56 protein-coding genes and 1 pseudogene (1 of these 57 only partly in view) are annotated in these 57,671 nt (G+C 40.3%); 35 read left to right on the top strand and 22 right to left on the bottom strand.

Features of this window, described 5'->3' with window-relative positions; translation table 11 throughout:
- The 3 genes from OTG27_RS06340 to OTG27_RS06350 all read right to left on the bottom strand — a co-directional run.
- Positions 1–243: the beginning of a permease gene (locus OTG27_RS06340; protein WP_222620109.1), read on the bottom strand. The gene continues 639 nt to the left of window position 1, outside the view; only the first 243 of its 882 coding nucleotides appear in the window; its start codon is at positions 241–243; the stop codon falls past the left edge of the window.
- A gap of 356 nt (positions 244–599) precedes the next feature.
- Positions 600–1,223: a DNA-3-methyladenine glycosylase gene (locus OTG27_RS06345; RefSeq protein WP_063577235.1), complete on the bottom strand. Its 624-nt coding sequence runs from the start codon at positions 1,221–1,223 to the stop codon at positions 600–602.
- A 116-nt stretch (positions 1,224–1,339) separates the two neighbouring features.
- The gene (locus OTG27_RS06350) at positions 1,340–2,905 is read right to left on the bottom strand and encodes an MDR family MFS transporter (RefSeq protein WP_268936530.1); all 1,566 of its coding nucleotides are present in this window, start codon (positions 2,903–2,905) and stop codon (positions 1,340–1,342) included.
- A 285-nt stretch (positions 2,906–3,190) separates the two neighbouring features.
- Here OTG27_RS06350 and proC point away from each other — a divergent pair, with 285 nt between their 5' ends.
- Together proC and OTG27_RS06360 are read left to right on the top strand one after the other, a co-directional pair.
- On the top strand, positions 3,191–3,997 hold the full coding sequence (proC, locus tag OTG27_RS06355) for a pyrroline-5-carboxylate reductase (protein WP_063577233.1): 807 nt from the start codon (positions 3,191–3,193) through the stop codon (positions 3,995–3,997).
- Positions 3,998–4,078: 81 nt separating this feature from the next.
- Positions 4,079–5,446, top strand: a complete 1,368-nt coding sequence (locus OTG27_RS06360) for an FAD-binding oxidoreductase (RefSeq protein WP_268936531.1) — start codon at positions 4,079–4,081, stop codon at positions 5,444–5,446.
- 255 nt (positions 5,447–5,701) lie between these two features.
- Here OTG27_RS06360 and ald read toward each other — a convergent pair whose 3' ends face one another.
- The 6 genes from ald to OTG27_RS06390 form a co-directional block, all read right to left on the bottom strand.
- Positions 5,702–6,835 carry an alanine dehydrogenase gene (ald, locus tag OTG27_RS06365; RefSeq protein WP_034315093.1) on the bottom strand — a complete coding sequence of 378 codons (1,134 nt, stop codon included), beginning with the start codon at positions 6,833–6,835 and terminating at the stop codon, positions 5,702–5,704.
- A 171-nt stretch (positions 6,836–7,006) separates the two neighbouring features.
- Positions 7,007–7,828 carry an EcsC family protein gene (locus OTG27_RS06370; RefSeq protein WP_268936532.1) on the bottom strand — a complete coding sequence of 274 codons (822 nt, stop codon included), beginning with the start codon at positions 7,826–7,828 and terminating at the stop codon, positions 7,007–7,009.
- Between the two features lie 52 nt (positions 7,829–7,880).
- On the bottom strand, positions 7,881–9,137 hold the full coding sequence (locus OTG27_RS06375; RefSeq protein WP_268936533.1) for a PucR family transcriptional regulator: 1,257 nt from the start codon (positions 9,135–9,137) through the stop codon (positions 7,881–7,883).
- A 127-nt stretch (positions 9,138–9,264) separates the two neighbouring features.
- On the bottom strand, positions 9,265–10,263 hold the full coding sequence (locus OTG27_RS06380) for an inorganic phosphate transporter (protein WP_063577229.1): 999 nt from the start codon (positions 10,261–10,263) through the stop codon (positions 9,265–9,267).
- Between the two features lie 15 nt (positions 10,264–10,278).
- Positions 10,279–10,899, bottom strand: coding sequence for a DUF47 domain-containing protein (locus OTG27_RS06385; protein ID WP_034315087.1), 621 nt, complete (start codon positions 10,897–10,899; stop codon positions 10,279–10,281).
- A 238-nt stretch (positions 10,900–11,137) separates the two neighbouring features.
- Complete coding sequence (locus tag OTG27_RS06390; RefSeq protein ID WP_096340227.1) at positions 11,138–12,136, bottom strand: inorganic phosphate transporter; 999 nt, start codon at positions 12,134–12,136, stop codon at positions 11,138–11,140.
- 378 nt (positions 12,137–12,514) lie between these two features.
- Here OTG27_RS06390 and OTG27_RS06395 point away from each other — a divergent pair, with 378 nt between their 5' ends.
- Entirely contained in the window at positions 12,515–13,345 is an 831-nt protein-coding gene (locus tag OTG27_RS06395) for an aldo/keto reductase (RefSeq protein WP_230135298.1), read from the top strand.
- A gap of 474 nt (positions 13,346–13,819) precedes the next feature.
- A complete protein-coding gene (locus OTG27_RS06400; RefSeq protein ID WP_170946860.1) occupies positions 13,820–14,074 on the top strand; it encodes a GlsB/YeaQ/YmgE family stress response membrane protein in 255 nt (84 codons plus the stop codon).
- A 1,556-nt stretch (positions 14,075–15,630) separates the two neighbouring features.
- Here OTG27_RS06400 and OTG27_RS06405 read toward each other — a convergent pair.
- Positions 15,631–16,542, bottom strand: a complete 912-nt coding sequence (locus OTG27_RS06405; protein ID WP_307730025.1) for an RluA family pseudouridine synthase — start codon at positions 16,540–16,542, stop codon at positions 15,631–15,633.
- A 232-nt stretch (positions 16,543–16,774) separates the two neighbouring features.
- Between OTG27_RS06405 and OTG27_RS06410 the strand changes: the two genes are divergently transcribed.
- The gene (locus OTG27_RS06410; protein ID WP_057275650.1) at positions 16,775–17,182 is read left to right on the top strand and encodes a DUF5365 family protein; all 408 of its coding nucleotides are present in this window, start codon (positions 16,775–16,777) and stop codon (positions 17,180–17,182) included.
- Between the two features lie 67 nt (positions 17,183–17,249).
- On the opposite strand, the gene OTG27_RS06415 is transcribed toward OTG27_RS06410, so the two are convergent.
- Positions 17,250–17,720 carry a thioredoxin family protein gene (locus OTG27_RS06415; RefSeq protein ID WP_057275651.1) on the bottom strand — a complete coding sequence of 157 codons (471 nt, stop codon included), beginning with the start codon at positions 17,718–17,720 and terminating at the stop codon, positions 17,250–17,252.
- A 124-nt stretch (positions 17,721–17,844) separates the two neighbouring features.
- The gene (locus tag OTG27_RS06420) at positions 17,845–18,144 is read right to left on the bottom strand and encodes a disulfide oxidoreductase (RefSeq protein WP_268936534.1); all 300 of its coding nucleotides are present in this window, start codon (positions 18,142–18,144) and stop codon (positions 17,845–17,847) included.
- Between the two features lie 190 nt (positions 18,145–18,334).
- Here OTG27_RS06420 and OTG27_RS06425 point away from each other — a divergent pair, with 190 nt between their 5' ends.
- The 3 genes from OTG27_RS06425 to OTG27_RS06435 all read left to right on the top strand — a co-directional run bounded on the left by OTG27_RS06425 (position 18,335) and on the right by OTG27_RS06435 (position 22,453).
- Complete coding sequence (locus OTG27_RS06425; RefSeq protein ID WP_063577224.1) at positions 18,335–19,882, top strand: carbon-nitrogen hydrolase family protein; 1,548 nt, start codon at positions 18,335–18,337, stop codon at positions 19,880–19,882.
- A 156-nt stretch (positions 19,883–20,038) separates the two neighbouring features.
- On the top strand, positions 20,039–21,769 hold the full coding sequence (locus OTG27_RS06430; protein ID WP_268936535.1) for a phospho-sugar mutase: 1,731 nt from the start codon (positions 20,039–20,041) through the stop codon (positions 21,767–21,769).
- Positions 21,770–21,925: 156 nt separating this feature from the next.
- Positions 21,926–22,453 carry an NADPH-dependent FMN reductase gene (locus OTG27_RS06435; RefSeq protein ID WP_057275653.1) on the top strand — a complete coding sequence of 176 codons (528 nt, stop codon included), beginning with the start codon at positions 21,926–21,928 and terminating at the stop codon, positions 22,451–22,453.
- Positions 22,454–22,583: 130 nt separating this feature from the next.
- On the opposite strand, the gene OTG27_RS06440 is transcribed toward OTG27_RS06435, so the two are convergent.
- Positions 22,584–22,826, bottom strand: coding sequence for a YhdB family protein (locus tag OTG27_RS06440; protein ID WP_048689737.1), 243 nt, complete (start codon positions 22,824–22,826; stop codon positions 22,584–22,586).
- A 132-nt stretch (positions 22,827–22,958) separates the two neighbouring features.
- On the opposite strand from OTG27_RS06440, the gene OTG27_RS06445 reads away from it, so the two are divergent.
- From OTG27_RS06445 to OTG27_RS06485, 9 genes are all read left to right on the top strand, one after another.
- On the top strand, positions 22,959–23,927 hold the full coding sequence (locus OTG27_RS06445; protein WP_268936536.1) for a M14 family zinc carboxypeptidase: 969 nt from the start codon (positions 22,959–22,961) through the stop codon (positions 23,925–23,927).
- Positions 23,928–23,976: 49 nt separating this feature from the next.
- Positions 23,977–24,297 carry a DUF3889 domain-containing protein gene (locus OTG27_RS06450; RefSeq protein ID WP_268936537.1) on the top strand — a complete coding sequence of 107 codons (321 nt, stop codon included), beginning with the start codon at positions 23,977–23,979 and terminating at the stop codon, positions 24,295–24,297.
- 230 nt (positions 24,298–24,527) lie between these two features.
- Complete coding sequence (locus OTG27_RS06455) at positions 24,528–25,409, top strand: radical SAM/SPASM domain-containing protein (RefSeq protein WP_268936538.1); 882 nt, start codon at positions 24,528–24,530, stop codon at positions 25,407–25,409.
- Between the two features lie 585 nt (positions 25,410–25,994).
- A complete protein-coding gene (locus tag OTG27_RS06460) occupies positions 25,995–26,837 on the top strand; it encodes a MurR/RpiR family transcriptional regulator (protein WP_268936539.1) in 843 nt (280 codons plus the stop codon).
- A 64-nt stretch (positions 26,838–26,901) separates the two neighbouring features.
- Complete coding sequence (locus tag OTG27_RS06465) at positions 26,902–28,050, top strand: M20 peptidase aminoacylase family protein (RefSeq protein ID WP_057275880.1); 1,149 nt, start codon at positions 26,902–26,904, stop codon at positions 28,048–28,050.
- Positions 28,043–28,837 carry a GNAT family N-acetyltransferase gene (locus OTG27_RS06470; RefSeq protein ID WP_268936540.1) on the top strand — a complete coding sequence of 265 codons (795 nt, stop codon included), beginning with the start codon at positions 28,043–28,045 and terminating at the stop codon, positions 28,835–28,837. The genes OTG27_RS06465 and OTG27_RS06470 overlap by 8 nt, the downstream gene beginning before the upstream one ends.
- Before the next feature lie 13 nt (positions 28,838–28,850).
- Complete coding sequence (gene menC / locus OTG27_RS06475; protein WP_268936541.1) at positions 28,851–29,963, top strand: o-succinylbenzoate synthase; 1,113 nt, start codon at positions 28,851–28,853, stop codon at positions 29,961–29,963.
- Positions 29,964–30,093: 130 nt separating this feature from the next.
- Positions 30,094–31,173 (top strand): YkvI family membrane protein, encoded by a 1,080-nt coding sequence (locus OTG27_RS06480; RefSeq protein ID WP_268936542.1) that lies wholly within the window; start codon positions 30,094–30,096, stop codon positions 31,171–31,173.
- A 163-nt stretch (positions 31,174–31,336) separates the two neighbouring features.
- Positions 31,337–32,752 carry a SpoVR family protein gene (locus OTG27_RS06485; protein ID WP_057275661.1) on the top strand — a complete coding sequence of 472 codons (1,416 nt, stop codon included), beginning with the start codon at positions 31,337–31,339 and terminating at the stop codon, positions 32,750–32,752.
- A gap of 499 nt (positions 32,753–33,251) precedes the next feature.
- On the opposite strand, the pseudogene OTG27_RS06490 reads toward OTG27_RS06485, so the two are convergent.
- Positions 33,252–34,098 (bottom strand): annotated as a pseudogene (locus tag OTG27_RS06490) (heavy metal translocating P-type ATPase); the annotation flags it as partial.
- 118 nt (positions 34,099–34,216) lie between these two features.
- Between OTG27_RS06490 and OTG27_RS06495 the strand changes: the two are divergent.
- The 10 genes from OTG27_RS06495 (at position 34,217) to arsC (ending at position 42,337) form a co-directional block, all read left to right on the top strand.
- Positions 34,217–35,758 (top strand): CehA/McbA family metallohydrolase domain-containing protein, encoded by a 1,542-nt coding sequence (locus OTG27_RS06495; RefSeq protein WP_268564676.1) that lies wholly within the window; start codon positions 34,217–34,219, stop codon positions 35,756–35,758.
- Positions 35,759–35,857: 99 nt separating this feature from the next.
- Positions 35,858–36,913 (top strand): HupE/UreJ family protein, encoded by a 1,056-nt coding sequence (locus OTG27_RS06500; protein WP_268936543.1) that lies wholly within the window; start codon positions 35,858–35,860, stop codon positions 36,911–36,913.
- Positions 36,914–37,433: 520 nt separating this feature from the next.
- Positions 37,434–37,919 carry an arsinothricin resistance N-acetyltransferase ArsN1 family A gene (locus OTG27_RS06505; protein WP_268564672.1) on the top strand — a complete coding sequence of 162 codons (486 nt, stop codon included), beginning with the start codon at positions 37,434–37,436 and terminating at the stop codon, positions 37,917–37,919.
- A gap of 22 nt (positions 37,920–37,941) precedes the next feature.
- Positions 37,942–38,139, top strand: coding sequence for a hypothetical protein (locus OTG27_RS06510; protein ID WP_268564671.1), 198 nt, complete (start codon positions 37,942–37,944; stop codon positions 38,137–38,139).
- A 71-nt stretch (positions 38,140–38,210) separates the two neighbouring features.
- Entirely contained in the window at positions 38,211–38,666 is a 456-nt protein-coding gene (locus tag OTG27_RS06515) for a MarR family winged helix-turn-helix transcriptional regulator (RefSeq protein ID WP_057275664.1), read from the top strand.
- A gap of 67 nt (positions 38,667–38,733) precedes the next feature.
- Positions 38,734–39,780: an NAD(P)-binding domain-containing protein gene (locus tag OTG27_RS06520; protein WP_268936544.1), complete on the top strand. Its 1,047-nt coding sequence runs from the start codon at positions 38,734–38,736 to the stop codon at positions 39,778–39,780.
- On the top strand, positions 39,777–40,040 hold the full coding sequence (locus OTG27_RS06525) for a hypothetical protein (protein WP_268936545.1): 264 nt from the start codon (positions 39,777–39,779) through the stop codon (positions 40,038–40,040). The genes OTG27_RS06520 and OTG27_RS06525 overlap by 4 nt, the downstream gene beginning before the upstream one ends.
- A 187-nt stretch (positions 40,041–40,227) precedes the next feature.
- On the top strand, positions 40,228–40,569 hold the full coding sequence (locus OTG27_RS06530; RefSeq protein ID WP_268936546.1) for an ArsR/SmtB family transcription factor: 342 nt from the start codon (positions 40,228–40,230) through the stop codon (positions 40,567–40,569).
- 17 nt (positions 40,570–40,586) lie between these two features.
- Positions 40,587–41,885 carry an arsenic transporter gene (locus OTG27_RS06535; RefSeq protein ID WP_268936547.1) on the top strand — a complete coding sequence of 433 codons (1,299 nt, stop codon included), beginning with the start codon at positions 40,587–40,589 and terminating at the stop codon, positions 41,883–41,885.
- Positions 41,886–41,917: 32 nt separating this feature from the next.
- The gene (arsC, locus tag OTG27_RS06540) at positions 41,918–42,337 is read left to right on the top strand and encodes an arsenate reductase (thioredoxin) (protein WP_268936548.1); all 420 of its coding nucleotides are present in this window, start codon (positions 41,918–41,920) and stop codon (positions 42,335–42,337) included.
- Between the two features lie 85 nt (positions 42,338–42,422).
- On the opposite strand, the gene OTG27_RS06545 is transcribed toward arsC, so the two are convergent.
- Entirely contained in the window at positions 42,423–43,199 is a 777-nt protein-coding gene (locus OTG27_RS06545; RefSeq protein WP_095678231.1) for a SurA N-terminal domain-containing protein, read from the bottom strand.
- A 706-nt stretch (positions 43,200–43,905) separates the two neighbouring features.
- Between OTG27_RS06545 and OTG27_RS26825 the strand changes: the two genes are divergently transcribed.
- The gene (locus OTG27_RS26825) at positions 43,906–44,067 is read left to right on the top strand and encodes an HD domain-containing phosphohydrolase (protein WP_231892223.1); all 162 of its coding nucleotides are present in this window, start codon (positions 43,906–43,908) and stop codon (positions 44,065–44,067) included.
- A gap of 329 nt (positions 44,068–44,396) precedes the next feature.
- On the opposite strand, the gene OTG27_RS06555 is transcribed toward OTG27_RS26825, so the two are convergent.
- From OTG27_RS06555 to OTG27_RS06565, 3 genes are read right to left on the bottom strand one after another with little or no spacing between them, the layout of a single operon-like run.
- Positions 44,397–44,951: a TVP38/TMEM64 family protein gene (locus OTG27_RS06555; RefSeq protein ID WP_268936550.1), complete on the bottom strand. Its 555-nt coding sequence runs from the start codon at positions 44,949–44,951 to the stop codon at positions 44,397–44,399.
- A gap of 1 nt (position 44,952) precedes the next feature.
- A complete protein-coding gene (locus OTG27_RS06560; protein WP_098864997.1) occupies positions 44,953–45,630 on the bottom strand; it encodes a response regulator transcription factor in 678 nt (225 codons plus the stop codon).
- Positions 45,608–46,933, bottom strand: coding sequence for a HAMP domain-containing sensor histidine kinase (locus OTG27_RS06565; RefSeq protein ID WP_268936551.1), 1,326 nt, complete (start codon positions 46,931–46,933; stop codon positions 45,608–45,610). Before OTG27_RS06565 ends, OTG27_RS06560 begins: the two co-directional genes overlap by 23 nt.
- Before the next feature lie 1,004 nt (positions 46,934–47,937).
- Between OTG27_RS06565 and chrS the strand changes: the two genes are divergently transcribed.
- Positions 47,938–48,414 (top strand): chromate efflux transcriptional regulator ChrS, encoded by a 477-nt coding sequence (gene chrS / locus OTG27_RS06570; RefSeq protein ID WP_063577209.1) that lies wholly within the window; start codon positions 47,938–47,940, stop codon positions 48,412–48,414.
- Positions 48,415–48,447: 33 nt separating this feature from the next.
- Here the strand turns inward: chrS and chrA are convergent, their stop codons facing one another.
- The 4 genes from chrA to OTG27_RS06590 all read right to left on the bottom strand — a co-directional run bounded on the left by chrA (position 48,448) and on the right by OTG27_RS06590 (position 51,679).
- The gene (gene chrA, locus OTG27_RS06575; RefSeq protein WP_057275678.1) at positions 48,448–48,999 is read right to left on the bottom strand and encodes a chromate efflux transporter ChrA; all 552 of its coding nucleotides are present in this window, start codon (positions 48,997–48,999) and stop codon (positions 48,448–48,450) included.
- Entirely contained in the window at positions 48,999–49,586 is a 588-nt protein-coding gene (chrB, locus tag OTG27_RS06580; protein ID WP_034315014.1) for a chromate efflux transporter ChrB, read from the bottom strand. The genes chrA and chrB overlap by 1 nt, the downstream gene beginning before the upstream one ends.
- A gap of 424 nt (positions 49,587–50,010) precedes the next feature.
- Entirely contained in the window at positions 50,011–50,883 is an 873-nt protein-coding gene (locus OTG27_RS06585) for a DMT family transporter (protein ID WP_268936552.1), read from the bottom strand.
- Positions 50,884–51,469: 586 nt separating this feature from the next.
- Complete coding sequence (locus tag OTG27_RS06590) at positions 51,470–51,679, bottom strand: hypothetical protein (protein WP_057275681.1); 210 nt, start codon at positions 51,677–51,679, stop codon at positions 51,470–51,472.
- 460 nt (positions 51,680–52,139) lie between these two features.
- Between OTG27_RS06590 and OTG27_RS06595 the strand changes: the two genes are divergently transcribed.
- The 6 genes from OTG27_RS06595 (at position 52,140) to OTG27_RS06620 (ending at position 57,596) form a co-directional block, all read left to right on the top strand.
- Positions 52,140–52,502, top strand: coding sequence for a group I truncated hemoglobin (locus OTG27_RS06595; RefSeq protein WP_268936554.1), 363 nt, complete (start codon positions 52,140–52,142; stop codon positions 52,500–52,502).
- Between the two features lie 283 nt (positions 52,503–52,785).
- Positions 52,786–53,457 carry a GntR family transcriptional regulator gene (locus tag OTG27_RS06600; RefSeq protein ID WP_057275683.1) on the top strand — a complete coding sequence of 224 codons (672 nt, stop codon included), beginning with the start codon at positions 52,786–52,788 and terminating at the stop codon, positions 53,455–53,457.
- A gap of 460 nt (positions 53,458–53,917) precedes the next feature.
- The gene (locus OTG27_RS06605) at positions 53,918–55,384 is read left to right on the top strand and encodes a 4-hydroxyphenylacetate 3-hydroxylase family protein (protein WP_268936556.1); all 1,467 of its coding nucleotides are present in this window, start codon (positions 53,918–53,920) and stop codon (positions 55,382–55,384) included.
- 28 nt (positions 55,385–55,412) lie between these two features.
- Complete coding sequence (locus OTG27_RS06610; RefSeq protein ID WP_053533966.1) at positions 55,413–56,204, top strand: carbon-nitrogen family hydrolase; 792 nt, start codon at positions 55,413–55,415, stop codon at positions 56,202–56,204.
- The gene (locus tag OTG27_RS06615) at positions 56,201–56,878 is read left to right on the top strand and encodes a DUF2848 family protein (RefSeq protein WP_194719360.1); all 678 of its coding nucleotides are present in this window, start codon (positions 56,201–56,203) and stop codon (positions 56,876–56,878) included. Before OTG27_RS06610 ends, OTG27_RS06615 begins: the two co-directional genes overlap by 4 nt.
- A 1-nt stretch (position 56,879) precedes the next feature.
- The gene (locus tag OTG27_RS06620) at positions 56,880–57,596 is read left to right on the top strand and encodes a cupin domain-containing protein (RefSeq protein WP_191929009.1); all 717 of its coding nucleotides are present in this window, start codon (positions 56,880–56,882) and stop codon (positions 57,594–57,596) included.
- Positions 57,597–57,671 lie beyond the last annotated feature (75 nt).

Consider the following 57,671-nt stretch of genomic DNA (forward strand, 5'->3'; position numbering starts at 1 on the left):
GATCAAACGGCGGGTGATCGGGACGATCCCGCACTCGCAGGCAAGAAAAAAGACTCCTGCACCTATTGCGGATAGAACAGATAAGATCGGATTTTTCGGAATGATTTTTGCAATCATCTCTTCCGACACAAAAATTTGGATGATTCCAGATATAAGGACTCCCAGTAAAATGAAGGGAAGGGATTCAATTAGGATACTAATAAAAATTGTATTCATTTGCAAAAGGGCCTGAACGTTCATCATAAACCACCTTCCATATTGCTGACTTAACTATATTAGGTTCGTAATAGAAGGAAGTCAATTTATTATTACTGGGGAAATAGGCTGGAAGATGAATGTGTAAGGAAATTATGGAAATTGATTTATGGGATATTGAGGGGACTTGAATAATCTAATGTATAAGTTTGGCAGAAATTAAACTTCAATTAAAGTCTTGTTCCTTTTGAGGCTAGGGCTGTCATTAGCTATATTCATAATACTTTCATATGCGATACTTGATATGGATTTCGTGATGCTTACCGACAAAGCAAAATCCCCTCTAAGTTGTGTAACATACACAGAATTACAATGTTAGCTTAGAGGGAATAACATCATGGAGACTATTTTGGTCCCCTTTTATTAATTAAGTTCTTACGGGATATAAATGGATTGTCGGTAACCCAGAAACGCCAAGGGTAATCCTTTGCTTCCCCGGAGTTGTCGATTCCGACGCGGGGACCGCTGGATATGTGGCCAGGCTTTTTTCCGGCAGCCAGATATAGCGGGGGATCGGTAAAAGATCGGCCATAATCATCCATGGTGATGCCTAGTGCCTTTGTTAGCTTCCCTGGTCCATCGGTCCATTTACGAATATCGGCAATTCCGCGTCTTTCATGCATTAACTCGAGCCCTGAATACGGTTCAATCGCGCGAATTAATATGGCTTCCGGATTTTCTGGTCCGCCGCTTACGACATTGACCAGTGTATGTGTGTGCATGACGTATGTATAGATCAAACCGGAATTTCCGAACATCACTTCCGTCCGTTTTGTCCGTCTATTTCCAAAACTATGTGCGGCCCTGTCCCCAGGTCCCATGTAGGCCTCTGTTTCAACAATGAATCCAGAAGCGGTTCCTTCCGCTGTTTCTTTTACGATCAGGCAGCCAAGAAGGGATTTCGCCAGTTCAAGTGTGGGCTGCTGATAAAAATCAGCAGGCAAAATTGAATCGTTTATCTTGTCCATAGTATCACCCCATTTAGTCTCATACAGGTAAAATGCCCTTATCAAATGAAAAAGAAACATAGGGTTGAAGGGATGAAAAAGGCCGGCTGATTATATCAGCCGGTCCCGAGCCTGTTTTAGCTTAATTCTTCTTCCGTTTCTTGATCTCTTTTGATTCGGCCCGAACCCACGGAAAGTGCCACTAATATCCCTGCGGAAACGAAAAAGATACCGGTGATGAAAACACTGGAGAATGCATCGATCCAAGCATTTTCTATCGTTTTAACAAGGACATTGCTGACTTCTGCGGGCATTTTTAGGTTTTCGGGATAAAGCATGATGTTGAATAACGTATCCGTTTTATCGGCTAATGCTTTCAGTGCCTCATGCAATATAGGGTCTTTTTGACTTACGACCGCATCATCCATATTTTGCTGGAGATTGTGATTCATGACAGCATTCAAAATCGTGATGCCCATCGTTCCACCTATTGAGCGGAAGAAGGTTGAAGCCGCTGTAACCGACCCTAGCTGCGATTTTGGAAATTCGTTTTGAACGGCAATCATCAATGTCGGCATGACAAGCCCCATACCTATCCCAAGGATGGCCATGAATGAGTACGCAGTGAATATAGTCGTACTGCCGTCCATCATACTCATTAGGAAAAAGCCAAGCGTCGCAAAGGCCATTCCAAAGGTAAGCACGGTACGAAAACGGAATTTCAAAAGTAACCGCCCGCCAATGATGCTGGAAAGAATCATACCAATCATCATCGGAGTCATGGTCGATCCCGCTTTTGTTGGTGAAACTCCCAAAACGCCTTGCATGAACAGCGGGACGAACATGATTGCCCCAAACATGCCAAGGCCAAGCAGGAATCCTAAAATATTCGTGGTGGAAAAAACTCTATTTTTAAAAAGGGTTAAATCAAGGATCGGTTCGACCGCTCTTCTTTCAAAAATGATGAATAGGACAATGAAGACAATGGTGCTGCCGAAAATCAAGATAGATTCCAGTGATAACCATTCGAATTTATCACCACCGAAGGTCAAGCCAAGCAATAATAGGACAATACCAGGAATCAAAGTGAAGATTCCTAGATAATCGATATTCACTTTCTCAGTTTTCCTTATCGCTTCATGTTTCAATCCTACATAAATCAAAATGGCCGATAGTAAGCCTGTCGGTACATTGATCAAAAAAATCCAATGCCAGCTGATATGGTCAACGATCAGGCCGCCCAGAAAAGGTCCGATGACAGAACTTAATCCAAAAAGGGCTCCGAATACACCCTGCCATTTGGCTCTTTGTTCCGCAGAGAATATATCGCCGATGATTGTTTGGGATAAAGGCATGATCATTCCGCCGCCGATTCCCTGCAGACCTCTGTAGATGATCAATTGCTCCATCGAAGTGGCTGTGGCACATAAAAACGAACCGATCGTAAATATGATTGTGCCAAGCAGATAAAGGGAACGCCTGCCATATAAATCAGATAGCTTTCCAACAATGGGTACAACAGTCGTTGAGGCTATTAAATAGGCAGTCGTTACCCATGCAAAGATGGTGAAACCATTCAATTCCCCGATAATTGTCGGCATGGCCGTACCGACGATCGTCTGTTCCAATGAACTGAAAAACATTCCTATGATCAATCCTGTTAAGACAAGCTTGGTATTGACCGCTTTTTTTTCCATTTGCATAGCATTTCTCCATTTCTATAACTGTATTTCTTATTCGTTTGTGACTAATAGGTCAAAATTATAAATCTCTAATGACCAATTAGTCAACATTTTTTTTGCAAAAGAATTCAATTACTTGACTATAGTGGGTAAAGGTGAATATACAAATTCATCCATATCACTTTAAGTAATTCGACCAGAAACCACCAAATCCTTCCTGTTTAATATCTCCAACGTGTTTCCATTTATCATATCCGATATAATAAAGTGGGAACATAGATGAACTTATGATTGGAAGTGTAAGATATGAATAAAAAAATCGGGTTTATTGGATGCGGCAAAATGGGTGAGGCAATGCTTGAGGGCATGCTGCATGCAGAGGTCATTTCACCTGAAGGAATCATGGTCAGTACTTCGAGTGCGGAGACCAAAACTAAAATCACCACGAAATATAACGTTAGGGGTACTTTGGATAATAAAGAGGTTGCCGGTTTTGCCGATTTTCTCTTTCTGGGGATCCAACCTGCCATGCATAAGCAAGTGCTTGAAGAAGTGAAGAATCATGTTAAAGAAGACGCCGTTATCATTACTATGGCAGCAGGGATCACTGTATCTCTAGTTGAGAACAGCTTCGAAAAAAGAGTGAAGGTTGTCCGGACGATGCCAAACACTCCTTCGCTTGTCGGTGAAGGCATGACTGCCATGTGCATCAATGATGAAATTACCGATGCTGATATAGAGGATGTGACTGCACTGCTGAATAGTTTCGGTAAAACGGAAATCCTGCATGAAGATTTGATGGACGCAGTTCCGGCCATCAGCGGTTCGTCGCCTGCTTATGTTTATATGTTCATCGAGGCGCTGGCTGATGGAGGTGTCCGTGATGGCATTCCACGAAAACAAGCATACCGAATGGCAGCACAAGCTGTAATGGGAGCTGCTAAAATGGTACTGGAAACGGAAAGACATCCTGCTGCTTTAAAGGATGATGTCTGCACGCCGGGCGGATCAACGATTTCTGCGGTAGCGGCTTTAGAAGAGAATCAGCTAAGATCCAGCATTCTGCAAGCAATGAAGGCCTGCACGGATAAAACGAAAGGTTTCAGTAAATGAAGAAAGATGGATTGCTATTAGCGGGCAATCTCATTCGTGAACCATTTTCAGAATGTTCGGGGAAAAGAGGAGGCTGTAATAATGAAAGGTTATATAGAAGAATTAAGGAAGATACTTTCGGAAGAACAAGTAACGGTGAATGAAACTTTATTGGAACAGCACAGCCATGATGAATCATATCACAGCCCGCATTTACCGGATATGGTCATATATCCAAGGGATACTGCAGAAGTAAGCGCAGTCATGTGTTATGCGAATGAGCATGAAATACCAGTCATTCCTTTTGGGTTAGGATCCAGTTTGGAGGGGCATGTCGTTCCAGTCAAAGGGGGTATTTCCCTGGATTTGTCCTTGATGAATCAAATATTGGAAATCAGGGAAAATGATTTCCTTGTTAAGGTCCAACCGGGTGTGACAAGGACGCAACTTAATAAAGAATTAAAAAAATACGGTTTGTTCTTTTCCGTCGATCCTGGCGCCGATGCTACATTGGGTGGAATGGCAGCTACGAATGCAAGTGGGACGACCTCAGTCAAATATGGGATAATGCGCGATCAAGTCAGGGATTTGGAAGTGGTTTTAGCAAACGGTGAAGTGATTCATTCCGGAAGCTTAGCGACAAAATCATCTTCAGGCATTCATTTGAATGGCTTGTTTGTCGGCTCTGAAGGTACGCTGGGTGTATTTACTGAACTGACATTGAAGGTATATGGCATCCCTGAAGTCACAATGGCCGGAAGAGCCTCATTTCCAACCGTCGAACAGGCTGTATCTGCGGTTAATGGGATCATGCTTGCTGGAATCCCGATTGCACGAATTGAATTGGTGGATGCCGAGTCCATAAAAAAAGTTAATCAATTCATGGACAAATCCTATGATGTCCGACCAACTCTATTCCTCGAGTTTCATGGGAATTTTGCCGGACTGGAACAGGACGTCAAATTTGCCAAGGAAATCGTAAGTGATTTTGGCTGTGGAGATATCCAGTTTGAAACCGATTCAAAAGCACGGAACGCCTTATGGGAAGCTCGCCATAATCTCGCGTACGCTTTCATTCATAGTGCACCCGGAAAAAAGCTGATGGTGACCGACGTAAGTGTGCCACTACATGCATTATCGAATGCCATACTGGATACAAGGAAGAAAGTCGGACAATCCAAAGTGGAAGGGGCGATTGTAGGACATGTAGGTGACGGGAATTATCACGTATTGTTCATGATTGATTTGAAAAATCTTGAAGAAGTTAAAGAAGCGAAGAGGTTAAATGAAGAAATCGTCGAATATGCATTAACAAAAGGCGGTACATGTACGGGTGAACATGGGGTAGGACTTGGAAAATCGAAGTATCAGCGAAGGGAGCATGGAGCTGCTTATGAAGTGATGAAAACGATCAAACAGGCTTTGGATCCGAAAGGAATAATGAATCCTGGAAAGATTTTCATAGATTAAGAGGAATATTCTATTTTGTATGATTAGTAGGGACATCAACCGGGAAAAGGGCAGACTTGATCAAGAAGTGGCATATCTTATATCTCCGGAAAAATCGCCCGTCCGAGCAGATAATCCAACCCATATGAGGATAATTCGACTCTTGTGCGGAATATCCTGGCCTGATCCAGATATCATACGAAGAAGCTCAGCTTCATCGAGGCCCTCGTCCAAAAAAAATAAGACTCCAGACAAGATTCTGGAGTCTTATTTATATTAAGCGTTAATGTTATTCGGGTTTAAGGCGTTTTCAACACTTACGTAATTGTAGCCAAGGTCTGTGGCAACTGCTTCGAACGTGATTTCACCGTTGGCCACATTGACGCCTTTTGCAAGAGCATCATTTTCAAGGATCGCTTTGATGGCACCTTTATTTGCAATTTGAAGTGCAAATGGTACTGTTACGTTAGTTAAAGCTACTGTAGAAGTTTGAGGCACTGCCCCTGGCATATTCGCCACTGCATAATGAACTACTCCATGCTTAACATAAGTAGGGTTATCATGTGTTGTTATGTGGTCGACCGTTTCAAAGATACCGCCTTGGTCGATTGCAACATCGACAATGACTGAACCTGGAGACATCGTTTTAACCATTTCTTCAGTAACGAGCTTAGGAGCTTTAGCACCTGGAATCAATACGGCACCGATTACTAAATCGGCATCTTTGACTGCTTCTGCAATATTATAAGGGTTGGAGATGAGTGTAGTCAGTTCATTTCCGAAAATATCATCAAGCTGACGAAGGCGGTCAGGGCTTAAGTCAAGAATGGTAACATCTGCGCCTAAACCAATAGCGATTTTAGCAGCATTCGTTCCAACCATTCCTCCGCCGATTACAGCGACTTTACCGCGTTTAACTCCAGGAACTCCGCTTAAGAGTATTCCTTTACCGCCGTTATTTTTTTCAAGGAACTGAGCACCGATTTGTGCAGCCATGCGGCCTGCAACTTCACTCATTGGTGTCAATAATGGAAGTGTGCGGTTTACTGCAACCGTTTCATAAGCAATGGCCAAGACACCGCTTTCTTTTAGTGCCTGAGCTAGTGCCGGTTCTGCCGCAAGATGTAAATATGTGAAAAGGATTAAATCTTTTCTGAAATATTTATATTCAGATGAGATAGGTTCTTTTACTTTCATGATCATTTCTGTACTTGCCCAAACGCTAGCAGCGTCCTCGACTATAACAGCACCAGCTTCTTGATATGCTTCATTTGTGAAACTGCTTCCTAGACCTGCGTTCATTTCGATTAATACTTCATGTCCTGCATTGACTAATGCCACGACCCCAGCTGGAGTGATAGCTACACGATTTTCATTGTTTTTAATCTCTTTTGGAATTCCTATTCTCATCTTAATCCCTCCAATAATATGTTTTACTATTTGTATCACAAGTATAGTTGGAAAAAGAAACAGTTAGTATGTGGAAATCAGAAAAATGAAAAAGGTGTATTTGTGGAATTCCACAAACGCAGTTTCAAAAACCATGGACTTGCGAGGATCAAGACCTTTGTAAAGCTGAAATCAATTCTTTGCAATAGGTTCTTGAATGCGCTCTAAAATCCTTCTTTTCTTGTAAAGCATGATTCCCGTATCGGCGATATCGGCAATCATCGAACGATTTGTAATGGCGCCAAATATTATTCCGGCAACAGGAACCATTTGCAAAAGCTTTTTCCAGCCAAACTGATCGCGGTATGTATAAACGACTTCTCGCCATCCCTGGAGTTCGGATGCTATTTCCCTTTTTGATTGGGAATCAGTCTGGGTCATTTTCGACAATTCATTTAATAGAGCCTTTTTGCCGACAACATCCGATGTTGTAAATTGCAGACATTTGACGATGAAAATACGTTCTTGGCGGTCTCTAGGATTGAAGCCATATGTGATGGCGATATCCTGAAGGGTTTTGATGGACATCCCGAGAAGAAGTGGGATGTCGATGGCCAAGGTGAAGATTCCGCCAATCCCGGTAGTGGCACCTTGAACCGTTGCCAATTTGCTGCCTGAAGTTTTAATATCCTGACCTACGCTATCCATGATATGGAGGGGGATGCTTGAAACCTCTTCCAGGTCATTAATATTCAACTCGGGAACCTTGGCTTGCAGCTGACTAAGAATATGGGCTTCTTTCGTTAAATATTTTCCGCCATTCTGAATGTAGCTGCCGATTTCATCAAGCATGACACCCAATTTTTTTTGAATGAAATCTGGTGTCAACTTATCCAATAGCTTGAAGGGGATGCGCCCAATCCGTTCCCAAAACCATAGTCCTTTCTGATCTTTCTCCCATTTTTCAATGATTGTCAATTCATTTTCAAGTTCTTCTTTTGTTTCTAATTTCATATGATCAACCTTTCCACACTTCTTTTAGTATTCCATATCTGGGAATATATCATTAATTTTTTTTGGAAAATTCATCATATTGATTAAGTTTAATGTTAAGAAAGAGGGACATTTTTTGAATTGGATCTTTTAATCGAATATTTCCCACTTCAGAGATTCTTTTTAATCGGTAATTCAATGTATTTACATGAATATGAAGATTTTTTGAAGCTTCATTTGGGTTGCAGTCTTTCTCTAGATAGACGGTGAGTGTTTGCAGCAATTCCGTCTGGTTCTTCATATCGTATGCTTTAAGTTTAAGGATGGAAGGATGAACACGACGCTGTTTGTTGCTTGCGAGTGATTCAATCATTTGAAACATGCCAAGTTCTTCATAATGTAAAATGAGTTCCATGTCATCAGGGAATATATTCTTCATTTTTAGGGTGTATAGAGCTTCTTCGTAGCTTGATTTAACATCCATTAAGTTTTTATACATATTTCCAGCCGTTCCAAGGATATGCTCAACACCGAAACGCCGTTTCATCTCCAGAATGAAAAAAGGGATGAACTCATAAATCGATGAAGTGAAAGAAGGGCTGTTTTCCTGGTTGGCTCCCGCGAAAAGAATGAGCTTGTTATGGTCAATGGCAAATAAGGAACTGTTTATCTTTTGAGTGGTCGTTAACATGTATGAAATGTAGCGCTCCACTTCGCGATTGATCTCTTTAGGAAATTCGAATACCAATATGGAAAAAACCACTGGAACATGTATTGAGAATTTCTTGTAATTTTCAATTATTTCCGATTCTTCTTGGTAGTGCCCGGTCAACATGCGCCATAGGAACTCTTGATGACCTGCTTCTTTCCTTTTCTTTTTCAATTGCAATTGCTGTAACTGGTTCTTTGCCTCCTTGGCAGCGAATTGCAGAAATTTCATATCTTCTTCGGTGAAAGGTTCATTTACTTCCAAGGCCCAAATGAATCCAAGTACTTCATTATTTTTCCGGATGGAAACCGCAACCCTGTTACCGAGACCGACATCATTGATGGCCCCGATTTTAATGGGGGCATCTTCCTTCAATAACGCAGGGATGAAGCCATCTTTCCATAAACTGTTGATGACCTTTTCAGGGACACGTCTTCCGATTATGGTCATGATACGGGCCTGATCCGTAGTATCATCGTGAGTGCTATAGGCAAGTAAGCGGTGGTTACCGTCCTCGATTGTAATGGGGCAACCTAAAACAGAACTGATTCTATCGGCAAACTCCATCATATCTCCATAAAGGTCTTTAAAAATATCTCTATTTTTTTCGAATTCCTTCATTTTTATTTTGCCCCTCGCTAAAAAAATTCCTTCTCCTTGAATTTTAAACGATTTCCTATTGATAAGCATAGATAAATCCTTGTAAAACAGAAAATCCCTACCGATGGAAACCGGAAGGGATTTTATTTTAGAATAAGAAGTTAATTAAAAGATAAAGCAAACCAGCTAATGTTGCCGAGATGGGAATGGTAATGAACCAAGTGATGATCATTCTTTTTGCCGTTCCCCATTTTACGCCCTTGACCCGATGCGCAGACCCAACACCAAGGATTGAAGACGAAATAACATGGGTTGTACTGACTGGCATGTGTATTACAGTCGCACCGAAAATGATAAAGGCTCCGGTTAAATCGGCAGCAACACCATTGACCGGGCGGATTTTCATGATTTTGCCGCCAACGGTTTTAATGATTTTCCATCCGCCGACGGAAGTTCCAAGTCCCATTGCGAGAGCACAGGAGAACTGAACCCAGAAGGCGATATCGGTACTTGATGAATAACCATTTGCAATAAGGGCCATCGTGATGATACCCATCGCTTTTTGTGCGTCGTTCGTTCCGTGGGTATACGATTGAAGTGCTGCAGTAGCAATCTGTATAGTCCGGAATCTTTGGTTTGTTTTTGTCAGGTTATTGTTTTTAAAGACAACTTTAAAGATGCTGTATACGATAAACCCGATTACAAAAGCAATTAAAGGTGAGAAGATCAAAGCTTGAAGAATTTTCATGAACCCTTCCCATTTAATTCCAGAGAATCCCGCTGCAGCAATGGCTGCACCAGCAATCGAACCGATCAATGCATGGGAGGAACTGCTTGGTATTCCGTAATACCAGGTTAGAAGGTTCCATATGATAGCGGCAAGCAGGGCAGCCATAATTACATATGAACCATTCGGAAGCGTGAACGGATCCACGATATCCTTCGTTATGGTCTTCGCCACTCCAGTAAATGTCATGGCACCGACGAAATTCATGACGGCTGCCATGATGATGGCATGCCTCGGCTTCAAGGCCTTTGTTGAAACGGCAGTCGCTATTGCATTGGCTGTATCATGAAAACCATTAATGAAGTCAAATGCTAAAGCAAAGAAAACGATTAATATTGTTATAATTAATAAAGTATCCATTTATTGGGGTACTCCTTAGGCGTTTTTCATTATGATTGTTTCAAGTGTATTGGCCACCGCTTGACAGTGATCGGCAATCTCTTCAAGGCTTTCGTAAATTTCTTTATATTGAATGATCCTGATTGGATCTTTTTCAACTGTAAACAAGTTTTTGATTGATTGACGTTGGATTCCGTCACAAACGGATTCAAGATCTTTAATTTTAATTGCATGTTCACGTATCAACGGCAATTTTTTAGTGGATAGTGTATCGACAGCATTTTCAATCTCATAAGTACACTGCTTGATTGCATCCACAAACTTAAGCATATACTCATCTGCATTTACAATTGAGTACATTTCGAATAATGCCGCACAGTGTTCCAAACCGTCTATGACATCATCCATTCTCATGGTTAATTCAAGGATATCCTCCCGTTCGATAGGAGTGATGAAAGCATTGTTCAGCTCTTTGATCACATTATGAACCATTGAATCGCCTTTATGCTCATAGTCTTTCATCGTATCTGAAAATACTTTTAGATCGGAGATATTTTTGAGTTTATAATCCGCGAAATAGTCAGCACCTTCTTTAAGGTTTTGAGCGATGTTAAAAAGCATTACAGCGAATTTGTCTTTTTTTGATTTAAAAGCCATGTTAAAGCCTCCCAATTAGTCATGCAAATTTACGCACTTTAGTCGTACGCTTAGTATTAACAAATTGATTGTAACGAATTCATGTAGGATCCGGGAAGGTTTTTCGACGAAAATTTACAAAATCTTAATAAAACTTTACATAAAAAAACAAGGAAAATTAAAAAAAGGGAAAAACCTGCATTTATAAGGGGGGATTTGTAAAAAAAAAAGCCTTTCCGATATGGAAAGGCAAAAGGTTCTATAAAAATAAAGCAATCAAATAGTAAATGACTCCAGCTAAGGAAGCAGAAATTGGCAATGTAATGAACCAAGTGACCAACATGTTTTTTGCGGTTCCCCATTTTACCCCTTTGATGCGGTGCGCAGAACCGACCCCAAGTATTGAAGAAGAAATGACATGAGTCGTGCTGACCGGCATATGCAGGAAGGTTGCACCGAAAATGATCGCTGCTCCAGTAATATCGGCAGCCACACCATTAACCGGGCGGATTTTCATGATTTTACCGCCAACGGTTTTGATGATCTTCCAACCTCCGATCGATGTACCAAGCGCCATGGCTATTGCGCAAGATAATTGTACCCAGAAAGGAACTTCAGAGGTAGAGGCATATCCGTTAGCGATCAAAGCCATCGTGATGATACCCATGGATTTTTGAGCATCATTCGTCCCATGTGTATAAGACTGGATGGCCGCCGTGACAATTTGTATTCTCCTGAATCGTGTATTGGTTTTTCCTAAATTATTATTTTTGAATACTACCTTGAAGATACTGTAAACAATGAATCCAAGCGTAAAGGCAAGGATGGGAGATAGGATCAATGCTTGTACAATTTTAGTGAATCCACTCCATTTAATAGCATCGAATCCACTGGCCACGATGGCCGCTCCAGCTATTGAACCAATGATCGCATGGGAGGAACTGCTTGGAATTCCAAAATACCAAGTGATTAAATTCCATATTATTGCCGAAATTAGTGCAGCAAGAATAACATAAGAACCATTATTCAATGTGAAAGGATCGACGATATCCTTTGTAATGGTATGCGCTACACCGGTAAAGGTCAGTGCTCCCAATAAATTCATGACCGCAGCCATGATGATTGCATGACGTGGTTTTAGTGCCTTGGTTGATACGGCTGTAGCGATGGCGTTAGCCGTATCGTGGAAACCATTGATAAAGTCAAAGACCAAAGCAAAAATAATAATTAGCGCGGTTAAGATGAGAATGCTATTCATACATGGAGGACTCCCTTGATTTCAAGTATGTAAAGTGTATCTAGATTATGGCCGATGAATGGGCACAGGACAGCTTGCACTCCTCAATATATAGCATGGGAGTTTTAGTTTTGATTATTCTTAAAAGATGGCACCTTCTTTTTTACATGGTTTAAAGTCGAACTATACTATTGTAACGAATTACATACCTATTAGGATAGATGTTTCGTCATTTTTTTACAAAATATTTAACTTAATGAATGATTAAAAGGTAAAAATGTATCCTTTAATACATTGTTTTCGCGCTCAAGGGACTTTATAAATCCCGATGCTTATGGTTAGAAATAGAAGGTGGAGGGATGTATAATTGGTAAATAAAAGGTAAGGGGGAATGGTGGAATGATTTCGAATATTGGGGAAACGATCACCTTACATAATGGAGTTAAAATGCCACAGTTGGGTTTCGGTGTATTTAAAGTGAAAAACGGCAATGAAACGGTTGAGTCCGTCAAAAAAGCGGTCGAAGTCGGTTATCGTGCGATTGATACAGCGGCCATTTATGAAAATGAAGAAGGTGTAGGCCAAGCGATTCGGGAATGCGGAGTGCCACGTGAAGAATTGTTCATAACCTCCAAAGTGTGGAATACCGAGCAAGGATATGATACGACGCTCAAGGCATTTGAAGATAGTTTAAATCGACTTGGATTGGAATATTTGGATTTATACCTGATCCACTGGCCGGGAAAAGATAAATATCTGGAAACCTGGAGGGCCTTGGAGAAGCTTTATAAGGATGGAAAGGTGAAATCAATCGGTGTAAGTAATTTCCATATTCATCATTTGGAAAATTTACTTGCAAACAGTGAAGTGAAGCCGGTCGTCAATCAAATTGAATTGCATCCACTTTTGACTCAAGTCGAAATTCGTGATTACTGTGCAAAACATGAAATAAAGGTAGAATCTTGGAGCCCGCTAGGCAGAGGGAACCTTTTGGAAGAGCCGACAATTAATCATATAGCAAAGAAGCACGGGAAAAGTCCAGCACAAGTGTTGATTAGATGGCATTTGCAACATGATCTAGTTGTAATACCTAAATCGATTACGCCATCCCGTATCAAGGAAAATGCACAGGTATTTGATTTTTCATTGAGTTTAAATGAAATGAACCAAATAGATGCCTTGAACAAAAATGAACGTTTCGGCAGCAATCCCGATGAACTTTTGTTCTAAAAAGAATACTGCAAATGATAGGAGGGTGTCCCGAAAATGGGGCATCTTTTTTCTTTTTGCTTTATGAACATAATTGAGACGAATGCTGCTTATACTAACTATGTGACAAAGTTAAGCCTATGGTATACCCGTTTAATATATCTGATAATCCTGTTTTTATTGCCAAATATTTTTAAAAAAAATTAGGTTTTAGATTAATTAAACGGGGAAAATAATGAGTACAGCAGCAAACAAAAAGAAAAAATTCACTAACATGAGGATTGTTCAATCAGTTACTCAAGGGCTATAGCTAGCTAACACTACCCAATAACTAAACATTCACATTCATTAGATATTGTGCGAATCGGCATCATACCATTTGAATGTAAAGGTTAAAAGTACTGAAAAAAAGCATGACAATATGGAAGTGATTTAATTTCTTGGAGTCTGCTGCAGAAAATCAAAAAACAACTAATTTGAAGGAGGAAATATATTATGGGATTTTTATGGTCATTAATTATCGGAGGTATCATCGGTTGGTTAGCAGGTATGATTGTTGGACGTGACGTACCATTTGGAATTATCGGTAACATTATCGCTGGTTTTGTTGGTGCATGGTTAGGTTCATTAATTCTTGGGAACTGGGGACCTTCAGTGGCAGATTTCGCTATAATTCCAGCATTGATTGGTGCAATCGTATTTGTCTTCATCTTAAGCCTTATCTTAAAAGGCATGAGAAAAGCTTCATAAATACAAAAATAAAGCTGGCCCAAGTGGCCAGCTATTTTTTTATGCCAAAATGAACGGACTTCGTCCCGACATGTGTATATTTCGGCCGTGTAGCGGAAAAACTCGACCCAACATGCAGAAAATATGTCTGCTGAAAAAAATATGAGCGACCATTCGGATAATATTAATGAAGAGAATAAGAACACCGTCCGGTATGTCACAAATTCGAAATTAATTGAGTTTGCAAAAAAAGTGTTGATTTCCACTCCAGGCACTCGCTTTCCGCGGGCGGTCCGGGAAGCCTCCTCAGCGCCTTGCGCCTGCGGTGTCTCCCCTGGACACGTATTCCCGCAGGAGTCTCGTACCCTACGCTCCAATCAACTTTGTTTTACTGTTTAGAAAGAGACCCAATTGACTACAAACTCGATAATGTTTGATTTTTCCCACAGTATTTTTGAGTGTTTATATATAGAATTGAAACGTTGATTTCCACTCCAGGCACTCGCTTTCCGCGGGCGGTCCGGGAAGCCTCCTCGGCACTTTGCGCCTGCGGTGTCTCCCCTGGACACGTATTCCCGCAGGAGTCTCGTACCTTACGCTCCAATCAACTTTGTTTTACCTTGTAGATAGAGTTCCATTTGACTAAAACTCGATAATAATTGATTTTTCCTACAGCATTTTTGAGTGTTTATAGCATTGAAACGTTGATTTCCACTCCAGGCACTCGCTTTCCGCGGGCGGTCCGGGAAGCCTCCTCGGCACTTTGCACCTGCGGTGTCTCCCCTGGACACGTATTCCCGCAGGAGTCTCGTACCTTACGCTCCAATCAACTTTGTTTTACCTTTTAGATAGAGTTCCATTTGACTAAAACTCGATAATAATTGATTTTTCCTACAGTATTCTTGAGTGTTTATAGAATTGAAATGTTGATTTCCACTTCAGGCACTCGCTTTCCGCGGGCGGTCCGGGAAGCCTCCTCGGCGCTTTGCGCCTGCGGTGTCTCCCCTCGACACATATTCCCGCAGGAGTCTCATACCATACGCTCCAATCAACTTTGTTTTACCTTGTAGATAGAGCTCCATTTGACTACAAACTCGATAATAATTGATTTTTCCTACAGTACTTTTGAGTGTTTATAGAATTGAAATGTTGATTACCTCTCCAGGCACTTGCTTTCCGCGGGCGGTCCGGGAAGCCTCCTCGGCACTTTGCGCCTGCGGTGTCTCCCCTAGACACGTATTCCCGCAGGAGTCTCGTACCTTACGCTCCAATCAACTTTGTTTTACCATTTAGATAGAGTTCCATTTGACTAAAACTCGATAATAATTGATTTTTCCTACAGTATTCTTGAGTGTTTATAGAATTGAAATGTTGATTTCCACTTCAGGCACTCGCTTTCCGGGCGGTCCGGGAAGCCTCCTCGGCGCACTTGCGCCTGTGGGGTCTCCCCCTGGACACGATTTCCCGCAGGAGTCTAGTACCATACGCTCCAATCAACTTAGTTTTGAAATTTAGCTAGATCTCTTTTGGACAAGCTCGAACACCGTCCGAAATGGCACGGTGTTTTTTATTTCTGTTTAAATGTTGAGATCGAATATTTCAGGTCTATCAATGAAAGGAGCTTCAACGATCATTTTTTCTTCTGAAATGGGATGGATGAATTCGATTTTCCTTGCATGCAGGGCTTGACGTGGAAATGTCTTTTTTCCGCCATACAATGTATCTCCGGCCAAGGGATGGTTCAAATGACTGAAATGCACCCTGATCTGGTGGGTTCGGCCGCTTTCCAGGGTGCAGCTGACGAGGGTCAAGTTTTTCTTGGAATCACGGTTAAGCACCCGATAATGGGTGACTGCCGTCTGGCCAGTAGGGGAAACCCTTCGTCTAGTGGCATGGTGGCGGTCACGTCCAATTTTTTCTTTAATTTCTCCTTCATCCTTTTTAATGTTTCCTTCGACTAAAGCTAGGTAAGTCCGCTTGATTTCCCTTTCTTCCAACATTCTATCCAGCATGGACCCAATGAGGCGGTTTTTGGCAAAAAGGACCGCACCGGTGGTATCTTTATCAAGCCTATGAATATGCTTGATCATACAGGTCTGGCTGGTTTTTTGAAGATGGTGTGCGACTCCATTGAGGAGGGAGTGTGCGTCACCCGGTTGAGAAGGGTGGGTTTCCATTCCAGCCGGCTTATTGGCTATCAACAACACATCATCTTCATATAAGATGGTAATTCCTAAGTCTGCGGCTTGAACTGTTTCATTTTCAGCTTGATCCAATAAGGGGATGCTGATCGTATCTCCTTCATTGAGGATAGTTGACCAGGTGACGTAATTCCCGTTCATTGACACTTCTTTACTCATCCTCCATTCATGCACTAATTTTTTCGGGGCCTTCCATCGCTCCCTGAAAAGCTTTTCCAATGTTAATCCATTCCAACTTTGGAGAACATCAATTATTAAATGTTGGTTAGTTATTTTGAAATTTTCCAATTTAACTCCTACTTTCGACTCGTTTGGTTGTGCTTGAATGAAAAAAATCTATAATAATTATGGATATGGTATAAAAAAGTAACCTTGGGCCTATTGCTAAGATTTTCAGTGGTGGAAATTACCACATATTTTTTACAATATTTATGTTATTCTATGGGGAAAGAAATCCCTTGTCCTAGAATATACATATAATAGATAGGTCTAACGGATCTGAAAAAAGGTGGTTTTTTTAGTGAAGACGGTCTTTTCTTCAACGGAAGAACAAGAGCAAGAAATAGCGAGTCTCGTGTCTCGTTTCTACGAATCTGTATTTCCAAAGTACTTTACGGAAAGTGAAATCCTTCATTTTCGTGAGATTGGCGTTTTAGAGCCCAATCAAAGTTCTGTTACTTACTTGGCAACATTAAGAGACGCATTTCAAGTAATGACATGTCTTCAAGTCCTTATGTCGATATTAGACAAACAAAAGAGGGTGATGGAACCTAAGTCTGAAGAATTGTTCCAACATAACATCACTCTATTGAATGAATGCGGAATATTCTTCCCCTTTTATTATGACCATTTTTCAAGTATAAACCTTGAAGCGAATAATGAAATGCAGATGATGGACATCCAGGTGGCGAATCAATATTTAGTATAAGGCAAAAAAAATGAGCCGGCTATAACGGGAGAAGCATTTCCGTTAGGGCCGGCTCATTTTTTCATCCTTAATTAATATCGTGGTCCTCGAACCATTTCTCGAACGTTACTTCATCTTTAAATCCGACGATTCGTTCTTGTTCTTTGCCATTTTTATAATGAACGATGGTAGGAGTCTTTTTGATGCCATAGTCGCTCCATCCTTGTTCAAACTCCAAAAGATTGAATTGAACAAGATCAATACCCAATTTCTCTGCCAAAGGTGCCACGACTGGTGTGGTTTTTTGACTGATTGAGTTCGTAGGACTATAGAAATAAACGGTCACGTCTTTACTATCTTGGAGGTCCTGCTCCAACTCTACAGGAAGAATCAAATTTTGATAATTGGGGTCATCCAGCTGATCGACAGTAGCGGGTTTAAGCTTATCCTTGCCGTATGGATTTCCTTTTGATTTTTCTTCTTTTTTCAAGTTTGTAAAAACGCCCAGCAGGACAAAAAGGGCGACGATTATCACTAAAAATATAGCCATTTTCTTCATTAAGCTGCAACCTCCTTGGATCTTGTCCATACGATGTAAAAATAATGACGAATGCAGTCAAGGCTAGAACGTGATGGTGATGAAACCAATACGTTTATATATTATCCTGTACCTGGAACCCTTCTCATGCAAGGGTGTGGTCGGGAAAGGATGAATCCTTTTTTATCAAGTAATGGTACGTGGAAATGAATGCACCGATAGCGGACGATATCATGGTATAAAAACTGATCCAATAATCTTTTCGAATGATTGCAATTCCTGATATGACCGTAAAAGGATACATGATGATCCGCTGATACCAACAGAGTGCACAAGGTTCGTATTGCTTAATTTCAGAAAAATATAAGCTTCCAAACATCGCAATGATGGAAGCAGCCCAGGCTGCAAATAATAAGTTTTCCACACTGCGTTTTGTATTGTTCATGGTTCCTCTTCCCCATCTCTTTTTACTCTCATGAAAAGTATAGTATGTAAGGACCGCGTCTGTAAAATATATATTCTTTTAACGGACATTCAGAATGTTATTATTTGAAATCAATGGGTAGGTTCGGTTGTTTTAATTTTTGAATAAGGGGTATAATTCTTATGGAAGAGATTAAAGGAGTCTGAGGAAAATGCCTAATTTGGACCTGCATAAATATGAAAAAATAATGGAAATACGTAATACGAGGCTAGGAGACATAGATGAAATAATTGCTTTGCAGTCGAGTTGCTTTCCGGGAATGGTTCCCTGGAAGCGAGATCAGCTTGAGAGCCATCTGGCAATTTTTCCAGAAGGGCAGTTTGTGGCTGAATATGATGGAAAAGTGATTGGTTCATGTTCCAGCCTCATTATTAATTTTGACGAATATGATGACCGCCATACATGGGATGATGTAACCGATAATGGGTACATCACGAATCATAATCCGGACGGTTATAATTTATATGGAATCGAGGTCATGGTCCATCCTGAGTTCCGCAGGATGAAAATTGGTCAAAGACTATATGATTCAAGGAAAGAACTTGTTGCCCACTTGAATTTAAAAAGCATCATTATCGGGGGCAGGATTCCCAATTACCATAAACATGCGGAGGAACTCTTACCAAGGGAGTATGTAAAAGAAGTTCAATTGCACAAAATATATGATCCGGTTCTTTCGTTCCAGCTTTTAAATGGGTTCACGCTTATGAGGATCAATCCGAATTATTTGCCGGACGATCTGCAATCCAATAAGTATGCTACGCTCATGGAGTGGAATAACGTTGATTATCAGCCGAAAACAAAACGTTATTATAAAACATCGGAACCGGTACGGATTTGCGTCGTGCAATACATGCTGCGTAAAATCGATTCATTCGATGACTTCGCTAACCAAGTCGAGTATTTCACCGACGTTGCTTCGGATGCCAATGCAGATTTCGCCGTGTTCCCGGAGTTGTTCACAACCCAGCTGATGTCTTTCCTGAATGAAAGATCACCAAGCTTGGCTGTCAGGAAACTGTCGGATTTCACGGAGCAGTACATTGAATTGTTTACCACTTTGGCTGTAAGGTATAACGTCAATATCATCGGCGGTTCCCATTTCGTTAAAGAAGATGATGATAATATCTATAATATCGCTTATTTATTCCGTCGCGATGGAACGATTGAAAAGCAATATAAAATTCATATTACACCGAATGAAAGAAAATGGTGGGGGATTAACGCAGGTGACCGCGTTCGTGTCTTTGATACGGATTGTGGTAAGATCGCCATACAAATTTGTTATGATATTGAGTTCCCGGAACTCGCCCGGATTGCTACCGACATGGGAGCCAAAATCATATTCACTCCCTTTTGTACAGAAGACAGGCAAGGCTACCTGCGAGTTCGCTATTGTGCCCAGGCACGTGCCGTGGAAAACCAAATTTATACCGTCATATCCGGAACGGTTGGAAATCTCCCGCAAACGGAAAATATGGATATCCAATATGCCCAATCGGGAATCTTCTCTCCTTCGGATTTCGAATTTGCACGTGACGGCATAGTCGGGGAAACCAGCCCGAACCTTGAGATGGTCCTGATTGGCGATGTCGATTTGGAGATCTTAAGGCGGGAGCGTCAGTCCGGTACTGTAAAGCAATTGAAAGATCGCCGTCATGATATTTACCATCTGCATTACAAAGATGGCGGGAAATAAATAGGAAGAAAACAGCTCGTGATGTGAAGAACACTGGATTAGGTTCTTTTCATTACGAGCCTTTACTTCATTTATTGGAATAAATATGATAATTTTGTATATGTAAGGCAGATACATAATAATTACAAATAAGGCGTTTGGGAGGAGATGTTGGAGATGGATTGGAAATCTTTATACACTACTTGGGCAGGGTACCAGAATTTAAATGGGGAATTACGTGTCCTCCTTGAGGAAATGCAGAGGGATGAAGCACAACTCGAAGATGCCTTTTATAAAAATTTAGAGTTTGGCACAGGCGGAATGCGTGGGGAAATCGGAGCGGGAACGAACCGGATGAATCTTTATACTGTAAGGAAGGCAACGGTTGGGTTAGCTCAATATATCTCTTCGTTTGGGGAAGAAGCAAAAGGAAGAGGGGCTGTGATTGCTTATGATTCGAGACATAAGTCCCCGGAATTTGCACTCGAAGCGGCTAAGACCTTGGCTACATTTGGGGTGAAGGCTTATTTATTCGATGAATTGCGTCCAACTCCAGAATTGTCATTTGCGGTTCGCGAGCTGAATGCTTTTGCTGGAATCGTCATCACGGCGAGCCACAATCCGCCTGAATATAATGGTTACAAGGTTTATGGGTCAGATGGGGCACAATTGCCGCCGGAAGCAGCGGATCAGGTGATCGGCTATGTGAATGCCATTGAAAGTGAGCTTGAAATTCAGGTTGAAGAAGCTGAAGTCCTTAAAAGGCAGGGCCTCATCGAAATGATTGGGGAGGAATTGGACGCTGCCTATAATCGTGAGCTGCTGACGGTTCCCGAGAACCCGCAGCTTGCCGAGGAAATAGATGTGTCAATCGTCTTTACGCCGCTTCATGGAACGGCAAATAAATCCGTCAGGCGGGCACTTCAAAGCTTAGGATATCGAAATTTGCATATCGTTAAGGAACAGGAATTGCCGGATCCGGATTTTTCGACAGTTCAGTCTCCAAATCCAGAGGAACCCGCTGCATTTGAAATGGCCATTGAGCTTGGAAACAAGGTGGAGGCGGACTTATTGATAGCAACGGACCCAGATGCCGATCGGCTTGGAATTGCCGTTAAAAACGAGATGGGTCAATATGTTGTCCTGACTGGAAATCAAACAGGTGCACTTTTCCTGGACTATTTACTGTCCCAGAAAAAAGAGAAAGGAAAGATTCCCCAAAATGGAGTCGTCTTAAAAACCATCGTCACTTCGGAAATCGGTCGGACGATTGCCGAGTCATATGGCTTGAAGACGGTTGATGTACTTACCGGGTTTAAGTTCATCGCCGAGAAAATAAATCAGTATCATGAAAGCGGGGAAAGTAGCTTCTTGTTCGGATATGAAGAAAGCTACGGTTATCTGATTAAAGACTTTGCACGTGACAAGGATGCCATTCAAGCTGCAGTGCTTGCTGTCGAGGTCTGTGCCCATTATAAAAAGCAGGGATTGACACTATATGAAGGGTTGCTGAATGTGTTTGAAAAGTACGGCTTTTACTTGGAAGGTTTACGTTCATTGACTTTAAAGGGCATTGAGGGAGCGAAACAGATTCAAGGAATATTGAATCAATTCCGTCAAAATCCTCCTTCCCGAATAGCTGGCATTCCGGTAGTCATTGAAGAAGATTACCAAAGCAGCAAGAAGCGGACATTTCTTTCAAATGATGAAGAATTGATCGAGCTTCCGAAATCAAATGTATTAAAGTATTTCCTTGAGGATGGTACATGGGTTTGCCTGCGTCCTTCAGGCACCGAACCGAAAATTAAATTCTATTTCGGTGTCCAAGGCAAATCAATGCAAGAAGCTGAGTCCAAGTTATCGGGAGTCATGGAAGATTTCATGAGCAAGATTGAAGCATTGGTTTAAATGTATGAAAGCTAAACGAAAGACTTCCTCGGTCTTTCGTTTTTTTTGATTTTTAGTTGAATGAAAAATCAAAATTCTAGGAAATTCCGTTTCGGTTTTGGTATACTGTATTGGCGACTGAACTCGGAAACATCGGGAATAATGGAGGTTTAATTCATGAAATTAGTAATCATTAATGGTTCACCACGTAAACAAGGGCGTACAGGGATTGCCTCACGCTACATATCCAAGAAATACGGAGCGGAACTTATTGATTTAAGCAATAGCGAAATCCCTTTATATTCAGGTGAAGGTGAGCAATATCAATTGGAAGTGATTCAAGGGCTCAGGAAAAGCATCGAGGAAGCTGATGGCGTAATTCTGACCACCCCGGAATATCATGGTTCCATGAGCGGAGCCTTGAAAAATGCCTTGGATTTTTTAAGCAGTGAACAATTCACGCATAAACCTGTCGCCCTATTGGCTGTCTCCGGGGGAGGAAAAGGCGGGATCAATGCCTTGAATTCCATGAGGACAGTGGGTCGAAGCCTTTATGCAAATGTGATCGCCAAACAATTGGTTCTGGATCCGCATTGCTTCGATTACGAAAATGATGGTTTATTTGAAGAGTCTGCGGTACTTGTTGAAGGTATGATCGAAGAGCTTAAAATGTATTCAACTGCATATGCTACAATGAAAAAATGATGAAATGAGGGTCAGGTATTCAATACCTGACCCTTCCTTGTTTTTATAGGGTTTCACCAGCCAAAGTTATATCCCCGATAATTAATCCTCTTGTATAAATTTTCCCGATTTGCAAAAACTATAGTTGATTTTAGCTTGGAAGTTCACTTAAATAATCACTTGTTTTTTCTGCCGCATGATCCAGATAACGAAGCAGTGCATACAGCTGGGATTGAACGATTTGATAATCATGCTCAAACCTGTAAGCGTGCAAGAAATGTTCTATTTTTTTCGATAGAAAGTGATCTTTCGTCCGAACCATCAATACTAACAAGCTGTCCCAATCAGAACGGTGTGTGTGAAACAATGCCTGATCATAATCCGCAATCCTCATGTTCTTCTCCCCCTTAATAAGGAGCTATTTGTATTTTGTTCAGATCTGACAGAACATTTCCTTACAATAAGTGGCGATGTATTTGGACCGCGGTTGTTGCTTTTTACCTGAATAAAAATAAAAGGTGAGTACATGAGAAAAATAATGGTAATTGGAATATTAGTGCTTCTTTTTTTCCCTGAACCATCGCTGGCAGCAGAAGTGTATTCCCCTGAACAGATGGAAATGGATTTGCAAGGAATCCAAAAGCAGTATGAATTGGACGTTCGAATAATCGGACAAACTGAAAAGGGGAAAAATATAAAGGCAGTCAAGTTAGGGAAAGGAAAAAAATCGATTTTGCTGGTGGGATCACATCATGGACGGGAATGGCTCAGTTCCATACTTTTAATGCGTATGCTTGAAGAGTATGCAGCCGCCTATCGAGTGGGCAAACCTATTGGAGAATTTTCGTCGGAATCATTGGATGAAGTGAGCATCTGGTTCATCCCGATGCTTAATCCAGATGGCGTGAGCATCCAGCAAGGAGATTTATCCAATTTAAATGTTCTTGAAAAGTCTGCAGTATGGAAAATGAACCGATATAGCAGGAATTGGTCCAGGTGGAAAGCCAACGCTAAAGGCATTGATTTGAATAGGCAATATCCGGCTGGATGGAAAGAAGTAATGAGTCATGAAACAAAACCGACGTATCAATTTTATAAAGGCCGACAACCACTGGAAGCAGCCGAAGTAAAAGCGCTTACGGATTTCACGAAGGAGGTCGATCCCCTTATTGCTGTTTCCTATCATACTTCAGGAAGGGAAATCTTTTGGCATTACAAAAATAAACGGAAAAATATGGTGAGGGATTATGGGATTGCCAAAAAGACTGCCGAAATGACGGGGTATGAACTGACCTTTCCGGAGAAAGAAGCGGTAGGAAGCGGATTTACTGATTGGTTCATAACTGAATTCAGCCGCCCGGGAATGACGATCGAACTTAGTTATTTAGTGGATGAAACCAATCCGCCGTTGACTGTGTTTCCTGAGGAATGGAAGAGGAATCGATTAGTTGGCATCATGCTTGTAAAAGAAGCGGAGCAGCTGCATAACAACTGAACATTTTTATATAATAATACTAAGCGGAAAGTATGAGGAGGAAAAGATTTTGAAAAAAGTCATTGTGATGCTAATGGGGATTTTTTTGATCATACAAGCAGGATCCATTTCAGCACAGGCCCAACAACCCGATTACGAAAAATACGGAAAGATTGCGATTACGGTAGTGCAGGCAGATTATCCTGAAGTTGAGATTACTGACTACGAATATAAAGGCAGAAAAACTGTAGCGAAAAATCTCGTCGAAGACGATTTCAGATTTTTGGTCGAGGATAAAGGTCAGGACTTCAATGTCATCGTGACCGTACAACATGATTTGAAAAATGAAAAATTACTTAGTTTGAAGGTTACGGAGCAAAAAGGAAAGTGAGATCAGGACAAAAACCGAAATTCCAGGTAGGCATCTTACCGAACATCTTCACCTCGAGAAGATGTTTTTTTCTGATTTCTTTTAAAAGTAGTCCGGAAAAGGGGATATCGGAATCGTTGTTATTCCAATACGGTCAGCTGCCATGAAGTTTTCATTGCATTTATGGGCAGCTAACCAGTATAGTTAGTATCAGATTGAAACAATAAGCTTGATTGTAGGGGTAGTAGAAAATGAGAAAGTTTAAGAAAGTTTATGTGGAAATTACGAATATATGTAATTTGAAGTGTAATTTTTGCCCAAGTTCCAGCTTGCAAAGGACCCTTAAATTCATGGATCCCGAAGGGTTTACGAATGTTATAAAGAAAATCAAACCACACACCGATCATATTTATTTTCATCTGATGGGTGAACCGTTTTTAAATAAAAATTTGGGTACATTCCTGGATATCAGTGCTGAAAATGACCTGAAGGTTAATATTACAACGAACGGTACTTTGATTCAAAAGGTCAAAGACAAGCTGCTCTCCAAAAAAGCCCTCCGGCAGGTGAATATTTCACTTCATAGCTTTGAGGCAAACGATACGACCAATAGTCTTGACTCTTATGTCAGTAATATTGCCGATTTTATAAATGAAGCAAATGAAAAAAGTGAAGTGATCTGTGCCATTCGTTTATGGAATATGGATACGGCTGAATTAAAAGCGAGTAATGGCCTGAACGATGATATTCTGAGCATGCTGGAGGAGAAGCTTTCATTGGACATTCGCTTAAGTGAAGCTCTTCAGCAAAAGAATAATATTAAGTTAAGGGACAGGGTTTATATAAATATGGCCGAAAAATTCGAGTGGCCGGAATTGGACCGTGACATTATCGATGAAAATATTTTCTGCTATGCTCTTAGAGATCAGTTAGGTATCTTGGTGGATGGTACAGTCGTACCTTGTTGTTTGGATAGTGAAGGGAAAATACCGCTTGGAAATATATTCGAAACATCACTTGAAGACATTTTAAATGGTGAACGGGCTAAAAATATGTATGATGGTTTCTCAAGAAGATGTGCAGTTGAAGAATTATGTAAACGATGTGGCTACGCAAAGCGTCATAAAAAATAAAATTACGGAGTTCATTTCGTGGTTTCAGACTGTAGACAAACTTGATGAAAAATCAGTTTGCCTGCAGTTGTTTTATTTAAAAGTGCAGTTGATTTCAGAAATCCGCTCCCTTTCCGCCGACTGTCTGCCAAGCCTCCTCAGCGCAAGCGCTTGTGGGGTCTCGGCTAGCCAGTAATTCGGCAGGAGTGTCGCAAATTTCTTCAATCCAATGAGAATTACAGTAAAAAACCATCCTCACTATTCGGTTCGAACCCCATTTTGTCGCCAAACCTCAGGCATGGAGTCCATCTCCATGCCTGAAGTTTTATATTTAAAAGGTTCAGAAACCCGCTCCCTTTCCGCCGACTGAAAAACCATCCTCATACTCCGAACCCCATCTTATTTCGCCAAACTGAAACCATGGAGTCCATCTCTGCTTTTTTGGTGCTTGAAGGACATTGCCTCCATCTTATTGTAAAAATTCAGAATATTATTGTTTTATTAAAAGTCCCGTGATAAAATACTCACTATTATTAATGAAGTTTATACTTCATATTGTCATATAAAAAGTATCGGATTCATATCTTGCTTCAGAGGGGATGTTTTATGGATTTACAGCAAAAAGTTAAAGAAGTATTCCCTGGTTTATCTACTGGTCAAAAAAAGGTAGCAAAATACTTGTTGGTGCATTCACATACATTTGCAGTCACTTCAGCTCAAAAGCTCGGAAAAGACATTGGGGTGAGTGAAACGACCATCATCCGCTTTTGCTATTCATTGGGGTTAAGCGGATATGCAGAGCTTCAAAACCTTATTCGAAATCAGTTGATATACGAGAGCAGCAGTTTGAATGAATATCATTCTTCAAAACTTGAAGCCGCGAGTCAGCCAAACTTCATGGCTCAGGTGATGGGGCAGGATATCATCAGCATCGAAAAGACCATGAAAAATTTATCAACCGAAGATTTCGCCCAAACAGTCGATAAATTGGCGGCAGCTGACAATGTTTTGATTTCCGGACACCGTTTATCATTTTCGGCAGCACATTGGTTAACCTTTACGCTTAGGCTTGTTAGGGAAGAGGTTCATTTATATCGGCCTGATACTGATGATATATTTTTAATGTTGAATAAAATGACTGAAAATTCCGTTTTTGTGGCCATTTCATTTCACCGCTATGTTAAAGAGACTGTGAAAATAACCGAAATGGCCAAAAAAGCGGGTGCATTTGTAATTGGGGTTACGGATTCCGACCTGGCTCCGATTGCGGAATACACTGACATTTTATTGCCCATTTCAACACCAAGGACTTCCACGATCGATACGGCACCAGTGTTATTCTCTTTATTGAATAGTTTAGTCGCTGGTGTAACGATTAAGGATGAACAAGGGTTCAAAGAAAGAAAAGCTATATATGATGGGTTCAATCAAGACGATTATTTCTTTTGAGATAAAACATCCATCAGTTGGTGAACATGCCCAATAAACCGGTAAGGGGGAGACAGAAATGGATATCACACAAACTATTGAAAAATTAAGACCACGTATACTCGATATTTTTGACCATTTACACGCAAATCCAGAAACGAGTTGGAATGAGGTGAATACGACAGCTTTCATTTCAAGTATTTTAACGGGGAATCAGTGTACGGTGAAAACCTTCGAGGACTGTACAGGTGTGGTAGGCGAAATCGGGGATGGGGATTTCACGGTCGGATTACGATCGGATATCGATGCACTTTGGCAGGAGGTGCAAGGGACGTTTCAAGCCAATCATTCCTGTGGACACGATGGTCATATGACCTTGGCACTGGGAGTATTCCTTGTATTGAAGGAAATGGGCTTTCGTCCAAGAGGCAAGCTGAAATTCATTTTCCAACCTGCTGAAGAAAAAGGTACGGGCGCCTTGAAGATGATTGAAGAAAAAGTATTGGATAATGTCGATTTCCTTTATGGAGTGCACCTAAGACCGGTTGAGGAAGTGAAAGATGGGCAAGCGGCGCCAGCCATTGTGCATGGAGCCGCTCAGTTCATTAAAGGTGAAATAGCGGGAACTGATGCGCATGGAGCAAGACCGCATCAAGGGCAGAATGCCATCGAGATAGGAGCGGCATTCATCACTTTGTTAAATGGAATTCATCTCAATCCGTCCATCCCTTATTCCGTAAAAATGACGCAGTTTTTTGCTGGCGGCGAAAGTTCCAATATCATCCCAGGGAGAGCCACTTTTTCATTGGATTTACGGGCACAGGATAATGCAGTGATGAAAGAGCTCACCAAAAAGGTGGAAAAGGTTGCAGAATCTTTGGCCATTGTCCATGGAGTCGAAGTGAAACTCGAACCGGGAACCTGTGTTGCTGCAGCAACCGTAAACGATCAAGCCCAGGAAATAATGTCTGAAGCGATAGCCGATACACTTGGAGAAGAAAATTTGGTAGCGCCTGTCATTACAACAGGAGGAGAGGATTTTCACTTTTATACGTTGAAAAGACCTGAACTCAAAGCGACGATGCTTGGATTGGGCTGTGATTTGGCACCAGGGCTCCATCATCCGAACATGACATTCAATAAAGAAGCTTTGTTATCGGGAATTGAAATCCTGGCCAAAGCCATCATACTCACTTTTGAGAAATATGGAGGGGAGGGCCACTTACATGACTGAAGAATTTATCATAAAATCCCTATCCGGACTAGAGGATCTACAAGAAGTGCAGCGGCTGGAAGCCCTTGTATGGGGCATGGATTGCGTTCCCATCCATCAGACGATTACGGCTGTCAAAAACGGCGGGCTTGTATTAGGCGGCTATATCAATGGCCAGTTAGTCGGGTTTCAATACAGTTTCCCGGGATTCAAGGACGGAAGGGGATATCTTTGTTCACATATGTTAGCCATCCATCCGGCCCATCAAAAGAAGGGCTACGGCAGATTACTTAAACTTGCACAAAAAGAAGAAGCACTTAAAAAGGGCTACGACTTGATCACATGGACATATGATCCATTGGAAAGTGTGAATGCAAACTTGAATATCGGTAAGCTAAAAGCTGTTTGCTCTACATATATGGAAGATTGTTATGGAAATATGAAGGATACCCTCAATGAAGGACTTTCCACTGATCGATTCATGGTGGAATGGAATATACGGCAGGAAGCAAAGGAAGAGACTCCGCTTCCTGATAAAGCCATACACATCGTAACGACAGGAATGAATGACCAAGGCTTTCCTTACATCAAGGATTATCATTTGGAAACCAATGCCGAGGTGATCGCCATCCCCATTCCGACGGATATTCAACAAATCAAAAAATCTGATCTTCGCCTTGCGATTGATTGGCGGTTAAAAACCGGTGAATTATTCAAAGCTCTTTTTGCCAAAGGATATGTTGCAGCCGGGATTGAACGGGAGCAAGGTGAAAACATTCAAAACTATTTATTAAAAAAACAAGAATAAGAGGGGAATCGGGATGAAAATAACGGAAGTGCGTTTACGTCATTTAAATATGGATTTGGTAGCTCCCTTTACAACAAGCTTTGGAACGTTTTTGGATAAGGAGTTCATTCTTGTGGAAGTGAAAAATGGAGAGGGACTTTCAGGCTGGGCTGAATCTGTGGCATTTTCAGCACCTTGGTATAACGAAGAAACGATAAAAACCAATTGGACCATGCTGGAGGATTTCCTGATTCCGCTTGTATTGGATAAAGAGATAGAGCATCCCCGTGATGTATCGGATATGTTCTCGCATATCCGTAAAAATAATATGGCAAAATCGGCAATCGAGGGAGCCATCTGGGATTTATACGCAAAAGAAAAGAATATCCCTTTAAGTATGGCTTTAGGCGGGGAGCTGGAAAAAATCGATGTTGGGATCAGTATCGGCATCCAAAAAACGGTACCTGAATTACTGGCAAAGATAGAAGCTGGATTGAAGGATGGATATAAAAGAATCAAAATGAAAATTCAACCAGGTTGGGATGTAGACGTAATCAAGGAAGTGCGCAATCGATATCCCGAAAACCCGATCATGGCAGATGCAAACTCCGCTTACCGGCTGAAAGACATTGAATTACTCAAACAACTTGATCAATTTGATTTAATGATGATCGAGCAGCCTTTGTCATCGGATGATATTGTCGATCATGCCACATTACAAGCGGAAATCAAAACACCGATTTGCTTGGATGAAAGTATACATTCCGTCGAAGATGCTAGAAAAGCCCTTGAATTGGGAAGCTGTAAAATCATTAATATTAAGATTGGCAGGGTTGGCGGTTTAACGGAAGCAATGAAAATACATGAATTATGTAAAGAAAGGAATGTACCGGTTTGGTGCGGTGGCATGTTGGAATCTGGTGTTGGGCGTGCCCATAATATCGCATTGACAACACTTGATAACTTCACGATGCCTGGTGATACGGCAGCATCCGCGAATTATTGGCATAAAGACATCATCCAACCAGAGGTTACAGTGAATGATGGGGTCATAACCGTTCCAAAAGCGGCAGGCATTGGCTATGAAGTCGATTACACAGCGGTCGATGAATTCACTTCCTATAGTAAAAGATATACAAATAAATAAGAGTTGGAATTAAAGGACCTTCCGGCTTCAGGGGCAATTGCCCTTGAAGCCGGAAGGATAATGAAGAAAGGAAAGATATTCTCATAACTTAAATTGTCAGAATAATCATATAATTAAGGTGGTATTTGATATGAAAAACAGTATAAATCTTGCGGGAGCATATATTGGAATCATCATTGGAGCAGGTTTTGCTTCAGGACAAGAAGTGTTACAGTTCTTCACGAGTTTTGGAATCTACAGTGTATTGGGTATTGTGGTGGCGACAGTTTTATTCGCGTTTTTGGGCATGCAAGTTACCCAGTTAGGGAGCACTCTCCAGACACGTTCCCATAAAAGCATCATCGATCATATTTGCGGCCGCTTTATAGGCAGGGTGGTCGATATTATCATCACGTTTTTCTTGTTTGGCGTTACAGTCATCATGATTGCCGGCTCCGGAACGATTTTTGAGGAACAATTCGGGATTCCAAGCATGGTCGGTGCAATCGTCATGACGGTGCTCACGATTGGTACGCTTTTACTTAATGTTAATAAAATAATGTCCATCATTAGTGCCGTCACACCGTTTTTATTCGTTATCATGATCATTATTTCAGGTTATTCATTTTTCACATCCAATCTAAGTTTCAATCAAATTATTTCATCTTCAAGTAAAGGAACGGCTGCTACCGGAAATTGGTTGATGGGTTCATTACTTTATGTTTCATATAATATGACTGCCGGAATTGCCATGCTGGCCGTAATGGGCGGGACCTTCAAGAATAAGAAACAGGCTGGAATGGGAGGAATCCTGGGGGGTATCGGATTGGGAATCCTGTTATTTTTGATCAATTTGGGGATGATGTCCGACTTGAAGGGCATAGAAGGCTCTGGTATGCCTACCCTTCATTTAGCGAATCAGATTTCTCCATGGTTGGGATATATCCTATCAATCATCCTTTTAGGAATGATTTATAATACAGCTGTCGGGATGCTGTATGCATTCACCGCCAGGTTGGTGCCTGCGGAAACGAAACGATTTAAATTATCCGTGATTATAGTCGGGATTCTCGCCTTCTTTGCAAGTTTCGTTGGCTTTATTAAATTGGTTGGGACGGTATACCCAATCACAGGATACTTAGGTTTTGTCATCATTGCAGCGCTCATCATTTCCTGGATCCGTTCAAAAATGAAAAAAGAGGCTGTGAATCCGGAATTAGCAAAATTTTAATATCTAAGGGATTGATTGCAGAACTGCATGAAACATTTGGCCTGACATCTTCTTCATGGAGGTGTTTTTTTTCTGTTATCGAGGACCTTTACTCATGATCACGGCATTTTTCCTCCTTTTTTTCATACATTAGTTTAAAGGCGGAAGACAAGGGGGATATCGGATGAATGAAGCGGAGCAAAAGGCTCTGGAATATGCCATTAGTGAAATTACAGAAATAGCAACGGGGTTCGGGTTGGATTTTTACCCGATGCGCTATGAAATTTGCCCTTCAGAAATCATTTATACATTTGGTGCCTACGGGATGCCGACCCGTTTTTCTCATTGGAGCTTTGGAAAGCAATTTCATAAAATGAAGCTGCAGTACGACTTTGGATTAAGTAAAATCTATGAACTGGTCATTAACTCTGATCCTTGTTACGCTTTTCTGCTGGACTCCAATTCACTTGTACAAAATAAATTGATTGTTGCCCACGTTTTGGCGCATTGTGACTTCTTTAAGAATAATATACGTTTCAATAATACCAAGAGGGATATGGTAGAAAGTATGTCGGCAACGGCAGAAAGAATCCGTGAATATGAAATCCTGCATGGCAAAAAGGAAGTGGAAACCTTCCTGGATGCACTTTTAGCCATTGAAGAACATATCGATCCGTCGCTGATGAGACCGAAGCTTGCCTGGACGATGGAAGATGAGGAAGAAGAAGAGGAAATAAAACCGACAGCCACACAATACGATGATTTATGGAATCTTGATAATAAGGATAAACCGCAGAAATCCAATATTAAAAAAAGAAAGAAATTCCCGCCAAGGCCAGAAAAGGATATTATGCTTTTCATAGAACAGTACAGCAGGGATTTAACCGATTGGCAGCGGGATATCATGACGATGATCAGGGAAGAGATGCTGTATTTCTGGCCGCAGCTGGAAACGAAAATCATGAACGAAGGCTGGGCATCCTACTGGCATCAGCGCATTATCCGTGAATTGGATCTATCCTCAGGGGAAGCCATTGAATTCGCGAAACTGAACGCAGGTGTCGTGCAGCCTTCACGGACCAGCATCAATCCTTATTATCTTGGATTGAAAGTGCTTGAAGATATTGAAGAACGCTATGATAATCCGACCGAAGAAATGATCAGGCTCGGCGTCAAGCCAGGATCTGGCCGGGAAAAGATGTTCGAGGTCAGGGAAATCGAATCGGATATTTCCTTTCTCCGCAATTATTTGACGAAGGACCTGGTCATGCGGGAGGATATGTACCTATTCCAAAAGCAGGGCAAGGATTATAAAATCGTCGATAAGGCATGGGAACATGTTCGTGATCAACTCGTGAGCATGAGGGTTAACGGAGGTTTCCCTTATATCACAGTTAACGATGGGGACTTCATGCGTAATGGGGAACTTTATCTAAAACATTGGTATGAAGATATTGAGCTAGATCTGAAATATCTCGAAAAAGTCATGCCATATATCCATCAGCTTTGGGGCCGCTCCGTGCATATGGAATCAGTCATTGAAGGAAAAGAAGTCCTGTTTTCCTATGATGGAAAAGGCATTCACCGTAAATATTTATAAAGCTGATAAAACTGCCGGTCATTCGGCAGTTTTCTTGTTTCAAGTTAAAAATCAGGGAATATGTCGATGTCATGTCTATCGATAAATTACTGTGAAAAACAAATAGGGGGTTGGAGGTTATGCCTGTTAAACATCCCTAATAAAATTGAATTTGGTCAAATAAATGCAAATTAATTAAATGAAATCTTCAATACAATGAATAATGAGTTTGAAATGGAATCCGTCGTGCGTTCTCTGAAATAACTTAATGGTCGAATGTTGAAGTCTTCCCTAGTACTACTACTTGGGATATAAAAAAAGGGATGGTGAAGGAAAACCATTGGTGTAGGAGCCTGAATTTGGATGCAATAATTTTAATTGAAGTTAAAACAAATGCGATTTTGTGGATGGTTAACGGTTCGTTAGCTTAATATCGAACCTGTCTTTAAGGCAGTTTTTTTAAAAATATTATTATTGAAAAAAATGAGATGTCTCTTATTAAGAAACATCTCATGAATAATTATTCTTTAAATTTTAACAATCTCATTGCATTTAAAATAACAATTAAGGCTGCACCTGTATCACTTAATACAGCCATCCAGAGTGTAAGCCAACCTGGGAAGATGAAGACTAACGCAAGGATCTTAATAATGATAGAGAACCAAATATTTTGTTTAATAATAGTTAAAGCTTTTTTGCTTAACTTTATTGTATGAGATAATTTATCAAGGTTATCAGCCATTAAAACAATATCAGCTGTTTCCATCGCGGTATCAGTTCCTGCACCACCCATAGCAATACCTAAATCTGCTGTTGCAAGTGCTGGCGCATCATTAATACCGTCTCCAACCATGGCCACCTTAGGCCTTCATTTTGTAATTTCTTTATGGCATCTACTTTGTCCTCTGGCAATAATTCCGCGAAATAACGATTAACATTTGCTTCTGAAGCAATCATTTTAGCGGTTCCTTCATTATCTCCAGTCAACATAACCGTTTGATTAACTCCACTTTGTTTTAATGCTTTGGTGCTGAAGTGTCCCGTATTGTATCTGAAACAGCAATAATCCCAATAACTTGATTTTGTGTCCCTATTATAACTACTGTTTTCCTTTTGTTCTGTATTTCTTGAATAGTTTTTTTTATATCCTCTAAATCTACATTCAATTCTTCGAATAGCTCTAGATTACCTGCGTAAAAAATATCTCCTTGAATGGTAGCTTGAACGCCTTTTCCTACAATACTTTTGTATAACTCACCATTTTTAGGCTGGATTCCTTTTTCGTTGCCGTAACGGACAATCGATTTGGCAATAGGATGTGTTGAGAAACCTTCTTCTGTTGCTGAGGTAATAATAACTACCCCCTCATTTTTTTCGCTAATAATTATCGGAATATTAACAAGAGTTTTACAATCAATTAATTTAATTTATACACAGGTTCCTTATAATTCAACTGTTGATTATATACATAGGAGGAACGTGAACATGAAATCTCGTGATAAGAAGAAAGCTATTCCTTTAATCGCAACAACACTTCTTGTAACCACAGCTTTTACAACCCAACCTTTTATCAAGGATGGTATTGATCAAAAAACACAAGCAAAAGAATTTTCAAAAGAAGAAAAAAAGCAGAATAGGACTACATGGCTCGCAGGGGATCATCATATTCATAGTGAGTGGAGTGTAGGCTGGGACAACACCAAAAACCCTCCTGAACCAATCAAAGGTGGAGATGCTATATACCCAACCGTCAAAAACGCTCAGAATGCACATAAATATGGACTTGATTGGATGGTTACGACGGATCATGGTGGTCCGAACCATTCCAAGGTGAATTTAGAGCAAGCATACCCTGAACTGTTGAAATCTCGTCAAGCAGTTCCTGAAGTTCTTCAGTTCTATGGAATGGAATTTGATACGCCTGCTGCCGATCACAGTTCAATTATCATTCCAAAAGGTGATAATGAATCAAAGACACTTTATGACATTGAAAGCAAGTTTAATAAGCGTGAGCCATATCCAAATGATGGTAGTCGAGATACGGAGTCCACTATGATTGATGCCCTTAACTATATGAAACAAATGGACGAGCCTCCAATTCACATTGCACATCATCCTTCTCGTTCAGCGACAGGAGATGGTGAGTGGGGGCAGGATACTCCGCAGGAATTCCGTAATTGGAACGACACAGCACCGAACATTTCCATCGGTATGGAAGGTGCTCCTGGCCACCAGGCCTCTGCTATTAATTCAGACGGCTCTCTTGACCCTGAAGGTGCCCGAGGATCATATGGAAACGTAAATGCCCCGACCATGGGCGGATTTGATCAAATGACAGCTAAAGTGGGCGGCTTATGGGATTCCATGCTAGGTGAAGGAAGACATTGGTGGATTACCTCTACTTCTGACTCTCATGTTAACTGGCGTGATGGGGGAAGCGATTTCTGGCCTGGAGAATACTCAAAAACGTATGTAAAAGCAGAGAAAGACTACAAAGACATCATGGAAAGCCTTCGTAATGGTAAAGTATTTGTAGCAACAGGTGACCTCGTCTCTGAATTAGATGTTAAAGCTCAAGCTGGGGGAAAATCACGGTGGTACTCTAAATCCAAAGGGAATTCGGCCTCTATTGGGGAAACTCTTACATTACCAGGTAAGAAGTCTAAGGATGTAGCAGTCACGGTTCGTATAAAAGATCCTAATGCTGCGAATTCTCATGGAGATCAACCAAAAGTAAAACGGGTCGACTTAATTGTAGGAGAGGTGACTGGAAAAGTGGAAGACCGCTCAACCGCTGCCAATCCGACAACAAAAGTCGTTAAACGTTTTACTGAGAAAGATTGGAAGCAACGCGGTGAATATATCGAGATCTCCTATACGTTAAAGGATGTTGATAAAGATAGTTATATCCGTTTACGAGGAACGAGTACAGACCAGTTAGAGCCAGAAAAAGACCCTAAGGGAGAAAACCCATGGACAGATCTTTGGTTCTACTCGAACCCAATATTTATCAAGTCCACGAAGTAAATGTGAAGAGAAAAAATGGGCGAGGAGCATCATTACTCCTCGTCTTTGCTATAATCCTAAAACATCAGAGAAAGAAACAATCGGAATGGAGTGAATGCAATGAAAAGGGTATGGTTCTTAATGTTCCTTGTGATGATTTCGTTTATCTCTTTACTATCTCCACCTGCATATGCTCACAGCAATAACAGTGAAGGGTTTTCCGTCATTGAAGTTAACGAGAAAAACCTCGATTACGAGCTTAAACTGGATCTAACCGAACTTGGGCATTCGATTAATAAGGAAACAGATGCAAAGCAATTAATTGACTCTAATACAGTACAGCAATATATCAATTCGCATATATCTCTTTATGCAGATGGTGTAAAAGTGGTGGGAAATGTTAAAAAAACAGATGTTGAAATGATAAAAGACCTCCCGTTTGCAGTGATTAACCTGACTTATATGATGGAACATAAACCACAAAAGCTAACTGTTGACTATAACATGTTCCTGGATGACTCCGATCCAAGCCATGCAAACTTTGCAACCGTTAAAATGGACGGAAAACAACAAGAAAAGATTCTTTCGTACGAATCAAGAGAATTAGAGATTGGAGAAGTTAGTGTCGTACAAAACGTAAAACAGTTTTTATTGCTTGGGTTAGAACATATCTTTACAGGTTATGATCATATTCTTTTTGTCATTAGTTTGCTCTTTGGAGCAAAGACGATTAAAAACATTCTTTCCTTGATTACAGCCTTTACGATTGCCCATAGTATCACCTTGGTTCTTGCTACCTTAGAGATTGTGCAGTTACCAGGTAGGTTTGTAGAGTCGGCCATTGCCTTAAGCATTATTTACGTTGCACTCATCAATATTTTTGATAAAGATGCCAAACACCATCCATGGCTTGCCTTCGGTTTTGGACTCATTCATGGTTTCGGCTTTGCTGGAATCCTATCAGAAATGCGACTAGATGGAAACCATTTGGCTACTTCTCTGTTGTCTTTCAATATAGGAATTGAATTGGGACAACTATTAATCGTATCCTTGGCCTTTCCGATAATCCTGTGGATAAAAAAATTTACATTAAAACCCATTAAATGGGTAATACCTGGAACGTCGGTAGCCATATTAGCGTTTGGTCTAGTATGGTTTATTCAAAGAGCATTTTGATGAAAGTTTTAATTCACTTCTATTTTAAACAGACCATCTTTCTTAAAAGTTGGTCTGTTGGTTAATTAAGTCCTCTATATCGATAAATCATGGGTAAATTGTTTTTTGAGTAACCAAGTTAATTGTTCCTGTTGCTTTGTTAATTAATTTTGATCCATACGTTTAAAAAGAAGCAATTGCTACCATACATCTGACAAACTTGTATTCAGACAAACTTTAAAATGAGGTGAAATGAACATAATTCACAACAAACAATTATCCTTAGTAATGGAATTAAGAACAGGCCTGAAGATAAAAGCTAGGGCCGTGGTCTGTTAATGTAAAGAAAAGGGGAGAGATGTTCACTTGATGATTTCTTGTCATAGATTTTAAAATAAACAGTAGGTTCCATATTTGTTTTATTCAAAATAGGAAAGTCATAAAAAATACTTGCAACTTGCAAGTTTTGGTGTTATAAATTGGATATAGAATGTTTTAAATGAAAAATTTGTGTTTGCAAGCGAAGGAGAAGGGGGAAGTTATGATCATTCGTGAAGCGATTGAAGCAGACTTGGACTCGGTCAAAGATATATACAATCAGGGGATTGAGGATAGAGTTGCCACGTTGGAAACGGAAACGAAGGATCAAGTCTACATGGAGGAATGGTTTGCAAAGCATATCGGGCGATATAAGCTGATTGTCGCCGAGCAAGATGGGGAAATTGTCGGTTGGGCTTCCTTGAACCAATATAACAGCCGTATTGCTTATAAAGGGGTTGCCGATTTATCCGTATATATCTCGAGAGATCATCGAGGAAAAGGGATTGGCGGTTTATTGCTGCAATCCATCGAAAAGCACGCAAAAGAAAATGACTTCAATAAGATTGTGTTATTCACTTTTCCCTTTAACCAGATTGGGCAAGGATTGTACAGAAAACGGGGGTATAGAGAAGTGGGAGTGTTTAAGAACCAGGGAATATTAGACGGTGAATTTGTCGATGTGATGGCTATGGAGAAATTACTGTAAACAATTAGGGGGTAGGAGTATTATGACAGTGAACCATTCAAGCGTATTGTCTGTTGGTTATTTTGATGCCTATTTCAAACTGGTTTTAACTTCTCGAGAACCTGTGGCGGAAAAGGCAAAGGAATTCATCGAAACCAACTTTTTCAAAGGAGAAGCGTGCTATTACGGCGAGGAAACTCACCGAAATTTCATGACGGCTTTTAACAAGCTAAAAGGATAAATAAAAAATAATTGAATCGAATAGTTGCAAAATGCAAATAATTAGCGTATAAATAAAGCGAGGTGAAAGTAATGGAAAATGAAAACCTTAGAGGTCTCTTCCAACTCTTGACAAGACGGTTTGGATTATTGAATAAAAATTGCTGTAGCGCTGATGGAATTGAAATTTCACTCGTTCAAAGCCATATCCTGTATGAAATACATCGACAAAACAAGGCTTCCATCCAGCAAATTGCAGAAACATTGGGAACGGACATTACGACGTTCAGCCGACAAATCCAATCCCTGATCAAATTGAATTTGGTCACAAAAACGCAAGATGCTGAAGATCGGAGAATTTCCATCCTTTCTCTGACCGAAGAAGGAATGAAGGTCAATCAAACCATCGATCAGCAAATGAATGATTACTTGAATGAGGTCTTCAAGACGATGAATGAGTTTGAAAAGGAATCCGTCGTGCGTTCCTTGAAATTGCTTAATGATAAAATGCTGAAGTCTTCCGTATGTTGTACTACTCCTTGGGGGTAGTATATTTTTCGACAATGCTTGCAAATTACAACTTTTTTATAAACACAAAAATATAGGAGGGATCATGATGGGTCAATTCGATAAAAATGCATTACCCGTAGCAATTATAGGCGGAGGTCCTGTGGGGCTTGCAGCTGCAGCCCATTTAATAAAAAAAGGGGAGAAGTTTATCGTATTGGAAGCGGGCGAATCGGTTGGTTCCAGTATACTGGAGTGGGGACACGTTCAAATGTTTTCTCCGTGGCAGTATAACATCGATCAAGCAGCAAAGGAATTACTGGAGAACGCTGGCTGGACGTCACCTGACGAAGAAGCTTTGCCGACAGGTCGCGAACTGGTTGAAAAGTACCTTCTGCCTTTAAGTAACCTTCCAGAAATAAAAGAACAGATCATGTTGCAGGCAAAAGTAGTCAGAGTTGCCAAAAAGGCTCACGATAAATTAAAAACAGGAAAACGGGACACGGTTCCCTTTCAACTCTATGTAGAAGCGAATGGTGACACAACGGTCATTGAAGCGAAAGCGGTCATTGATTCATCAGGTACTTGGACCAATCCAAACCCCATGCTTTCAAATGGGATATGGACGAATGCAGAGAGACAATTACACAATGAAATCCACTATGGCATTCCTAACGTTGTACAACTGGAAAACAGATATCAAAATAAAACCACCTTGGTGATCGGGAGCGGGCATTCTGCCATCAATGCTCTATTGGGTTTGGCCACCTTACAGCAAAAATATTCGGATACAAAGATCTACTGGGTTCTTCGTAAAAAACAGATTCATGAAGTGTACGGTGGGCAAGAAAACGACGGGCTGGCTGCTCGTGGAGAGTTGGGCATAAGAATTCAGCAATTAGTGGAGTCTGGACGAATCAATATTCTTACTCCCTTTCATATTAATGGAGTGTATCCAACAAACGATAAAATCACGGTAGTAGGAGAACTAAACGGAGAAGAATTCACAATCGGTGACATCGATGAAATGGTAGTGAGTACGGGTTTCAGGCCCGATACAAGCTTTTTAAATGAAGTAAGGATAAACCTTGATTCAACTGTGGAAAGCATAGACACGCTTGCTCCGCTAATTGATCCCAATACATTGTTGGGATGAAGAGTTATGGAAGAGCACCTACATTCTTACTGGCAACAGGCTACGAACAAGTCCGTTCCGTGGTGGCTTATCTCACAGGGGATGTAGAGGGGGCAAAAGAAGTACACTTGGAACTGCCTGAAACAGGAGTTTGCAGTGTGAATCTTGCATCTAATTCCTGCGATTCTGATATTCCTGCAACTGAAACAAACGATCGTTCTTGCTGTGGCAGCCCCGTTCTAGCGAGATTGGAAATGAAAAATAATTCCTGTTGTGAATGAAATAGAAGGACCAGTCTGAAACAAGGCTGGTCTTTAATAATTTCTTTGAAGTGCTGAATATTAAAGTAAGGAAAATATATGGTTGAATATTTAATGGTTGATTAAATAAGAATATGCTTATACAATAATGCTGAATAATCACATAAGCATATACTTATTTAATTTGGGCCAGGAGGGGTGAAAGGCAATGAATGGGGCGTTGGATATAGGTACCACGGCAAACATTCTTAAATTATTAGGCGATAAAACCCGTTTGACCATGATTAAGATCATGTCTGAGCATGAATGCTGTGTCTGTGAATTTGTGGATCTATTCGAGATGAGCCAGCCGGCTATAAGCCAACATTTACGAAAGTTGAAAGATAGCGGAATTGTGAATGAAGCGAGAAGGGGACAATGGATATTCTACTCGTTAAACCAATCATCCTCGTATTACTCATTTATTCAAACGGTCATCAAGGACTTGCCGAGTCAAAACTTTAAATTAGAAGAATTAACAGCACAAGGAAAACGGATTTGTTGTGACTAACGAGGAGGAGAACATCAGTGGGTACAGTTATATTAGCTAGTATCATCTTTTTGCTGACGTTGACATTCGTCATCTGGCAACCCAAGGGATTGTCAATCGGCTGGTCAGCATGCGGGGGGGCGGTACTTGCCTTACTATTTGGGGTTGTTGACTTCAACGATGTAATTACTGTTACAGGTATTGTATGGAACGCGACGTTGGCGTTCATTGCTATTATCATAATTTCTTTGATTTTAGATGAAATTGGTTTCTTTGAATGGGCAGCCCTGCATATGGCTAGAGCGGCTAAGGGAAGTGGAGTAAGGATGTTTGTGTATGTGAGCATTCTCGGTGCTCTAGTCGCTGCGTTCTTTGCAAATGACGGAGCCGCTCTCATTTTAACTCCGATTGTATTGGCGATGGTTCGAAACTTGAAGTTAGAAGAGAGAATGATCTTCCCATTTATCATCGCGAGTGGGTTTATTGCAGACACTACATCCTTACCGCTTGTGGTAAGTAATCTGGTCAACATTGTTTCTGCTGACTTTTTTGATATCGGGTTTATTGAGTTCGCATCTAGAATGATCGTTCCCAACCTGTTTTCATTAGCAGCAAGCATCCTGGTATTATATTTATACTTCAGAAAGAGCATTCCGAAGAATTATGATATGGCTCAATTGAAGAAGCCAGTCGATGCCATTCGGGATGTGAAAATGTTTCGCCTGTCTGGGATTGTTTTAGGCATTCTGTTGGTAGGCTACTTTATCAGTGAATTTTTGAACATTCCTGTATCCATCATTGCAGGTGTCATCGCCATATTCTTCTTGTTTATGGCAAGACGAAGTCTAGCTGTAAATACCAAGACCGTTGTAAAAGGTGCACCATGGGCGATTGTGTTTTTCTCCATTGGAATGTATGTCGTGGTGTATGGATTGAGAAACGTTGGATTGACGAACATTTTAGCTGACCTTATACAAGTAACAGCTGATCAAGGATTATTCGCTGCTACTGTAGGTATGGGATTTATAGCAGCCATTCTTTCATCGCTTATGAATAACATGCCTACGGTCATGATAGACGCTCTTGCCATTTCCGACACCCATACAACTGGAGCAATAAGAGAAGCCCTGATTTATGCAAATGTCATCGGTTCGGACTTGGGCCCGAAAATTACACCGATCGGTTCTTTGGCTACGTTATTGTGGCTGCATGTCCTTTCATTAAAAGGCGTGAAAATCTCATGGGGAACTTACTTTAAAACGGGAATCATCTTAACCATCCCAACATTGTTCATCACATTGGCCGGCTTATATATATGGCTGCAAATTATTCATTAAACCTTACTTTACAAACAAAGGAGAGAAACCGCATGGGTAAGAAAACGCTATACTTTTTATGTACTGGCAATTCTTGCAGAAGCCAAATGGCAGAAGCATGGGGGAAGAAATATTTAGGTGACGAATGGCAAGTGCTTAGTGCAGGAATCGAGGCCCATGGGTTAAATCCCAAAGCAGTGAAAGCAATGAATGAAGTTGGATTGGACATCTCCAATCAAACATCGGATATCATTGACCCAGATATATTGAATAATGCTGATTTTGTCGTTACATTATGTGGCGATGCGGCTGACAAATGTCCTATGACACCACCGCATGTCAAACGTGAACATTGGGGCTTTGATGACCCGGCAAAAGCGGAAGGAACAGATGAAGAGAAATGGGCAACCTTCCAACGTGTTCGAGATGAAATAGGTGAAAGAATTGCACGTTTCTCTAGAACAGGTGAATAAATGAAAATTGAAAAGCCGTGGGTGTTAGCAGGCGGACCAAAGACCATAAAGAAAGAGCTGCCAAATTCGGCAGCTCTTTTCATCATTAAATCTTAATATCGACTTTAGCATTTTTCTGAAGTTCTTCGACATGCTTCACAAGCTTTTCTTGTTTCTTTTGCTGCTCTAGTTGTTCCTTGATTTGCGGCTTCATTTCTTCGAGTTTCTGTACCTTTTGTCCGCTTGTTTTAGCTTGCTCCGCAACCTGGTCGTAATACTTTTGGATTTCTTCATCAGTTGCTTCTTCTACTTTAATCTCTTTTTCAACGTACTTCGTATATGGGATGTTCTCTGCGATCTGGGCATTCAGCATTTCCGAATTAAGACCTGCTTGTTTCAATGCCGCCTTGAATTTCTCTTCACTCTCATATTGCTTCTTGATTTCGGCAAGTTGCTTTTCAATTTCAGCCTTGGAAGCTGTGTAGCCCTTTTTATCAGCTGCTTGAAGCAGCAATTTTTGCCCCACTAAAGAGTTGAGCGTTTGCTCTTTAATTTGTTTGGCGCCCTCCTTGGATGTTGGGTCTTGTCCGAATTGCTGCATCTGCATTTGTGTGGTGGACAACACGGTATTATATTCCGCACCTGAAATTTTTTCGTCATTGACGATGGCTACCGTTTTCTTTTCATCAACCTTTTGCTTGTCCAGTTTCTTCTTCATTTCTTCCATCTGTTTTTGCTGTTCCTCAGTTGCTTTAGCCGTTTCTTTCTCAGTTGTTTTAGTCTCTTTCTCGTCATTTTTCTTATCAGCTTCATCGTTCGAACCACAAGCCGTTAGAACAACTGCCAATAATCCAATGATGATTGGGTACAATAGTTTCTTCATATTTCAGTCTCCTCTCGAATTCAATGCTAAAAAATCATCTAATGCGCATTATAAAGGAATTTCCCATTAAAACACAATAAATTCATTCTTTTTTCCAGAAAACAGGAAGATAGTATAGGCATTATCTCATTATATAAGTGTAACATTCGCGGAAATGAACCCATTTACCCTTCGTCATGCAATATGCTTAAAGGAATGCGAAGGCTGATCCTGTTACAGTCAGAAACTAATCCATCTCTTACTCACAAAACGATGCTTAGTAACTATTGTATATAAAACTTGTACGGTATTATATACCTTATCATCCGGATGTAGTTCATTTAACCTATCTTTCAAATCATGAACGGAGTGAGCCGTGACAATGAGAAAAGTGACTAAGAGACAGAGTTGAAATCCAGCAGATTACTGGAGGTATAGATTTTGAAAGGGAAATCAAAGCTGTCATGCGAATTGGCAGGGTATGCCAGGAACAGCATCATTGGGTTCAAAGTGAAGCGCATTTATTGAGAGTTCAAAACCTGACCAAGCAGCTTGTTATCGTTCATAATCGAAGATGCCAGCTGAACTATCTAAAAGCTATATGAATCATATCGTCCATTCAAGTGTTGTGCATGATATCAGGAAAGCGGAGATTCCTGAGGGGATTTTATAAAAATCTGGCCCGTTATCCCCATATGAACGAAAAATCATCGAGATGCATCCGTTAATGGGATCCGATTTTTTGAATAAGATTTCAAGGGAAATAAACAATGATGTGATCAGCAGCCTGGAAGTGGCTGAAACCATCATCCCCCATCATCATGAAAAATGGGATGGAACGGGATATCCCCACCGTTTGAAAGGGGAGGAAATCCCATTGGAAGCTTGAATCGTTGCCATTGTGGATGTGTTTGATGCATTGACCAGCAGAAGGCCGTATAAAGACTCCTGGTCAGTGGAGCGGGCATTATCTTTCATAAACGAACAAAAAGGAAAGCATTACGACCCATACACCGCGATGTCTTTCTTTTGCCATTTTGATGAAAAGGCGGCGCAGAAAAAAGGCTGGATACCATTCGCAGCACAGGGATATAGTAAATTGCGAACTCGTCGCCTTCTGAATCCTTGGAGATAAAGGGTTAACGATTTGAAAAAAATAAGGAGTTTGTAAAATGGTAAATGAATCGCTTCAATTTACCAAAAAAATAGTGAAGATTTTTACTCCCTTCCTTTTTTCTTATTTCTATTAAGATAATAAACGACTGAGATTACGAGAATCAACAGTATCAAAAAAATCCTTATATCGTCCGATGCCTTCAATACCTGTGTTACCGAATATGCCTCGACAAGGAGTGCGGGCAGTTTTCCGATGGATGTCGCGAGGAAGAAAATCATCATTCCCGTCTTGCTTAATGCTGCTGTAAGGTTGATTGCGCCGGATGGTATAAAAGGAAGGAGCCTAAGCATCAGTATCATCCAAAATGCATGAAACCCTTGTGACTTTTGCAGCTTCTTGACCCACCGGTTCTTCATGAACTTGGGTTTGAGTGTTTGAAAGCCTTTACGATATAACCAAAAGCTGACCACTGCACCGGCAATTTCCCCTATGTAAGAAAGGATCAATCCCTTTTCAAATCCAAATACGCTGATATTGGCGGCCGTGATGAATACACTTGGAATAAAACCAAGCACGCTGATCAATATATTGAATACTAAACTTACAGAAATGGAGAAAGGGCCGCTGGATAGTAATGCCTCTGAAATGAAATTCATATCAAACCACAGTACTCCATTTATACCCGATGCCCCAGACCGTTTTCAAATGTTGATCTGCTGGAAAACCGGCATGACGCAATTTCTCTCTAATATTTCGAATATGGGAATCGATTGTCCGATCTTCGGTATCCGTTTTAAATCCCCATATGGTCGAAAGCAGGTGGTCTCTGGAATACACTTGATCTGGGGATTTTAAAAACAAGCACAGCAGTGAGAACTCTTTCGGTGTAAATGGAATTGTTTTGGTATCATAATGTGCTTCATAAGCGGATTCATTTAATTTTAGCCCCCTAAAGGTCAAAGAATCATCCTGAGTATGCACCCGCCGCGTCACTGCTTCGATTCTGGCAAGTAAAACATCTTCATGAAAGGGTTTCGTAATATAATCATCTGCACCCTTTTTCAACCCTTTCACCATATCTTGTGCAGCATCCCGCGCGGTGAGCATGATTATGGGAATGCTGGAGAACGCACGGATCCTTTCGCACGTTTCCCACCCATCCATCTCAGGCATCATTACATCAAGAAGTACTATGTCCGCATGTTCATGCGCTAAGAACTGTAAGGCTTCATGTCCAGATTTCATCTTCAGGCATGTATATCCGTGAGGTTTAATGTATAGCTCTAATAGATCAAGCATTCTCTGTTCATCATCAACCAGAACTACTGTCTTCATTTGTTATCTCCTTAAATGTGATAGTGAAGCACGTTCCTTGCTCCATGTTGCTTTTAACCGAAATGAATCCACCTTGTACCTCCACTAATTGCTTGACGATGGATAGCCCCAATCCGAATCCGCCGGTATCTCTGGCGCGTGATTTCTCGACACGATATAAACGATCAAAGATATGGGGGACATCTTCAGGTGGAATGCCAACCCCTTGGTCGATTATGGAGATGGAAATCCAGCCATTGCATTCGGTGGCATTGATGGTGGTGATTGTATATTCGTTCGAGTACTTCAGCGCATTATCCAACAGGTTAAGAATGACTTGCTCAAACCGTGAGGGATCTATAGCTATAAATAAATCATCCTTGCATTCCAGATTCAATTGAATTCTTTCATTTGCAAAAGCCGGTAACACTTTTTCATGAATGTTTTGCAGGAATGAAGAGAGCTGGACGATTTCTTTTGATATGGTGAATGTATTTACATCCATTCTAGCCATATTGAATAGTTCGTCCAATAATTTGTTTAATCGTTCGGATTCATCATGGATGATCTCTAAGTATCTTGTTCGTTCGGATGCATCCAAATCCTTCCGGCGGGTTATATCAGCGTATCCCTTGATATAAGTTAGCGGCGTGCGCAGTTCATGGGAGATACTTGCCAAAAATTCATTGCGTTCCTTCTTTAAATAGTTCAATTCATTAGCCAAGCTTTGAATGGATTGAGCAAGCTCCCCGAGTTCATCATGAGATCGTACCGGCACAGCCACTGAAAAATTCCCTTTGCTGAGTTTGGTTGTCGCTTCCTTCATCGAAATAAGCGGTCTAGTCAAAGCTTTTGATAGAAAATAGATGGTGATAAGCATGAATAAAAGGAGCAATGCAGTCGCAAAAAGGAAATGCCTATTAAGTTGTGCGATTAAATCCTCAACATCTCTAGTATCTTTGAACATATAAACATAGCCTTTTTTTTCTTTATCACTGATAAATGGAGTGACGGTGGCTATATATCTTTCATCCTTCCAACTTGATTGGAGGATCATACCTTTTCGGGGTACTTGGGAGATGTTTTTTGCCAAGATTTTGTTCATTCCCCCATTTACCTTTGCGGAAGATATCAGAATATCTCCTCTTGTATTAGTAATCACGACATCTGTATCGGTATGGTATTCCATTAAGCCGATATGCTTAAGGGTAGAGTCGGAATACGTGATTTCCAACACATCACGATGACTATTGCCACGGGCCTTCAGTGATTCCAATTCTTGATTGATACGGGAATGGATCACTTTATTATGCAAGTAAATCATGGAGACGGTTTCCATCAAAAAAATGCAAATAAATATAGATAGTCCGAGTTTAAAGGAGATTTTCAGGATTATTCACCTTCTTTATGAATAAAGTCAGTTTAGCGAAAAAGTATGAAGAAAGTATGCAGATTTTTTCAATTTCTTCGCATCTATTAAACAACGATAATCCGAATGATGACTTGTTGCAAGAGAGGCAATAGGTTAATGGGCCAAAACTGTCATTTTTTTAAGTCCTGTGTAGGGGGGAATCAGGTAGTATTTAGCAACTCCTCTCAAAACATAAACGTAGGATTGCTATGCGGCAACCGTGGAAAAACATAATTTTCACGCGAAACCATTAAACATAACACTTTTCGAAGTTGTTACTAATTATTCATATAACTTATTTTAAGTACACCTCTAAGCTTGAAATGGACCGTTTCTTTATTTAGTTTATACAAAATGTTTTGTATTAAGGAAACATTTTGTCGTGAATGAATACTATGTAAAAAAGGAGCTGATCCATATGAATTGTACAAACCGTACGCAGAAAAAAATAATGGCATATTCCGCATTATTCAAAAAAATGGGCATTCTCAATGAAGAGGAATACAAAAATATCGCAAAGACCTTTCAATCAAAGGGTTGAGGAAGTGTCCCTTGGTTATTCATAAACTTTTATCATGCAGTATACGGTCTGTAAAACCCCCGCCTTTCAATCTTAGAAAAGGAGGGGGACTGCAGACTATTAGAATATCAAGGAAGTGTGGGCGATGTTGTCAATTTGTCCGGTTCTAAGTCTATCGATCTTTTTGGCGGCTGCACCCAGCTGGTTGAATTGATGCACCTTAAGTTTGAAAATTACATAAACGATGGACATTTCTTGGCAAGAAGGAGGGAGTTCATTGAAAAGGGATACGAAAAAATTTCTTGCGTTGTTATGCGATGTGAAAAGGAAGATTGTTGTGATCCGATGGTGTTCTCTGCGATAATGGAGTAAAGAAATTGAAAAGGAGTTACGTAAGATGGCGGAGGACTTTAAGATTCCCAGCTTGAAAGTTGATGAGATCGATAAGAAAATCATATCGGTTTTACATGAAGATGCACGAATTTCATATACCGAATTAGCGAAGAAAGTGGAGCTTTCCAGAGTTGCGGTTCAGATGAGAATTAATCATCTAGTTGAAAACGGTGTGATCGAGAGGTTCACTGCGGTCATAAATCCAGCTAAGGTCGGCATCCATGTTTCGGCATTCTTTAACGTGGAGGTTGAGCCAAAATATCTGGAATCGGTCGCGCAGCAATTAGAAAGTGAACCGGCTGTTACGAGTTTATATCATATGACCGGTCCGAGTAAACTCCATATGCACGGAATCTTTACTGATAATCAAGAGATGGAACGCTTTCTTAATGAGAAACTGTATGCGGTCGTCGGTGTTGTCAGCGTTGATTGCCAAATTCTCATTAAACGTTATAAAAGCCGGATGGGCATGAAGCTTTAATAAAAAATCCCCCTAAATAGGCGGATTTTTTATTTATGTGAGCGGGATGATAAAGCCGCCATACGCAAAGGCAAAAATGATTACGAATGCAGGGTGGATCTTGAATTTACCTAAAGCCAAGAAGGCCAATCCAGCGATGAAGATTGAATGGATGTAGCCGATGGACCCGACCGCGTCCGCTGCCATATTCCAGGTGAGCAATAACATCATGATCGCGATCACGGGCTGTACAAGTAGTGACATGCCTTTTACGATAGGCGATTGCTTGTATTTTCGCAGGATTTTTAATAGATATATCAAAGCCACGGCTGAAGGGATGATCGTGCCTGCCAATGCAGCTAGAAATCCTGGCCAGCCATATACATCATATCCGACATATGCGGCTATTTTCGTGGCGATGGGTCCAGGGAGTGAATTTCCTAACGCGAGCATTTGTGAGAACTCGGTATTATCTAGCCAGCCATAACGGGTGACGATTTGATCATACATAAGCGGAATCGAAGCCGGACCTCCGCCGTAACCAAGAATATTGGCAATGAAAAACGCTAGAAAAACAGTAACTCCTATTGGGATGATAATACCCATTAAGCGGATTCCTCCTTCCTATCAGTCTTTTTATTTTTCAGTCTATCCTTTAATTTATAATGAAACGCCCCATATAAAAGAAACATCATAATGACGATACCCGGATGCAGGGAAATGACCTGCAGAAGCAAAAAGGAAATCGCAAAAAAGGTGATACCGAGCACCTTTCCTAACCCTTTTACCGCCTTTTCGCCAAACTCATAAGCCATTTGACCAAGCATGACAGCGACAACCGGCATGACAGCAGCAATCATATTACTGATCATTGCCGAATTACTTAGAACATTAATGAACGCAATCAAGAAAACCATTGCAATGCATGAAGGTAACACGTGAGCGGCCACACTTACGATGGCTCCCGGCCAGCCTTTTAATTTATAACCAAGATATGCTGCCATCTTCGTGGCAATCGGTCCAGGGAGTGTATTGGCAATCGCCAATGTGTCCCCGAATTCATCATCGTCAAGCCAGTGATAACGGGAAACTGCTTCGTGGCGGATGAGCGGGATGACAGATGGCCCGCCGCCGAATCCTAATATCCCCGTTCTCATCATTCCAATCGTCAATTCCGTATATGGATTTTTCAAAAACGAGTCCTCCTTTGTTATAAAATTCAGCATTCATTTCCAAGATTATGAATTAATGATAACAAAAATACTTTCGAAATGTACATGAAATTATGATAATAATTACGTAATGAATGTATTTTAGGGGATTTTCGATATAATGTGTTGAAATAAACAAAAGAAAGTATCTTTTTGCCTTGAGGAAGGAAGTTTGGATTACATTAGACAAACAAGCTAGTATAATGCTATTCACTCTAGTGCGATGGAGTATTGGATTCCGCCTTATTAAAGGGGGATAAGAAGGAGAAATTATAAACAAAAAAACAATTTTTCTGCAAGCCCCCTTTTTTAAACCTAAAAAAGAACCCTATGGGCAGCCTGTTTTAGAGTGACTGCTCTATAAGGTGCATTTTTTAATATATAATTCTAATAAATTTAATGTGGGTCATTCTTCCCGAATGACTAATAGCACACCGGTAAAAATTAAGATTGTACCGATCCAAAAGGACAAGCCGATTTGTTCACCTAGTATTAACCAACCTAAAAAAGTACCGACTATAGGCTGTAAAAAGAAAAATAGTCCGCCACTTGAAGCGGTAAGCATTTGCAGTCCGCGATTCCACAGTAAAAAGGCACATGCTGTTGAAATAACGCCCAAGTATAGAAGGCCGCCCCATATGGATGGATGCATGATGGCTTGAAAATCAAGCTCACCCAATCGACTAATCGTTAAAGGGGTTAAAAGGACAATTGCCACAAGCACGGCATAGGTCGTTATAACAATTTGTGAATATTGTCCTGGTACACGTTTGATTAGAACAGACATAAGGGCCCAAGTTAACGCAGCAATAAGCAGTGATACGCCTCCAAGTTGGTGAGATGAGCCAATATGGGCATTTCCCACAATGATACCGACACCGATTGTCGCTAAAATAACAGAAATTGATTTTTTAAAAGTGATCTTTTCTTTTAAAACGATACGTGCAAATATCACCATGAATGCAGGTGTTGTTGAAGTGATGATGGCTCCCATTTGCGCAGAAGAAAGTAGTGTACCAACTTCCTGGGTTACGATGGAAATTGTGTTCCCAACAAGTCCTATAATGAAAACCAAAAGCCAGTCCCGTTTGTCGATCCGCCAAGATTGTTTTGTTATTAAACCAATTGTCAGCAATGCTAAAATCGCAATTACATATCGTAATAATACTAATTCAAGCGGCGGAACAACCTCTACCACAACCTTTACCACAACATACATCCCGCCCCAAATGCTGGCAGCGAGTGATAAATATAAAGAACCTATTATCGTGTTTTTCATTTTTGTACCCTCCGTTTTAACTTAACATTTCCAGTCCTTAACGGAGATGCAGTTTTTCTGCCGTTAAGGAAGAAAAACTGCAGGTACATCATTTTCGAATAGTGGTGACCACAACATCAGCTTTCAGCTCACTTTCCAAAAATATTTATTTTCAATGATGTTAGCTAATTAAAAAGCTATTCGGAGCTGCTACCGATCATTCGTTTCAAACGTCAGTAAGTTATTACCATACTCATTTAAATATACAAGATTTTATATTAATAAAACAACAAATTATAGTATTTAACCTAGCGTACCATTAAAATTATTCGCATTATACTAAAACTTAAAACACAGGAAAAACCCCAACCTTAAAAACTGGTCGGGTTTCTTTTGGTTCATGGATTCTAGTTGGAATAGAAAGAGGGAATTTTAGGGAAGGGAATCAAATGGTACAGTAATTATGCTAATCAAATTGCCGGCAGCGGTAATGATGTAAATAATAATCTGGAAAGAAAAGGTGGATTAGGATTAATAGGCCCTTAAAGAGTTTAATCCTAATCCACCGTTAAGGTGAATTTAGTGCATGTGCTTTCCGGAAGCATCACTATCCGTTATATTTTCTTTCGATTTTCCTGAACTCATCTGATAGTTCAAATAACGTGTGTAAGACGGCTGTTTGAATATATAGATTCATATAATTATCATTGCTCTTCTTTTGAAAAGATAAATCATGTTTTTCATTGATTTTCCGAGTTATACATTCATTAATTTCGCTCCACATTTCTTTCGTTCCTTCTTTAAATTTAGTCTCCATAATCTCCCACTCCTTTTTTATTAGTTTATCCAATCTATTACATTCTTATACTTATTTTTTGGCCAAACTGGTAAATTTTTTATCTTAAAATTAATGTATTCAGTTTTTTTGGGTATCCTTCTGTTTGAGTGCACACTCGAAAAATAGGAGAGGTCATCAGCCAAAAGGAACGCTTCGCTCAGTTTTTAGACAAAAGGGTTCTATCTAAAAGTTAAAAAAGTTGATTGGAACGGATGGCTGCCCCCCGCGGAAAGCGGGTGCCTGGAGGCAACGTTTCATACCTAGCAGCAAGTAGAGTACAAATTCCATCTTCTAATCCAATTCCAGTAATTTTACGCCTTAAGGGGACAGGTTAGTTGCAAGGGTACTAGAGCAGAAGGAGATATTATTAAAAGATAAGGAATAAAATCCAATTTTCTACAAAGAATACTTCTATTAATTACAAATTAGGAGTGTGGATATGGAACAAACACTTTATGAAAAAGTTGGCGGAGAAGATGAGATAGCAAAAGTTGTGGATTATTTTTACTCCGAATTGGTCCTTAAAGATGAGACAGTTAATCATTTTTTTGAAAAAACGGATATGGAAAAGCAACGAAGTCATCAGACAAAATTTATTAGTTTTGCATTAGGCGGCCCAAAACAATATTCTGGACAATCCATGGCAAAGGCGCACCAAGGATTGAATCTGCAACCTGCCCATTTTAATGCCATTGTCAAGCATCTTAATGATGCGCTTGCTCACTTTGGGGTGAATGAAGCTGACAGAGATACAGCTTTGACTAAAGTTGCTTCACTAAAAGATGATATTTTGAATAAATGAATATCGATCCATCCCCCATCTGGGGGTTTTTTATTTGGATTTTTTTATCCTTTTGTTACATGTTTTTGACTTCCATAATAATGATTTTTATATGAAGTTGCGTTTTAAGAAATATTACAAAGATAATGCCCGTTTTTTAAAATTCAGAAAAATGGAAAATATATTATTGACTTATGTCTGTAGTATTATGTATTATGTATACATAACACATATGGGGATTTAGCCAATCATATAGATTCAAGTTGTTCGAATTGTAAAGACTTATCAAAAAGGACGGATTAATATGGCAGGAATTCATTTAAAACCAATCGAAAAGGAAAGAACAACACAAGATAAAGTTTATAATCAAATAAAAAAAGCCATTTTATTTGGTGGTATTACCAGTGATGAAATATTTACAGAAGTTCAATTAGCGGAAAGGTTAGATACTTCAAGAACTCCGGTAAGGGCAGCTATTCAAGATTTGGTGAAGGAAGGATTACTTGTTTCCATTCCGAGGAAGGGTTTAACTGTAAGAAAGATTACTCCAGAGGAACAAGATGAAATCTTTTTACTAAGAAGTGCCATTGAAGTTGAATCGGTGAAAAAACTAACAAAAGAAATTACATCACCTGAACAACTGAGGTTGCTTAAATTAATTCTGAAGCAGCAAGAAGAAGCATTGCAAAATGATGATGCTATTAGTTTTATCAGGCTAGACCATGAGTTTCATCTCTCGTTGACAAGACTGGCAAACTTCACCATAATAGAGCAAGTTTTGAACAATCTTCATAACCTTACTCAGCTAATGGGGTTAAAAGCAGTCAGTAAACTTGGGAGAATGAAAAATGTTTTAATGGAACATACCCAGATTATCCAGGCTTTAGAGGAGAAAAATCCCGAACTGGCTTCACAGGCGATTTTAAACCATTTGGAAAAAACAAAAGAAACATTGATTATTGTTGATAATTCCTGATTTTCTATCAAATGCTTGAAGGGAGGGATTGCTCCAAGTAAAAGGTAGTTTACTATATTTCTAGGGGACAAAAAATAATGGTTTTGAATAAACTTGCCTATATTTACAGCAAGGTCAAACCAATTCTCACGTTTAGAGCAAAAACCTTGGAGAAATTCTTCCGTATGCTTTTTCCTGGGTTTTTGCTTAAATAGTAAGCCATAGTGTTGAAAGATACGACTATAGTTCATTGCAAATGAAAGCGTTTACCCGTCGTTAATGTTCATAGGTGAAAATATTTAAAGGATAAACCTTAAAATTCAATATGACTTTACCGACCATAATTACATGATAGGAATTGGCAAAGCCTTTAATGTATACACAATACATAATACATCATACAAAATACAATTAAGGTTTGCCTTTTAGCTGTTAAATTGTTAAAACATGTACTTATTCAAACATATAGGAGGAATCAGGTATGGTTAGAACAGGTAAAGAATATTTACAGACATTGAAAGATGATAGGGCAATCTACATAAATGGGGAACGAGTAAAGGATGTGACGACCCACCCAGCTTTTACGGGAATTACCCATACCATTGCAGGCTTATACGACCTAGCATGGGATGAATCTCAGAATATGACATACAAAACTGAGGACGGTACGCAAGCAAATAAAATTTATATGATTCCAAGGAGTCGGGAAGAACTTAAAGAGAGAAGATTGGCGATTTCTAAATGGTCTGAAGCAACTTGTGGATTTGTCGGAAGAAGCCCTGATCACGTTGCCAGCTTTTTGGCTGCTTTTGCCAGTTCACCCGAAGTGTTTGATCGCGGAGGAGAAGGTTATGGAAAGAATGTTTTGAATTTCTATAAACATGTGCGAGATCAAGATCTATATGTAACCTACGTTATTATTCCGCCACAAATTGATCGAAGTAAAGCAGCTCATGAGCAGGAAGATAAATTTCTCCCAGTTGGAGTGTACGAGGAAAGGGAGGATGGAATTATTGTTCGAGGTTCTCAAATGCTCGGTACTGCATCAGCCGTATCCGATTACTTATTCGTAAGTTGCCTTACACCACTCAGACCTGGTGATGAAGATTATGCTTTGTCTTTTGTCCTGCCGATTCATGCAAAAGGATTAAAATTTTATGCGAGGCCTGGTTATGCTGAAAAATCACCAAGCACATTTGATTACCCATTGTCCTCCCGTTTTGATGAAAGTGATTCATTAGTTGTTTTTGACGATGTATTTATTCCTTGGCAAGATATTTTTGTTTACAAAAATATTGACATCGTGAGAGCTCAGTTCCATGAAACACCAGCTCATGTATTAGGCAATAATCAAGCGCAAATAAGATTTAGTACTAAATTAAAATTTTTGATTGGTGCTGCCCGAAAAGTTTCTGCGATGAATGGAATCGATAAAATCCCTTCAGTCCAAGAGAAGTTAGGGGAACTCGCTTCTATTGCGGCTTCTGTAGAAGGTAATCTTTTAGCTTCGGAATATAATTGTATCATCGACAAAAACGGTGTGGCACGACCAGATCCACGTTTTCTTTATGGTGTAGTCGGTCAACAGGAAACTATCTATGCTTCCACTATTAAAATTTTACGGGAGTTATGCGGTGGAGGCGTTTTACAATTACCATCCTCTTATAAAGAGCTCATCAATCCTGAAACGAAAGATGATATGTATCAATATATACGTTCTACGGGAGTTGGCGCTGAGGAGAAAATTAAACTATTTAAGTTAGTATGGGATATCATTGGTTCAGAATTCGGCGGCAGGCACCAACAGTATGAAATGTTCTATAATGGTGCACCTTTCGTCACGAAAGGCTTTTCATTTAGAAATTACGGCTATGATGAGCCGGTTCAAATGGTGGATAAATTTTTAGGAAGCTATTCACTTCCCACTCAAGTGGAAGAACTAATATAAAAAATATAAATGAAGGGGTGGTACTGAAATGAAAATAGCATCGATACAATTGGAGATTAAAGATAGTGAGTCTAAATCTGCTCGCATAGATCGTGTGGAGTCAATGATTGATGGATTAAAAGGACAAGATTTAATCGTTTTACCAGAAACGTGGGCAACGGGGTACTTTTCTTTTGATCGCTATATAGACGAATCAGAAGAATTGAATGGCGATTTTGTCCAACGTTTCTCCGCAAAGGCCAAAGAAGTTAAGTCATATATATTTGCAGGTAGTTTTATAGAAAAAAATAATGGAAAGTACTACAACACAAGTGTTCTATTTTCTCCGGATGGGACACTAATAGGAACCTATCGAAAAATGCATTTATTTCGTTATGGTTCAAAAGAAGGTCAAATATTGACGAGAGGAAATGAAACAACTGTAGTCGATACAGAATTCGGGAAAGTTGGCTTATCAACTTGTTATGATTTGCGATTTCCTGAATTGTACCGTGCAGAAGTGGATTTAGGAGCAGAGTTACTTCTTGTTACATCTGCTTGGCCGCATAGAAGACTGGAGCATTGGAAATTATTCAATTCAGTTCGGGCATTGGAAAACCAGTGTTTCTTGATTTCGAGTAATTGTGTTGGAAATACTAATGACGTCCTTTTAGCTGGTCATAGTCAAGTGGTTGACCCATGGGGGATTGTTGTGGCTGCTGGAGGAGATGAAGAAACTATTATTAAAACAGAGATTGATCCGGCCCAGGTTGCTAAAATTCGTGATGTATTCCCTAATTTGAAGCACCGGGTATTAGATAGGCAGGAGGAATTCAGTTGATAAATATTAATGTTTGTGGAAGAAATATTGTTGCAGACCCTAAACGATTACTTATTGCCGGCTATACGGGAAAAGACCAGGAATCTGTAAAAAAACATATTGATGAATTGAAGGAGATCGGCGTTCCGGCTCCTCCACAAGTTCCGATGATTTACGATCTTTCAACAAATCTCATTACGACAAATAACTCAATTTCAGTTATCCAAGAAAGCAGCAGCGGAGAAGCAGAAGTGGTCATCATGAAAATTGAAGGGAAATGGTATTTAGGACTAGGCAGTGACCACACGGACCGCGGGCTTGAAAAAGTGTCTATTCAGAAATCCAAACAAGTATGCAGCAAACCTATTTCAACACAATTTTGGGCCTTGGATGACGTAAAAGATCGATGGGATGACATTGAAATGAGAAGCTGGATGATCGTCGATGGGGTGAAAAACGAGTACCAAGCAGGCAAGCTAGGAGAATTCTTGCATCCTGAAGAATTGCTCAAAATTATCGAAGAACGTGGCTATGATAGTGAGGATATGATTGTGTTTTGCGGAACATTACCGATTATAAATGGCGAATTCATTTATGGGGAAGCATTTTCAGCAGAATTATATGATCGTTTAACAGATAACAAAATTCAATTGAATTATCAGGTTCATATTTTAGTGGATGCGGAGGTAGTTTGAAATGGAAAAATCAAAAATGAAAATTGATAGAAAACCAGAGTTGGAATTTGTTGAGTATAAAACCTTTGAGGCCGTTCCTTCAAAAACTGTAGAAGGTGCATCTCAACGAATTATTGCGCAGATTCCAGATACTAATGTAGCAACTCGTATCCTTGAACTGGAAGCAGGTACTGATACATCGCCTGATGGCGTGCAAGTCCATGACTTTTGGGAAGAATTATATATTATTGAAGGATCCTTGATCGATTTACGTCTAAATGAGGAATTTACAGCAGGAATGGTTGCATGCCGTCCTCCAGGGATGGAGCATGGTCCATGGAAATCACCTAATGGCTGCAGGATTTTCGAAGTTCGCTATTATGCAGATCAGAAAAAAGAAGAACATGAATTTGTCGATCATACCACTTTTGAAGCGCAGCCTTTTAGTAAAGTTAAGAGCCTTTCTGAAAGAATCATTGCTTCTGACCCTACTACAGGGGTTGCTACAAGAATTCTTCATAATGGTCCAGGGACAGATACATCTCCTAATGGCGTGCAAGTCCATGATTTTTGGGAAGAATTATATATTATTGAAGGATCTTTAATCGATTTGCGTTTAAATGAGGAATTTACAGCAGGAATGGTTGCTTGCCGCCCTCCCGGTATGGAACATGGACCGTGGAAATCTCCAGATGGCTGTAAGATTTTCGAGGTCCGCTATTACTCCACGGAAAAATAAAGAGGCATGTACCGGGAATCTGCATTCCTATAGCAATATGGCAATCCATCAAATGGCTTCTCGTGACATCAAATA

Origin of the sequence: Peribacillus sp. AS_2 (assembly GCF_026891895.1) — a bacterium.
Classification (GTDB): domain Bacteria; phylum Bacillota; class Bacilli; order Bacillales; family DSM-1321; genus Peribacillus; species Peribacillus frigoritolerans.

What these genes read in the sequence shown, in the direction of transcription:
- OTG27_RS06560 (WP_098864997.1), bottom strand. Translation starts at nt 45,630, where the DNA reads ATGAAGACAGTAGTTCTGGTTGATGATGAACAGAGAATGCTTGATCTA.
- OTG27_RS06515 (WP_057275664.1), top strand. Translation starts at nt 38,211, where the DNA reads ATGGAAAATGAAAACCTTAGAGGTCTCTTCCAACTCTTGACAAGACGG.
- menC (WP_268936541.1), top strand. Translation starts at nt 28,851, where the DNA reads ATGAAAATAACGGAAGTGCGTTTACGTCATTTAAATATGGATTTGGTA.
- OTG27_RS06595 (WP_268936554.1), top strand. Translation starts at nt 52,140, where the DNA reads ATGGAACAAACACTTTATGAAAAAGTTGGCGGAGAAGATGAGATAGCA.
- OTG27_RS06350 (WP_268936530.1), bottom strand. Translation starts at nt 2,905, where the DNA reads ATGCAAATGGAAAAAAAAGCGGTCAATACCAAGCTTGTCTTAACAGGA.
- OTG27_RS06400 (WP_170946860.1), top strand. Translation starts at nt 13,820, where the DNA reads ATGGGATTTTTATGGTCATTAATTATCGGAGGTATCATCGGTTGGTTA.
- OTG27_RS06600 (WP_057275683.1), top strand. Translation starts at nt 52,786, where the DNA reads ATGGCAGGAATTCATTTAAAACCAATCGAAAAGGAAAGAACAACACAA.
- OTG27_RS06425 (WP_063577224.1), top strand. Translation starts at nt 18,335, where the DNA reads ATGCCTAATTTGGACCTGCATAAATATGAAAAAATAATGGAAATACGT.
- OTG27_RS06485 (WP_057275661.1), top strand. Translation starts at nt 31,337, where the DNA reads ATGAATGAAGCGGAGCAAAAGGCTCTGGAATATGCCATTAGTGAAATT.
- arsC (WP_268936548.1), top strand. Translation starts at nt 41,918, where the DNA reads ATGGGTAAGAAAACGCTATACTTTTTATGTACTGGCAATTCTTGCAGA.
- OTG27_RS06500 (WP_268936543.1), top strand. Translation starts at nt 35,858, where the DNA reads ATGAAAAGGGTATGGTTCTTAATGTTCCTTGTGATGATTTCGTTTATC.
- OTG27_RS06435 (WP_057275653.1), top strand. Translation starts at nt 21,926, where the DNA reads ATGAAATTAGTAATCATTAATGGTTCACCACGTAAACAAGGGCGTACA.
- OTG27_RS06445 (WP_268936536.1), top strand. Translation starts at nt 22,959, where the DNA reads ATGAGAAAAATAATGGTAATTGGAATATTAGTGCTTCTTTTTTTCCCT.
- OTG27_RS26825 (WP_231892223.1), top strand. Translation starts at nt 43,906, where the DNA reads ATGGGATCCGATTTTTTGAATAAGATTTCAAGGGAAATAAACAATGAT.
- ald (WP_034315093.1), bottom strand. Translation starts at nt 6,835, where the DNA reads ATGAGAATAGGAATTCCAAAAGAGATTAAAAACAATGAAAATCGTGTA.
- OTG27_RS06590 (WP_057275681.1), bottom strand. Translation starts at nt 51,679, where the DNA reads ATGGAGACTAAATTTAAAGAAGGAACGAAAGAAATGTGGAGCGAAATT.
- OTG27_RS06585 (WP_268936552.1), bottom strand. Translation starts at nt 50,883, where the DNA reads ATGAAAAACACGATAATAGGTTCTTTATATTTATCACTCGCTGCCAGC.
- OTG27_RS06620 (WP_191929009.1), top strand. Translation starts at nt 56,880, where the DNA reads ATGGAAAAATCAAAAATGAAAATTGATAGAAAACCAGAGTTGGAATTT.
- OTG27_RS06520 (WP_268936544.1), top strand. Translation starts at nt 38,734, where the DNA reads ATGGGTCAATTCGATAAAAATGCATTACCCGTAGCAATTATAGGCGGA.
- OTG27_RS06385 (WP_034315087.1), bottom strand. Translation starts at nt 10,899, where the DNA reads ATGGCTTTTAAATCAAAAAAAGACAAATTCGCTGTAATGCTTTTTAAC.
- OTG27_RS06455 (WP_268936538.1), top strand. Translation starts at nt 24,528, where the DNA reads ATGAGAAAGTTTAAGAAAGTTTATGTGGAAATTACGAATATATGTAAT.
- OTG27_RS06555 (WP_268936550.1), bottom strand. Translation starts at nt 44,951, where the DNA reads ATGAATTTCATTTCAGAGGCATTACTATCCAGCGGCCCTTTCTCCATT.
- OTG27_RS06370 (WP_268936532.1), bottom strand. Translation starts at nt 7,828, where the DNA reads ATGAAATTAGAAACAAAAGAAGAACTTGAAAATGAATTGACAATCATT.
- OTG27_RS06480 (WP_268936542.1), top strand. Translation starts at nt 30,094, where the DNA reads ATGAAAAACAGTATAAATCTTGCGGGAGCATATATTGGAATCATCATT.
- OTG27_RS06565 (WP_268936551.1), bottom strand. Translation starts at nt 46,933, where the DNA reads ATGATTTACTTGCATAATAAAGTGATCCATTCCCGTATCAATCAAGAA.
- OTG27_RS06510 (WP_268564671.1), top strand. Translation starts at nt 37,942, where the DNA reads ATGACAGTGAACCATTCAAGCGTATTGTCTGTTGGTTATTTTGATGCC.
- OTG27_RS06360 (WP_268936531.1), top strand. Translation starts at nt 4,079, where the DNA reads ATGAAAGGTTATATAGAAGAATTAAGGAAGATACTTTCGGAAGAACAA.
- chrA (WP_057275678.1), bottom strand. Translation starts at nt 48,999, where the DNA reads ATGGGTATTATCATCCCAATAGGAGTTACTGTTTTTCTAGCGTTTTTC.
- OTG27_RS06375 (WP_268936533.1), bottom strand. Translation starts at nt 9,137, where the DNA reads ATGAAGGAATTCGAAAAAAATAGAGATATTTTTAAAGACCTTTATGGA.
- OTG27_RS06345 (WP_063577235.1), bottom strand. Translation starts at nt 1,223, where the DNA reads ATGGACAAGATAAACGATTCAATTTTGCCTGCTGATTTTTATCAGCAG.
- OTG27_RS06395 (WP_230135298.1), top strand. Translation starts at nt 12,515, where the DNA reads ATGATTTCGAATATTGGGGAAACGATCACCTTACATAATGGAGTTAAA.
- OTG27_RS06415 (WP_057275651.1), bottom strand. Translation starts at nt 17,720, where the DNA reads ATGAAGAAAATGGCTATATTTTTAGTGATAATCGTCGCCCTTTTTGTC.
- proC (WP_063577233.1), top strand. Translation starts at nt 3,191, where the DNA reads ATGAATAAAAAAATCGGGTTTATTGGATGCGGCAAAATGGGTGAGGCA.
- OTG27_RS06470 (WP_268936540.1), top strand. Translation starts at nt 28,043, where the DNA reads ATGACTGAAGAATTTATCATAAAATCCCTATCCGGACTAGAGGATCTA.
- OTG27_RS06390 (WP_096340227.1), bottom strand. Translation starts at nt 12,136, where the DNA reads ATGAATAGCATTCTCATCTTAACCGCGCTAATTATTATTTTTGCTTTG.
- OTG27_RS06525 (WP_268936545.1), top strand. Translation starts at nt 39,777, where the DNA reads ATGAAGAGTTATGGAAGAGCACCTACATTCTTACTGGCAACAGGCTAC.
- chrS (WP_063577209.1), top strand. Translation starts at nt 47,938, where the DNA reads ATGGCGGAGGACTTTAAGATTCCCAGCTTGAAAGTTGATGAGATCGAT.
- OTG27_RS06460 (WP_268936539.1), top strand. Translation starts at nt 25,995, where the DNA reads ATGGATTTACAGCAAAAAGTTAAAGAAGTATTCCCTGGTTTATCTACT.
- OTG27_RS06545 (WP_095678231.1), bottom strand. Translation starts at nt 43,199, where the DNA reads ATGAAGAAACTATTGTACCCAATCATCATTGGATTATTGGCAGTTGTT.
- OTG27_RS06430 (WP_268936535.1), top strand. Translation starts at nt 20,039, where the DNA reads ATGGATTGGAAATCTTTATACACTACTTGGGCAGGGTACCAGAATTTA.
- OTG27_RS06505 (WP_268564672.1), top strand. Translation starts at nt 37,434, where the DNA reads ATGATCATTCGTGAAGCGATTGAAGCAGACTTGGACTCGGTCAAAGAT.
- OTG27_RS06420 (WP_268936534.1), bottom strand. Translation starts at nt 18,144, where the DNA reads ATGAACAATACAAAACGCAGTGTGGAAAACTTATTATTTGCAGCCTGG.
- OTG27_RS06530 (WP_268936546.1), top strand. Translation starts at nt 40,228, where the DNA reads ATGAATGGGGCGTTGGATATAGGTACCACGGCAAACATTCTTAAATTA.
- OTG27_RS06605 (WP_268936556.1), top strand. Translation starts at nt 53,918, where the DNA reads ATGGTTAGAACAGGTAAAGAATATTTACAGACATTGAAAGATGATAGG.
- OTG27_RS06610 (WP_053533966.1), top strand. Translation starts at nt 55,413, where the DNA reads ATGAAAATAGCATCGATACAATTGGAGATTAAAGATAGTGAGTCTAAA.
- OTG27_RS06495 (WP_268564676.1), top strand. Translation starts at nt 34,217, where the DNA reads ATGAAATCTCGTGATAAGAAGAAAGCTATTCCTTTAATCGCAACAACA.
- OTG27_RS06440 (WP_048689737.1), bottom strand. Translation starts at nt 22,826, where the DNA reads ATGAGGATTGCGGATTATGATCAGGCATTGTTTCACACACACCGTTCT.
- OTG27_RS06380 (WP_063577229.1), bottom strand. Translation starts at nt 10,263, where the DNA reads ATGGATACTTTATTAATTATAACAATATTAATCGTTTTCTTTGCTTTA.